Genomic DNA, 55,938 nt, shown 5'->3' with positions numbered 1-55,938 from the left:
GACGGCCTCAACTTGAGCCGCGCCTGGTGCTGGCGAAGCCTGGCGCCCCGCCTGCCGCCCGACTCGTCCGAGCTCGCGCGCCAAGCCGCCGACGAGCACCTCGATTCGGCGCTGCCGCATGTCGCCGGGGACTATATGGGCGAGCACTGGCTGGCGAGCTTCGCGCTGCTCGCACTGCTCGCCGAGTGATGTTCAGGCGCCGAGTTCATCCGGCCGGGCGGTGCGCGCCGGTGCTTGCGGAGCGTCGTCCTGCATGGTTTCGGCCAATGCCGCCAGGGTTCGGGCCGCCCGTCCGAGACTGAACAGCTGGCTGCCGTGCTTTAGGAGGACTGCCGGATCGTGGGCCAGCATCTGCCCAACGGTCCCAAGCGAGCGCGAGATGCGCGCGAGCTCGTCGGCGACGCTGCCGCTCCCCGCTTCGGGATGAACGGGCGTCGCAAGCTCGCCGTCGACCGCTGCCCGTGACCTTCCACGCTTCCCTTGCAGGAGCACCGGATTGGTCATCCAGGCCGGGATCGACACCGGCGAGGTGAAGCTCAGCCCGCAGAAACGCTCGGCCTGCCAAGTGATCCGGGCGTCGACGCTGAGCCCCCCGCGGACCAGGGTCACGGAGTCGCCGGCTTGGGTCATGAGGGAGGTCTCGATCCGCGCGCCGGTCGCCGACAGGTCCCGGATGATCACCGGGTGAGCGACGTCGGCCGAGTGCAGGGTCGCGGCCAGGAACAGGTTGGTCCGGGCGGCCGACCGTGCTTCGACTCCGCCATGTGATGTGTTTTGCTGCATTCCGCTCGCCGTTACCTGGTTCGCAAGATGCGTCGGGCGGGCTTAACCGGTTGCTGCCAATACGCCCATTTCGGATGCAATCTTCGCGGGCGGAGCACACATGAAAAAATGCGCCGGAGCCTCGTGGGCCCCGGCGCATCCTGTCACCCGGAACGGGCGATCGCTTTAGTAGCGCCGACCGTAGGCGTAGGTGTTGCGGTCGAGATCGATGTCGGTGATGTAACCGCGAGAATCGACGTTGCACTTGAAGCTCAGCTCGGCCGTCGGCTGCGGGGCATAGCCGCCGTAACCGCCCTGGTAACCACCCTGGTAGCCGCCCTGGTAGCCGCCATAGCCGCCGTAGCCGCCCTGGCCGTAACCGCCGTACTGGCCGTAGCCGCTCATTTGAGCGTTGGCGGTGGCGACTCCGCGCACGCGCAGGCCGTTGCTGGAACGGCGCTCGACGCTGGTCACTCCAAGCACTCGCGCACCACCCTGAGCGTAGGCATTTTGGCCGCCGTAGCCGCCATAGCCGCCGTAGCCGCCCTGGCCGTAACCGCCGTACGGAGTGTAGGCTGGCCGGTAGCGCTGGTTGATGCGCTGCTCGACCGCGGCCGCGCAACGCTGCACCGCCGCTTGAGGATGGATCCCGTAGCTCCGGCCACCGCCAAGCACCTGGTTCAGCACTTGGCCGAGGATGTTGGGCTGACCGTAACCGGGATAATATTGAGCGGCCGCGGGGGCCGCACTGGCGAGCGCGGCAAGTCCGATGCCGCCTGCCAGAATTTTCGAAACAGCCTTCATGGCCACTCTCCTTGATTCAAAAAGCATCCAAAAACGACTCACCGGCTAAACGCACGGCGACCCAGTCGGGGTTCATGGACGAGGAGCATTGCACCACGGCTGAATGCGCCGTTTGCTGCCGTTCAGCTATTGCCGCCGACGAGCGAGGATCGCGGACGAATAGCCGAGTGGGACCCTCAGCGCTGGCCGACGCGCAGTCCGGTGAAATGCGCGAGGAAAGCGTAGACGTCGGCGGCTTCCTCGATGATCTTGGTGGTCGGCTTGCCCGAGCCATGGCCGGCGCGGGTTTCGATCCGGATCAAATGCGGCGCTCCGTTGGGATCGGCGGCTTGCAGCGCGGCGATATATTTGAAGCTGTGGCCGGGAACGACGCGGTCGTCCGTGTCGGCGGTGGTCGCAAGCACCGGCGGGTACGACACCCCGCGCCGCAGGTTGTGATAGGGCGAGTAGGCGAGCAGCGTCCGGAAGTCGGGTTCCTTGTCGGGATAGCCGTAATCGTCGACCCAGTAGCGCCCGGCCGTGAAGCGGTCGAAGCGAAGCATGTCCATCACCCCGACGGCCGGGCGCGCGGCGTCGAACAGGTCCGGGCGCTGGTTGATCACCGCCCCGACGAGAAGCCCGCCGTTCGAGCCGCCGTCGATCGCCAGGCCCTTGGGCGAAGCGATGCCCTGCGCTTTCAGATATTCGCCCGCGGCGATGAAATCGTCGAACACATTCTGCTTGTTGGCGAGCCGTCCGGCGTCGTGCCATGCCTTGCCATATTCGCTGCCGCCGCGGATGTTGGCCGACGCGTAAACCCCGCCGGCCTCGAGCCAGGCGAGGCGAGTCGACGAGAAGCCCGGAGTGACCGCCGAATAGAAGCCGCCGTAGCCGTAGAGCACGGTCGGCGACCCGCCGGTGCGGTCGAGCCCCTTCTTCATCACCACGAACATCGGCACGCGGGTGCCGTCTTTGGACGTGTAGAAGCGCTGCTCGACCGAATAATCGTCGGCGTTGAACTGGACCTTGGGCGCCGCCCAGGCGCTCGCCGCTCCGCTCGCCACGTCATAGCGGTAGATGGTCGTCGGGCGATTGAAGCTGGTGAAGGCGAAGAAGGTTTCCGGGTCGTCATAGTCGCCGGAAAAACCGCCGGCCGTGCCGATGCCCGGCAGGTCGATGACGCGCCTCAACGTCCCGTTCGGCCCATGCACCCGGACATCCGATTTCGCGTCCTTCATATAAGCGGCAACCAGCGCCCCGCCGACCAGCGAGCCGCCGGTCAGGGTTGCTTCGTCTTCCGCCACCACCGTCGTCGGCTTGGCTCCCGCGCGGGCGATGTCGAGGCTGACGATCTTCTGCCGCGGGGCGCCTTCGTTGGTGACGAAATAGAAGGTCGGGCCGCGGTTGCCGATGAACGTGTAATTGTGCTCGAAGCCGGGGATCAGCACCCGCGGCCTGGCCGCCGGCCGGCGCAGGTTGACGAGCGTCACCTCGTAGCGCTCGTCCGTGCCGGTCGACGAGGTCACCACCAGCCATCGGCCGTCGTCGCTGACCTCGGCGTAATGGCCGATGTCGGGCTTGGCTGGAGTCGCGAACATCCGCCGGTCGGCCGACTGCGGCGTTCCCAGCTTGTGGAAGTAGACTTCCTGGTTCTTGTTGAGCGACTGGAAGGCGGCGCCGGCAGCCGGCTCGGGGAAACGCGAATAAAAGAATCCCGAGCCGTCCTTGGCCCATTCGAGGCCGGAGAATTTCACCCATTTCACCTCGTCGGCGAGCGGCTTGGCGGTGGCGACGTCCAGCACCCGCACGGTGCGCCAATCGCTGCCGCCTTCCTGGATCGAATAGAGCAGCTTCGTGCCGTCCTCGCTCGGCACCCAGTCGGCCAATGCGGTCGCGCCGTCGGCCGACCATATATTGGGGTCGATCAGCAACCGCCCCTCCCCGTCGAGGCGGTCGCGGACATAGAGCACGGCCTGGTTCTGCAAGCCGCTGTTGCGGGTGTAGAAGTAGCGCCCACCCTTTTTCTCGGGAATCCCGAACCGCTCGTAATCGTAAAGCTCGGTCATCCGCGCCTTGAACGGCGCGCGCCCCGGCAGGGTGGCGAGGAATGCGTTGGTGACCGCGTTCTGCGCCTCGACCCAGGCGCGCACTTCCGGATCGGTGCGGACGTCGTTCTCGAGCCAGCGATAGGGGTCCGGAACCGCCGTTCCGAACTGCGTCTCGACCAGATCCATGCGCCGTGTCTCCGGGTAAGCGATGCGAGGTGCCTGCGGGGCCGGCTCGGGCGCCGCTTGGACGACTTGTGGGGGCGGCGGCAGCTGGTCCGGCGGCGGGGTGCAGGCGGCGAGAACCAGGCTCGCGGCGCAAAAACTCGAACGCATGATTGTCTCGCTTCGATGGAGGTGCTTCGGCCTAGCAGGCGCGCCTTTCGTTTGAAAAGAGGGCCTACGCCTTCTGCGCGAAGCTCCATGCCGCCTTTGCCAGGGTCGGCACTTTCGCCGCGATGTCGGCGGCATTCGAGTGGCTCGCGGTGCCGTCGATCAGCCGTTTCTTGATGCCTTGGACGATCCCCGCGAGGCGGAACAGATTGTAGGCGAAGTACCAGTTGAGGTTGGCTCCGATCGTCACTCCCGACTGCTCGGAATATCGCTCCACGATTTCGTGGAGCGACGGGATTCCGAGCGCCGCGAGGTCGAGCCCGCCCAACGCCGCCCCGCCGTCCGCCGGCATCACCCATTGCATCGCCAGATAGGAGAAGTCCGCGACCGGATCGCCTAACGTGGCCAGCTCCCAGTCGAGCACCGCCGTCAGTGTCCCGTCGCCGTCGAACATGACATTGTCGATCCGATAGTCACCGTGGACGATCGAGGTTCGCGACTGCTCGGGCAAGGTCTGCGGCAGGAACGAGATCAGGCGCTCCATCTCGGGCAGATAATCGGTCTCGGAGTCCCGGTACTGACGCGTCCAGCGCGCCACCTGGCGCTCGAAGTAATTGCCTTGTCTGCCGAAATCGCCGAGCTCGGCGGCGTTCGGGTCGATGACGTGCAGGTCGGCGAGCGTGTCGATCAGCTGGTCGTACATCGCCCGCCGAGTCGCCGGATCGAACTCGGGGAGCGCGCCGTTCGCATAGGGGCGGCCCCTGGCCAGCTCCATCACGTAGAAGATCGCGCCGATCACGTCCGCTTCGCTGCACAGCGCCAGTGGCCGCGGCACCGGGAAGCCGAGCGGATGGAGCGCCGACAGCAGGCGATATTCGCGGTCGACCGCGTGCGCCGAGGCAAGCAACTTTCCGAACGGCTTGCGGCGAAGCACATAATCGCCCGACGCGGCGGTGATCCGGTAGGTCGGGTTGGACTGGCCGGACGGAAATTTGGTCAGCTCGAACGGCGGCAGGAAACCCGCGACGTTCGCCTCGAGCCACCCGCCGAGCGCCTGCTGATCGAGCGGCTCTGCGCTCATCGATGCTTGTTGAACTCCAGCCGAGCGATCGCCCGGCGGTGGACCTCGTCGGGCCCGTCGGCGAGGCGCAGCGTGCGCACCGACGCCCAGGCGCTCGCCAGCGGGAAGTCCGACGACACTCCGGCGCCGCCGTGCGCCTGGATCGCGTCGTCGAGCACCTTGAGAGCGGTTCGCGGAGCGGCGACCTTGATCATCGCGATCTCGCCCTGCGCCGCCTTGTTGCCGACCCGGTCCATCATGTCGGCCGCCTTCAGGCACAGCAGCCGGGTCATCTCGATGTCGATCCGGGCGTCGGCGATCCGCTCCTCCCACACCGATTGCTCGGCGAGCGTCTTGCCGAACGCGGTTCGCGACAGCAGCCGCCTGGCCGTCGCCTCCAGGGCTTCCTCGGCGACCCCGATCATCCGCATGCAATGGTGGATCCGCCCCGGCCCCAACCGCCCCTGCGCGATCTCGAACCCGCGCCCCTCGCCGAGCAGGATGTTCGACGCCGGAACGCGCACCTCGTCGAGCTCGACTTCCATGTGGCCGTGCGGAGCGTCGTCGTAGCCGAACACCGGCAGGTGCCGGACGACCTTCACTCCGTCGGCGTCCATCGGCACGAGGATCATCGACTGCTGCTGGTGGGTGGCGGCTTGCTCGTCGCTCTTGCCCATCACGATCGCCAGCTTGCAGCGTGGATCGCCGGCCCCGCTCGACCACCATTTGCGGCCGCTGACCACATAGCCTGCCCCGGACCCCGATCCGGGGTTGCCGCGCATCTCGATCCGGCAGCGGATGTTGGTGGCGTCGGAGGACGCGACGTCGGGCTCGGTCATCAGGAACGCCGAGCGGATCTCGCCGCCCATCAGCGGCTTTAGCCATTCCTCCTTCTGCTCGCGGGTCCCGTAGCGGTGCAGCACCTCCATGTTGCCGGTGTCGGGCGCCGAACAGTTGAACGCCTCGCTCGCCCACAGAATTCGCCCCATCTCCTCGGCGCACAGCGCATATTGCAGGTTGCTCAGGCCCGGTCCGTCGAACTCGAAGCTGTCGTCGACCTGGGGCGCGCCGTGGGTCGGCGGCATGAACAGGTTCCACAGCCCCGCCGAGCGCGCCTTGCCCTTGAGCTCCTCGACCACCGGCAGCACCTTCCAGCGCTCGCCCTGCTCCTGCTGACGGTCATACTCGTTGCGCCGCGGCCGAACTTCCAAATCCATGAAGGCCTTGACCCGGTCGCGCCACTCGACGTCGGCTGGTGACAGGTTGAAATCCATGGTGCGGCTCCGGATAGCGGGGTCGCTATAACAGCGGTGGTTCGGATAGGGGAATGAGCATGGGCAAAGGGCGCCTCGGCGGCAAGGTCGCGATCGTCACCGGCGCCGCGTCGGGGATCGGCAAGGCGGCGGCCGAGCTGTTCCGCCGCGAAGGAGCCACGGTCGTCGGCTCGGATCTCGCCGCCGCCGACGGCATCGTCGCGGCCGACGCCGGCAACGAGGATGACGTCAGGCGCCTGATCGCGGACTCGGTCGCGGCGCACGGCGGTCTCGACATCGTCTTCGCCAACGCCGGCGTCTCGGGCGGCCTCGCGTCGATCTTCGACCAGACCGCCGAGGACTGGGCGGAGATCCTGCGCGTCGACCTGATTGGCCCGTTCCTCGCCATCAAGCATTCCGCGCCGCATCTCAAAGCGCGCGGCGGCGGCTCGATCATCTGCACCGCCAGCGTCGCGGGGCTTCGCTCGGGCGCCGGTGGAGCGGCCTATTCGGCGGCCAAGGCGGGCGTCGTCAGCCTCGTCCAGACCGCCGCCAACCAGCTTGCCGGAACCAACATCCGGGTCAACGCGATCTGCCCCGGCCTCATCGAAACCGGGATGACCGAGCTCATCTACAAGGCGGCGCGAGACAACGGGGTTGCCCACCGAATCGGCGAGCTCAACCCGCTCCAGCGCGGCGGCGAGCCCGATGAGATCGCCAACGCCGCCCTGTTCCTCGCATCCGACGAGTCAAGCTACGTCAACGGCCAGGCGCTGGTCGTCGACGGCGGCCTCACCAGCAGCATGCCCACCGCCCGCCGCTTCGACATCCGCGCAGAGTGAGGGCGCCGTTTCGCCGAAAATCAGGGCGCCGCGATCCGTCCCAGGAACAGCACTGCGCCGGTCTGCTTGTCGCGGACCAGCACCAGGAACGGGTGGTCGACAAGCCGCGAGGCCCGCCCGCGTTCCGTTCTAGCGCCGCCGCTTCCTCTTCGGCCGCGGCGGCGGCGGCGGCGGCGGGCGCACCGCCGGGTTGCGGATGCAATTGTCGAAGCCGATCCAGTCCTTGCGGGTTCCGTTGCGCGACGAGTTGCGGTTGCAAACCTGCACCTTCCACGCGGGCGGCCGGTATTTCTTCACATAGCCGAGCGCCTGCTTCATCGACCGCTGCTGCTGCTTGATGCAGCGGGCCTGCCAGTGACAGACGAAGCCGATGTTGAGCAGCGCCGGGTTGCGCAGCGGCGGCTTGGAGCGGGCGTCCGCAGCATCCGGCAGGCCAACCGCCGCCGACAAGGCCACGGCCGCGAGCGCGAACTTCATTTTCATGACGTCATCCTGCCCCACGCGCGCTTCCCTAGCAGCGGCAGGGTTAAAAAGCCCCCTTGACGTCAATGTTCCGTCCGCCCGGCCTGGGTTGCGGCGGTCGCGGTCGAGCCGCGCTCGGTCATTGGCGCGTCCCTGCAGGCCGTTGGTCGAAATCGGCATGGCCGGATTCGTCCGCCGCTGCTCAACACCGCCGCGGACCTGGAACGAGGAGTGCCCGATGAACAAGTGCTTGGCCATGCTGGCGTTGAGCAGCATGATCGCCGCCTGCGCGACCCAGCCCGCCGTCCCGGTCGAGGCCGCCAAGCCGGCGGCCAGGCCGCAGGCGGAGACTCGCGTGTGCGAGGAGTTCGAAGAGGAATCGACGGGCACCCGGCTGGGCACGCAAAGGGTGTGCAAGACCGTCCCGGCCAAGCCAGGAACCCCGCAAAACTCCTGAGCAGGCTGGCTTCCCGGCGCTCGCCGAAAGCGTGTTTGGATTCTTCGCTGCGCCTTTGCTAGGCTCGGCGCCTTGCGGGCGCGGGGGAGGCAGGCAGTTGATCAGGAGGATCTGGCGGCTCGCTGTTGCGTTTGCGATCGCCGCGTCGATGATGACCGAGCCCACGATCGCCGCCCCACCGCAGCGGATCGTCGCCGTCGGCGACCTCCACGGCGATTTTGAAGCGTGGCGCGAGATCGCCTTGCGGGCGCGGCTGATCGACGGCCGCAACCGCTGGAGGGGCGGCTCGACGGTCCTCGTCCAGTTGGGCGATATTACCGACCGCGGCCCCGATTCGCTCAAGATCATCCGTCACCTGATGCGGCTGCAGGGCCAGGCACGGCGGTCGGGCGGCCGGGTCGTGGTCGTCGTCGGCAATCACGAAGCGATGAACATGACCGACGACCTGCGCTACGTTCACCCGGGCGAGTTCGCGGCTTTCGCCAACGCCGGTTCCGACCGCCTGCGCCGCCGAGTCTATGAAGCCAACCAGGCGGCGATCGTCGCCGCCCACCGAGCCGTCGCGCCGGCGATGAGCGATGCCGCGATCCGTTCCGCCTGGCTGGCCGCCAACCCGCCCGGCAAGCTCGAGCACCGGGCCGCGTGGAGCCCGAGCGGCGCGCTCGGGCGGTGGACGATCGCCAACCCCGCGGTCGCCCGCATCGGCGACAATTTGTTCGTCCACGGCGGCGTCAGCGTCCGCTACGCCGGAGTCCGGGTCGACGAGATCAACCGGCTGACCGCGGCCGCGCTCGCCAGCCGGACCGAGGCTCCGACCGCCATCATCCACGACCCGTTCGGGCCGCTCTGGTATCGCGGCTATGCGACCCGAGCGAGCGACAGCGAGGCTCGCGCCGCCGCTCCCGGGCAGGCGCACCCGGCGACCGCCTATCCGCCGCCCGAGGCGGAGCTGGCGACCGTGCTTCGCTCGACCGGCGCCAAGCGGATGGTGATCGCCCACACGCCCAACCGCGCCGGGATCGCGATTAGCCACGGCGGCCGGCTGGCGCTGATCGATACCGGCATTTCGCGCTATTACGGCGGCAAGCTCAGCTACCTCGAGATCGTCGGCGACCGGCTGGTGCCCCACAGCTGGGACCGCGGCTCGGTCGGGGGCCGCCGGCCATGACGCTCCGCCGCCTCGGCCTGATCGCCGCCGTCCTCGGGCTGGCAACCGCGGCCTTGGCGCAAGCGCCGCCCAAGCCCCTGTTCGCCAGCGACCATCCGATCCGCTTCACGATCACCGGACCGATCACCAGGATCGCGCAGACCGCCCAGCATTCGCGCGACTCCCGAGCCGGGGTGCTGGCGGTGCCCGGAACGCCGGCCGAGACGCACGCGATCCTGCTGTCGCCGCGCGGGATCACCCGATTGAAGCGCGAAACCTGCCAGTTCCCGCCGCTCCGGGTCCGCTTCCAGGCCCAGCCCGCGCCGCCGTCCCTGTTCGCCGGCCAGCGCCAGCTCAAGCTGGTCACCCACTGCCGCGCCGCCGCTTCGTTCCAGCAGCATCTGCTGCTCGAATACGCCGCCTACCGCCTCTACAATCTGCTGACCCCGGCGAGCTTCCGGGCACGGCTGGCGACGGTCGACTATGTCAATGACGACAATCGTCCGGTGACCAGCCGGGTCGGCTTTTTCATCGAGCAGATCGAGGACGTCGCGGCGCGCAACGGGATGCGCCGGGCGGCGGCCGGCGACCGAGTCGCGACCGGCCGGCTGAGCCCTACCGACTCCGCCCGGGTCGCCTTGTTCGAATATATGATCGGCAACCGCGACTGGTCGATCCGCGCCGGCCCGCCGGGCGAAGGCTGCTGCCACAACAGCCGCCTGATCGAGCCCGGCCCCGGCGGAAGCCTGGTGCCGGTGCCGTACGACTTCGATTTCTCGGGCCTGGTCGACGCGCCCTACGCGGTCACCCCCGACGGCATCGGCCAGGTCCGCGAGCGCCGCTACGCGGGCTTCTGCGCGCACAACTCGCACGCGCTGGCCATCGCCGCCGAGTTTCGAGCTCGCCGCGGCCCGCTTCTGGCGGTGCTCGGCCAGGTCCCGCTCGACGAGCCGGCGCGGCGGCGCGCGACCGCCTATCTCGACAGCTTTTTCGCCGACATCGCCGACGACCGCAGGATGGCCGCCAAGCTGTTCCGCACCTGCCTCAATTAAGGCCTATTCGGCCGGCGTCCCGGCTGGAGGGGCAGCCGCCGGACGAACGGCCGTCGGCGGAGCGGCCGCTTGATCGATCTCGAAGTCGCTCATGTAGCGCTTCATCCCCTCGCGCTCGCCATATTCGGTGAACCACAAGGCGAGGAAGCCGTAGTTGAAGGCGACAGACATCACCACCGCGAGCTCGACCGCGCCGATCCCCGCCGACAGGCCGATGCCGACCGACAGCAGGATGAACAACGCATCGCCCGAGCTCTTGAGCGAGTTCTTGAAGCGCACCGCGCCGGCGATCCCGGCGAGCGAGAACGCCAGCGCCAGCGAGTTCTGGACGATGACGACGATTCCGGTGACGACCAGCGGCAGGATGATGATCGTGCTGATCAGCGACTGGTCGTATTCGTCGCCGTGGCGGATCGCCATGTAGGTCCAGCTGACCGGCAGCGCGGTCAGCAGCGCGCCGACGATCGCGGTCGACAGCCAGAACAGGCTCTCGCCGAGATTGGCGACGTTTTCGGTCTGCTGGACCTGGACTCCGGTGAGCCCGTTCGCTCCCGCCTGCTGCGGCTGGTTGATCAGCTCCTCGACTCCGCCGACCGGGAGGTAGTCGCGGACCCAGGGGAACAGCATCAAGGCGGCGTAAACCAGCACCGCGATGACCAGATAGTAAGCGCTCAACTGAGCGAACAACCGCCACGCCTTCATCGCTCTCCCTCCCGAACCAGAGCCCCCTGCCGAGCAAGCGTCATGCCGCTCAAGCTACGCTTTTCGCAGCGCTCCGCAATCGCCGCGTTCAGGCCCGCTATCAGGCCCGGTAATTGGGGATCGGCTGGAGCACTCCGAACCGCTCCTTGCCGGCGGGACCGGGCAGCGGCGGCCAGTCGATCTCGTTCAATGGCAGCTCGGTATCCGGGATCCGGTCGAGCAGGTCGCGGAGCAGGGTCAGCCGGCCCAGCGCCTGGTCGTTGAAGTCGACCAGGGTCCAGGGCGCGAATTCGGTGTGGGTCGCGGCGAGCATCGTCTCGCGCGCTTGCGTGTAGGCGTCGTATTGGCTGCGCGCGGCGACATCGATCGGCGACAGCTTCCAGCGTTTCAGCGGGTTGCGGCGGCGGTTTTCGAACCTTTGCTCCTGCTTGTCCTGGTCGCAGCACAGCCAATATTTGTAGAGCAGGATGCCGTCCTCGACGAGGTGCCGCTCGAACTCGGGCACCGCGCGCAGGAACGCGCCAGTGTCGGCGTCCGAACAATAGCCCATCACCGGCTCGACCCCGGCGCGGTTGTACCAGCTGCGATCGAACAGCGCGATTTCGCCCCTCGGCGGCAAATGCGCGGCGTAGCGCTGGAAATACCATTGCGCGCGCTCGCGCTCGTTGGGGGAGGACAAGGCGACGACGTGGCACTGCCGCGGGTTGAGCACTCGGGCGATCATGTCGATCGAGCCGCCCTTGCCGGCGGTGTCGCGGCCTTCGAACAGGACGACGACCCGCTGCCCGGTCTCGGCGACCCAGCGCGCCATCGCGCTCAGCTCCTTGGTGAGCGGCTTGAGATGCCTTTCGTAATCCTCGGCGCTGATCTCGGCCATTCCCGACCCCCTCGCCCGCCTTAGTGGCAAGGAGGCGACGGCTCGGCAAGGGGCAGCGGGGCGCCTTTTCGGAACTTCGGGGATGCGGTGGCATTTGGATTCCAGCACAGCGGAGAATTGAATGACCGAAATCGCGGTCATCACCGGCGCGTCCGCCGGGATCGGCCGGGCCGCCGCGCGCGAGTTTGCGCGCCGCGGTTGCTCGGTGGCCTTGATCGCGCGCGGCCGCGACGGCCTCGACGCAGCCGCCAGGGAAGTCGAGCAGCTCGGCGGCCAGGCGCTGGCCATCCCGGCCGACGTCGCCGACCCCGATCAGGTCGACCGCGCCGCCGACCGCGTTATCGACGAGTTCGGCCGCATCGACATCTGGGTCAACAACGCCTTCGCCGGCATTTTCTCGCGCTTCATGGACATGAGCCTCGAGGAGTTCCGCCGGGTCGTCGACGTCACCTTCTACGGGCAGATCCACGGGACTCGGGCGGCGCTCCGGCACATGATTGCGCGCGACTGCGGCTCGATCGTCCTGATCGGATCGGCGCTCGCCTACCGCGGCATTCCGCTGCAGTCGGCCTATTGCGCGGCCAAGCACGCGCTCCAGGGCTTCCAGGATTCGCTGCGCGCCGAGCTGCTCGCGATGGACAGCAAGGTGCGCCTCGCGATGGTCCAGCTGCCGGGCGTGAACACGCCGCAATTCGACTGGGTCCGGGCCCATCTCAGGGGCCGCCCGCAGCCGGTCGGAGCGGTCTACCAGCCCGAAGTCGCCGCCCGGGCGATCTGGAAAGCCGCCCATTCCAGCCGCAAGCAATGGATCGTCGGCGCGCCCGCCTACCAGGCGATTTTCGCCGACAAGCTGATTTCACCGCTGCTCGACCGCTATCTCGCCATGACCGGCATCGAAGGCCAGCAGGATGAGCAGCCGCTCGAGCCGGGCCGGAAGGACAATCTGTTCGAGCCGGTGGCGGGCGATCACGGCGCCCACGGCCGTTTCGGCGAGGGCGCGAAGACCCGCTCGCCGCTGTTGTGGGCCAGCGAGCACCGCGGCTGGCTGGCGGCGGGCGCGGCGATGGCCGTCGGCGCCGGGCTGCTGGGCGCAAAGTACAAAGGAGACGGCAAATGAACGATATCGACGACAACCGTGGGGTTCACGATCACCCGCGGAGCACGGCCCGCATCGGGACCCACCCGATCCATCCGATGCTGATCCCGTTTCCGATTACCTGCCTGGTCGGCGCGTTCGTCACCGACCTGTTGTTCCTCGCTTACGGGGACACGGGGTTCGCGACCGCATCGCGGTGGCTGATCGGCTTTGGCATCGGCACGGCGTTGGTTGCCGCGGCCTTCGGACTGATCGACTTCATGGGCGACGACCGGATCCGGCGGCTCAACCATGCGCTCCAGCACATGATCGCGAACGTCGCGGCGGTCGTCCTGTCGATCGTCAATCTGGCGATCCGGCTCGATGGCGACGACAATGTCCTGTCGCTCGGACTCTATCTGTCCGGCGCGGTCGTTCTGATCCTGATCTTCAGCGGCTGGAGGGGCGGCGACCTCGTCTACCGCCACGGCGTCGGCGTGATCGACCGCGACCGCGCCCATTAAGGGGCCGGGCGCTTGATCCGGGTCGTCGCGCTGCGCAAGGCGGCGCTCGCCGGCGCGGCGGGCGCGCTCGCCTGGGAAGCCGTGGTCCGCGGCCTGATCCTCGCCGGAATCCCGCTGTTCGACATCGTCCGCGGCCTCGGAACCCTGGTGTCCCCGGACGGACCGGCGCTCGTCTGGTGGCCGGTCGGAATGGCCGCGCACATGGCGGTCGGGGTCGCCTGGGCGCTATTCTACGCCTATTTCTTCTGGGCGAGGTTCGACTGGCCGCCGCCGCTTCAAGGGCTCGCCGTCAGCCTGCTCCCGGCCACGCTGGCGCTGCTGATCGTCGGCCCGCAACTCGAGCTGATGCATTCCCAAGCGGCGATCGTCACACTGACGCCCTCGCTGCTGCTGCCCGACCTGAGCGCCGGCCATCTTGGCGGGTTGCTGCTCGGCCACGCGATCTTCGGCCTCACCATCGGCGCCCTCTACACTCGCCCGGTCGGCTATCCCGCCGATCGGCCGCCGCCGGTCCGGATGCATCCGCCGCGCCGGTCCAGCCCGCCTCGCAGCGCCCGCCGAGGCGACAGCCGAAGCTTTATTTTCGCGACCGGGATCGAGTGTAGTTATCCGACCATCGAGGGGGGCCGCTGGCGGCGCGACCAGATGCGCGGCACCGGCCATTACGAGCGCTGGAGCCAGGATTTCGAGCTCGCCCGCGAGATCGGGGTCACTCATTTGCGCTACGGTCCGCCGCTGCACCTGATGTTCACCGCGCCCGGCCAGTACAACTGGGATCTCGCCGACGAGCCGATGGCCGATCTTCGCGACCATGGCCCGGAGCCGATCGTCGATTTGTGCCATTTCGGAGTGCCGGGCTGGCTCGGCAACTTCCAGAACGCCGACTTGCCCCAGGCGCTGGGCGAATATGCGGCGGCCTTCGCGCAGCGCTACCCGTGGGTGCGCTTCTACACGCCGGTCAACGAGATGTACGTCTGCGCCCGGATGAGCGCGCTCGACGGGGTCTGGAACGAGCAGCTCAAGGACGACAAGGCGTTCCTCACCGCCGCCTTCAACCTCGCCGGATCGAGCGCCCGGATGACCGAGGCGATCCTTCGCCACCGGCCCGACGCCATTTTCGTCAACAGCGAGAGCAGCGAGTTCTGCCAGCCGTGCTGCCCCGACGAGCGGATCGAGGCGATTGCCGCTTTCGAGAACGAGCGGCGCTTCCTGCCGCTCGACCTGATTTTCGCGCACCCCGTTTGCGACCCGATGCTGGCCAAGCTGCGCGAGCACGGGATGGAGGACGATTATCGCCGCTTCCTCGCCCGCGAGGTGCCGCGGCGAACGATCCTCGGACTCGATTATTACGAATGGAACGAGCGGCTGGTCGACAATGACGGCCGGGGCCGCGCGCTCGGCGAGCTGTTCGGCTGGTACGTGATCGCCAACCAGTACCACGAGCGCTACCGGCGGACGATGATGCACACCGAGACCAACCGGCTCGACGCATCCGATGGACCGCGCTGGCTGTGGCGGCAGTGGCACAATGTCCAGCTGCTGCGCGGCGCCGGCGCGCCGCTCGTCGGGTTCACCTGGTACAGCCTCACCGACCAGATCGACTGGGCGATCGGGCTGGGCAAGCCGCTCGGCGGAGTCGATCCGGTCGGGCTGTTCGACCTCAACCGCGACCCGCGCGCGGTGGGTCTCTCGTACAAGCATTTGATCGACATGCACCGCGACCAGCCGGGCTTTGGCGAGTGCCCGGCGCTTGCCGAGCTGGTCGACTGATGGCCGGCTTCCTTGGCGCCCACGGCTACGATCCCGGCCCGACTCAGCGGCCGCTGCTCGCCGGAGCACTGAGCGGCCTGCTGGCGACCGCTCCGGCGATCGCCCTGCTGCACGCGTTCGGCTCGCTCGAGGTCGAGGCGCGGATCCTCGGCATTGGCATCCTCGCCACGCTTCTCGCCGGCTGGCCGCTGATGGCGCTCGCCGGCGCCGTTTACGCGCGTCTGTTCGGGCGCGCCGCGAACCATCCTCGCGGCGGCTGGCTGTTCGGGATGGCGTTCGGCTTCGTCGTCTGGGCGGCCGGAGCGGTGATGGTCCTGCCGATCGTCAGCGGCGGGGAGGCGCCGGCCGGCACTGCCGCCCTCGGAGTGTTCCTGTCGCTGGTCGTGTGGGGCGCCGCGCTCGGGGCGATCGTGCCGTTCGTCCACCGGCCGCTCCACCGCAACCTCGAAGATGCCGCCCACCGGTCCGAAGCCGGCCCGACCGTCGCGGCCGTCAGTCAGCGCAACCGGGCGCCTCGGCAAACCGGCAACCGTTCAAGTTAGGGGCGCCGAAGGCCGCGACTCGCCGCGTTGCCGCTTGTTCCAGGCCAGCTCGCCCTGATTGTGCGCTGGACCGAGCAACGGAGGGCGCAAATCCGACTCGCAAAGCTCGAGTCGGCGCCGAGTCGCGAGTCCTGATTCGTAACATGTCAAGAATTTTTGCAACCCGCCGCGCGGCACGCGCGTTGGAACGTCAAAAGGCTTTAAAGAAAAGAGAATTACCGTGTTTCTGCGGACCCTGTCCCGCGGCGCTGTTGCTGCGCTGCTGTTTTCTGCCGTGCCCGCGATCGGAGTGACGCCTGCGTCAGCGGCGACTCCGGCCGCCGCCATGGCTGTGCCCGCCGACTTCGGCTCACCGGTCTATCCCAAGCGCGGCCGCTATTTGCTGGTCGACGCCGCCTCGGCGCGATTGTTCATGGTCGAGGACGGCCAGGTGGTCGACACGATGCGGGTGATCGTCGGCAAGGCCGACGCGCAGACCCCGACCATCGCCAGCAAGATCTATTACGCGACCCTCAATCCCTACTGGAACGTGCCGGCCGACCTGGCTCGCAAGATCATCGCCCCGCGCGTCCTCAAGGACGGCGTCGATTATCTTCGCAAGCACAATTACCAGGTGCTCGCGAGCTTCGACGAAAACGCTCCCGAAATCTCGCCCGAGAGCGTCGACTGGAAGGCGGTCGCCGCCGGCCGCACGACGGTCAAGGTCCGCCAGCTGCCGGGCCCCGGCAACTCGATGGGCCAGGTCAAGTTCGGCTTCCCCAACGGCCACGGGATTTTCTTGCACGACACTCCAAAGAAGGACCTGTTCGCGAGCGACGAGCGCGCGGTCAGCAACGGCTGCGTGCGGCTCGAGGATGCGCCGAAACTCGCCCGCTGGCTGCTTGGCCGCGATCCCGTCGTCGCGTCGCCCGAGCCCGAGCAGCACGTCGCCTTGCCGCGCGCGGTGCCGATCTACATCACCTATCTGAACCAGCCGGCCGAGCTTGCTCTCGCCGGCGGCGGCACCTCGGTCGCCCGCTAGGCCTCAGGCGGCGAGCTCGTCCTCGTCGGTCATCACCGGTCCCGAATCCTGGCCCTTGGCGTCGGGATCGCGGTCGACGAACTCGATGATCGCGATCGGCGCGGCGTCGCTCATCCGGATGCCCGCCTTGATGATCCGGGTATAGCCGCCGGAGCGCCCGTCGTAGCGCGGCCCGATGACGTCGAACAATTTGGCCAGCTGCGCCTCGTCCATCAGCCGCCCCTGCGCGAGCCGCCGGTTCGACAGCCCGCCCTTCTTGGCCAGGGTCACCAGCTTCTCGACATAGGGCCGCAGCTCCTTGGCCTTGGCGGTGGTGGTGGTGATCTGCTCGTGCTTGATCAGCGCCGCCGCCATGTTGCGGAACAGGGCCGCCCGGTGGCTCGAGGTGCGCTGAAGCTTACGATGGCCGACGCGATGCCGCATGGCTTGTTCTCCGTTCGTCGGGGGACCGTGTCAGGTATCCCCAGCCAGGCGGCGCTCGGGGTGGCCACCACAAACCCATGAATTCCTCCCCGCGGAGCTTTGCTTCGGGGGGAGGGGGACCATCCGCAGGATGGTGGAGGGGTCCTTGCTCAAAGTACTGCTTCGAGCGAAGCGGGTCTCAAGCCGACGGCGGCCGATAAGTCAAGCCGATCCGGTCCGCCTCGCACAGGTTGGGCGGCTCTTCGGGCGGCGCGGCATAGTCGGCGCCGGGCACCCAGCCGGGCGGCACCAGCGTCTCGCCGTGCCGGGTCCAGCCCTTGGCGATCTTGCGCTCCTCGTCCTGGGCGACCAGCCGGTCGAGCTTGGCCATGAAGCGCGCGCGCAGCTCGTCCTCGTCTTCCTGGCTCATCTCCGCGGCCTGGTCCCCCCACCCGCGGCCGCCAGACGCACCCGCGCCCAGCTCCTTCTCCTTGCCTTCGCGCGCTTTCAGGATGTTGAGCGCCTCGCCGACGCTGACCTTGGGCGCCTCCTCGGACACGTCGAGCAGCTCGGGGTCGAACGCCTTCTCCGCCGCGTCCATCAGCAGCATCTGCAGCCGCGCCTTGCCGGTCTCGACCGCCGCTTCCCACGCGCGCCGGAACGCGGGCCGCCGCAATCGCCGGGCGTAGATGGCGTTGGTCGAAAACCCCGCCGCCGCGGCCGCGTCGCGAACGTTCGCCCGGTCGGCCAGAGCGGCGAAGAACCGCTTCTCCGCCGCCGCGTTCCATCGCCCCGCCCCAGCGCGAGCCACCCGCACCGACTCCGCGCCCGGCTGCAGCGCAAGTTCCGCCCCCGCATCAAAACTCCCTCTCCCGCCCGCGGGGCGAGGCGCGCAGGATGTCCGGGGGACATCCGAGCACCGCAGGGCGGAGCTTGAGGGTTGGGGTGAGGGCATGTCCCTACCCACGTTCGTCCCGAGCTTGTCGAGGGACCGCCCTTCCTCCCCATTTGCCCCGAACGCCGCCAGCGCCTCCGCCCAGCCATCGGCAAAGTCCGAATGACTCCGACGCCGGCTGTACGCGGTAGTATGATCCACCCCCGCCAGGTCCGCCGCCCGCCGCACCTCCCCGCACTGCTCCAGCGCGCGCAAAAACACCGCGGCCCAGCGCGGCGTTTTTCGTATCTTGGTCATGTGTCGTTGTTCCTCTTTGCTCCGCCCCTCCATTCGAGGGGAGGGGGACCATTCGCCAAAGAGCGAATGGTGGAGGGGCCGGCGCCGCCACGAACCGCCAACAGTTTCGAATCGCGCCGGTGTTTAACCTATCTGGAACACTGTAGGAAAGCGGTTTCTTTCGCTTCAGATCAAACTTGCTCGGTAATTCACCGGGTTCAGGGCAAGCCGTTCGCTCAGCGGTGGCCGCATCTCAAACGCACTCGGCTTCTCGATAAAGGAGTAGAGACGCAGCAACTTGAAGGCGTCTGGTTGCTCGTCACTGAATGCCCTCTCATTCTCTGAAAGGAAGAACGGTGTTTTGGCGGGGCCATTGGTTGTCTTCACCTCGATCAGCCGCTCGCCGCCACCTAAATCGAACGAACGGATGTCGTAACCGGCGCCGTCTCCCCGCACTTCAGACGTCCACTCGACTTTGCGCGCCAGATCATCCCGGCCTGCTGCCCGAAGCTCGTGTTGTTCGCGCAGATAAACCAACTCCTCGCCTCGTCTACCGAGCTTGCGATTGCGCGCGTCTCGCTCAGCCGGATCGAATTTCCGGACGAGCTGGCGAAGGCGATTGGGCTCACTTTGCTCCTTCGCAGTGACTTCTGGAGGGGGACCAATCCAAAGCGTCGGCGTGTCGGCAACTAGCCCCGGGACCGCCTCTGTGAATTGGAATATCGGCTGCCCCTTGGCCGTGAGATAGCGCTCGACGCTGTCAATGAGCGCGTTTTGAAAATGCGCGAGCGGTCTGTAGCCGCCAACGTAGGGAATTCCGAGCCGCTCTAGCACAGCGCTGATATTGCAATGCTTGAACTCGATAGACTTGCGGGTACGCGGAATCAGCTGCTGCAGCGCCTCATTGTGCTGAGCCTTGCTATACGGTCGACCACCAAGGTCGTCGCCGAGCATGCTGAAGTAATCCGCGACAATCGCATCGACTTCCCAGTCGGACCAGACGGTGCCGCGGACGTCGCTCATCGTCCTAGCATATCATCTCGCGCTTGCTGCGATAGCACGCTTGTCTAGAGTCAACGAAGCCGGATCACTTTTGAGGGAGCGAGGGCATGCCTTACCGAGAGGTGCCCATCAGCCAATTGCGCGTGAACCGGGCCAATGATCGCCATGGTGAACTAATCGACGAAACGGCAGCCGTGGCGGAGCTCTTTCGCTTGTATGATCAACGGATGAGAAACTTGGCTATCGATATAACAGAGCAGCGGGCGATCTACGATCCTCCGCTGGTTCGCTCTGTAAATCGGGAATTCGTCGTATTTGACGGCAACCGGCGCGTCACTTGTTTGAAACTCGTACTCGAACCGCAGCGAGCCCCCAACCAAGAATTGCAGGCTTTTTTCAGAGGACTGCACGGTATGTGGGAAGGCAACTTCCCGCGCTCCCTAATGTGTCAGGTAGAGAACGACCCGGACGTGGTCGACGCGATTCTTCACCGGCGCCACACTGGGTCGCAACAGGGCATCGGACAGATAGACTGGAACGATCGAGCCAAGCTTAATTTCGCCGAACGCACAGGCACTGGAGGCGGCGTGAACGTTGCCGCCGAAGTAGAACGATTCTTGCAGTCGGAAGATCGGCTTCCGGAACAGGCCATTCCCTGGTCGACACTCACTCGACTGCTTTCCTCAGAGGAGTTCCGAAATCGAGTGGGCGTCAGCACCGCTGGAGGGACTTTGAGGCTTACTCACGACCGCCAAGCCGTCACAGACGCGCTTAGTAGAATAACAACCGATCTAGCACGCCGAAATGTAACCCTTGGTGATCTTTGGGATAACGCTGGCAAGCGCGTTTATTTGAACGAACTTGAACAGCAAGGCGCTCTTCCGGGGGAAGAAGAGCGATTACCGCAGCCCGAGGCGCCAGAGGGAGTCCCACGTGCACCACGCAGACGGCGGCCGCGCCCTGCACCGGTGCAAACCACGTTCATTCCACGTGACGCACCGCACATCCCTTGGATTGGTGCACAGCAGCGCGCGCGCGCGATCTGGGAGGAATTGCAAACACTACAATTACACACTCATCCGAACGCAATTGCAGCGCTGGTGAGAATGCTCGTCGAAATGGCCGTCGAAGGTTACGTCGCAGAACACAACCTTGAGGTTGCCGAAGGGCTTTCACGAAGGGTGGGCGCAGTCGCAACGAATCTTCGCGACCGAGATATCATTGACGATGCTTATCTAGACGAAATCAACCGGATTAGGCGCGATGATGCTCTCATCTCTATACCCAGCATGCAACGCTACATACACTCACCGGACTTCGCGCCGCTAGAAAACGAGCTACGAACTTCCTGGACTCGGTTAGAGCGATTTCTCGTAGCGACCCTTAGTCGATGACGATTATGCCGAGAGAAACCTTCTCGGACGCCAATCATCAAAGCTGACCCTCGCATCGGACATTGTAACAGCCGCAAAAAGAGAAAGGGCCGCCCCTTCGGGCGGCCCTCCTTCCTGCTTAACCCAGGCGAAAGTACCACTTTCGCCTGCTCTAGCCCAGCATTTCCTGCTCGAGCTTCTTCGCCATCTCTTCAATATTTTCCGGCGGCCAGCCGGGGATGTCCATGCCCAGCCGAAGCCCCATGCTCGCCAGCACTTCCTTGATCTCGTTCAGGGACTTGCGGCCGAAGTTTGGGGTTCGGAGCATCTCCGCCTCGGTTTTCTGCACGAGGTCGCCGATGTAGATGATGTTGTCGTTCTTCAGGCAATTGGCGCTGCGCACGCTGAGTTCGAGCTCGTCGACCTTCTTGAGCAGGTAGCGGTTGAGCTGGTTGGTGTCGGCCGCGATCTGCTCGGCCGCCATCGGCGCGCCGCCCATCATCGCCGGCTGCGGGGCGCGGACCGCGCCCTCCTCGAAGTGGACGAACAATTGCAGCTGGTCCTGGAGGATCCGCGCCGCATAGCCGAGCGCGTCCTCGGGACTGATCGTGCCGTCGGTCTCGATGGTGAGCGTCAGCTTGTCGTAATCGAGCTCCTGGCCGACCCGGGTGTTCTCGACCTTGTAGGCGACCTGGCGCACCGGGCTGTACAGAGCGTCGACCGGGATCAGGCCGATCGGAGCGTCGGCCGGGCGGTTGGCCTGGCTCGGCACATAGCCTTTGCCGACGTCGGCGGTCAGCTCCATGTTGAGGGTCGCGCCCTCGTCGAGGTGGCAGATCAGCTGGTCGGGGTTGGTGACCTCGATGTCGCCGGTGGTGGCGATCATCCCGGCGGTCACGTCCGTGGGCCCGGTCGCCGACAAGTGCAGGCGCTTGGGCCCCTCGCCTTCCATCTTGAGGGCGATCTGCTTGACGTTCAAAACGATGTCGGTGACGTCCTCGCGCACTCCCGTCAGCGAAGAGAATTCGTGCAGCGCTCCGTCGATCGTGATCGCGGTGACGGCGGCGCCCTGGAGCGACGACAGCAGCACCCGGCGAAGCGAGTTGCCGAGAGTCATGCCGAAGCCGCGCTCCAGCGGCTCGGCGACGAACGAGGCGCGCCGGCGGGCATCGCCGCCGATCCTGCGCTCGAGGCTGTTGGGCTTCTTGAGTTCCTGCCAGTTCTTTGCGTTGACGGCCATGTTGTTCCCTTGGCAGTTGGGGGCGTTCAAGCCCCTGATTTCAATTCAATCTCGTCGTTCCCGCGAAGGCGGGAACCCAGCCGGCGCTAGACTCTCCGCCGCTTGGACGGCCGGACCCCGTTGTGCGGGATCGGGGTGACGTCGCGGATCGAGGTGATCTGGAACCCGACCGCCTGCAGCGCCCGAAGCGCGCTTTCGCGGCCCGATCCCGGCCCCTTGACCTCGACCTCGAGCGTCCGGACGCCATGGTCGGCGGCCTTCTTGCCGGCATCCTCGGCGGCGACCTGGGCGGCGTAGGGAGTCGATTTGCGCGAGCCCTTGAAGCCCATCATCCCGGCGCTCGACCAGGCGATCGCATTGCCCTGCGCGTCGGTGATGGTGATCATCGTGTTGTTGAAGCTGGCGTTGACGTGCGCGACTCCGGCGGTGATGTTCTTGCGCTCCCGCCGACGGATGCGCTGGGGTGCTTGAGCCATGGGTTCCTAAATCCTGTTGCGTTGGTAGGAGAAGTGTCTCGCGTCCATCCCCCGGATGGCCGCTCGCTTACTTCTTCTTGCCGGCGATCGGCTTGGCCTTGCCCTTGCGGGTGCGCGCGTTGATGTGGGTGCGCTGGCCGCGGACCGGCAGCCCCTTGCGGTGGCGAAGGCCGCGGTAGCAGGCCAGATCCATCAGCCGCTTGATGTTCATCGCCGTCTCGCGCCGAAGGTCGCCCTCGACATTGTGGTCGGCGTCGATCGACTCGCGGATGTGGAGCACTTCCTGGTCGGTCAGGTCCTGGACCCGCTTTTCCGGCCCGATCCCGAGCTTCTCGGTGATCTTCCTGGCCTTGCTCCGGCCGATTCCGTGGATGTAGGTGAGCGCGATCTCGACGCGCTTGTTGGTGGGTATGTTCACGCCGGCGATACGGGCCATTCCAAATCCTCTTTTAGCTCCACGGGCGGGGGAATTCCGACGCCCATCTCCTCGCTAGTCACCCGCAATCGGGAGCCCATCAAAGCCGAACTTTGACGAGAACCCTCAAACGAAAACCCGACGGGCGCACGAATGCGCCGCCGGGAACCGGTTGATCGGGATGAGTTGCAAATAGGAATTCACCAACACCAAGTCAAGCGCGGCGGGAGCGGCAATTGCGGCGGCCGGACCAGCCGGATAGAGCCGCCGCACGATGGAGCGGCTGACCCTCGATGAACCCCTGCCCGAGCGGCTTCGCGCCGGGGTCGTTGCGCTCGGCAATTTCGACGGCTTCCACCTCGGCCACCAGGCGGTCGTCAACCGGGCCGTCGCCCGCGGCCACCACGAGCGCCGGCCGGTCATCGTCGCCACCTTCGACCCGCATCCGGTGCGCCTGTTCAAGCCCGACGTGCCGCCGTTCAAGCTCACCAGCCTCGACCAGCGTCAGCGGCTGTTCGCCCACGCCGGCGCCGACGCCATGCTGGTGTTCCGCTTCGACAAGGAGCTCGCGTCGACCACCGCCGAGGAGTTCGTCGCCGGCCTGCTCGGCGATCGCATCGGCGCCGCCGCCGTCGTCACCGGCGACGATTTCACCTTCGGCAAAGGCCGCGGCGGCAACGTCGAAACTCTCAAGTCGCTCGGATTGCGATCCGGAATCGCCGCCGAGGCGATCGCGCCCGTGCTGCTCGACGGGCAGCGCATTTCCTCCGGCCGGGTCCGCGAGGCGCTGGAGGCCGGCGATCCCGGATGCGCAACGCGGCTGCTGAGCCGTCCCTTTGCAGTCGAAGCGACGGTCGAGCGGGGCGACGGCCGCGGCCACGAACTCGGCTGCCCGACCGCCAACGTCCGGCTCGGCGAATACCAGCGGCCCGCCTACGGCATCTACGCGGTGCACGTGCGGCTCGACGACGATCGCGAATATCCCGGCGTCGCGAGCCTGGGAGTGCGCCCGACCTTCGAACCTCCCGAAGAATTGCTCGAAGCCAATCTGTTCGGCTTCGACGGCGACCTTTACGGCCGGACGATCGAGATCGCATTGCACGCCTACATCCGGCCGGAACGCAAGTTCGACGACCTGCCCGCTCTCGCTGCCCAGATGCAGGAGGATGCGGCGGAGGCGCGCAAGCTGCTGGCGCTTCCGCAATGAAATATTGGCTGGGCTGGACCGCCTTCGGGCTCGCGGTCCTGCTGCTGCTGCTGACCGTGATCAACGCGAGCTGGCTGGCCGATGCGCCGCGCGGAGCGATCAAGCTCATCGCCCATCGCGGGGTCTCGCAGCTCTACGACCACGAAGGGATCGGCCGCGACACCTGCACCGCCGACCGGATCGAGCCTCCGGTCCACGATTATCTCGAGAACAGCATTCGCTCGATGAAGGCCGCTGCGCGGCTCGGCGCCGACATGGTCGAAATCGACATCGCTCCGACGGCAGACGGCAAGATCGCCGTCTTTCACGACTGGACGGTCGACTGCCGCACCGACGGCACGGGCGAGACCCGCGATCGGACGCTCGCCCAGCTCAAGGCGCTGGACATCGGCCACGGCTATACGGCGGACCACGGGAGAAGCTTTCCCTTCCGGGGCACGCGCAAGGACAGGCTGCCGAGCCTTGATGAGGCGCTGGCGGCGCTGCCCAACACGTCGATCCTGTTCAACTTCAAGAGCCGCAACCCGGGGGAGGCCGACCGGCTGGCGGCGGCGCTGAAGGCCGCTCGGCGCGATATCGAGGAGCGGAACGACGCCTTTTACGGCGCCAAGGGGCCGGTCGAGCGGATCAAGCGGCATTTTCCGGACGCCTGGGCGTGGAGCATGGAGGACGCGAAGGCCTGCACCAAGGACTACATCCTGACCGGCTGGACGACGATGGTTCCGCAAAGCTGCCGAGACGGCACCCTGATGGTCCCGGTCAACCTGCAGTGGCTGATGTGGGGCTGGCCCAACCGCCTGCTGCAGCGGATGGACAAGGTCGGCGCCCGGGTGATCGTCATCGGCTCTTACGGCAGCGACACCGGAGCCGGGCTGACCCTGCCCGAGCAGCTCGGCCGCATTCCGTCGAGCTTCACCGGCTATATCTGGGCCGAGGACATCTGGACCATCGGCCCGGCCTTGCGCCCCGGCCGCGACTTCCGGACCAAGGCGCAAGAGGAGGCGGCCAAAGCGGGGCTCGAACGGCGGCGGGCGCGGATGGAATAGCTCCTCCCCGGGACGGGGAGGTGGTAGCGCGCAGCGCTGACGGAGGGGGCCTTCAGCCTGGCACGCCGCCCCCTCCACCATTCAGTCTTCGCTGAATGGTCCCCCTCCCCGTTCCGGGGGAGGATCGCATCATTTGCATTCACCGGCCCGCCCGCTAGAGCGCCGCATCCATGTCCGACGCTCCTGAAAACCTCGGCGCCAAGCCCGGCGCTTCCGTTCAGGATTGGCGCTCGACCGTCTTCCTGCCGAAAACCGACTTTCCGATGAAGGCGGGCCTGCCGCAGAAGGAGCCGGCGATCCTCGCCCGCTGGCAGGAGCAGGACCTGTACGGCCAGGTCCGCAAGGCCCGTTCGGGCCGCGAAAAGTTCATCCTCCACGACGGCCCGCCCTACGCCAACGGCGACATCCATATCGGCCACGCGCTCAACCATACGCTCAAGGACATGGTGGTGCGCACCCAGACCCTGCTCGGCAAGGACGCGCCCTACGTGCCCGGCTGGGACTGCCACGGGCTGCCGATCGAGTGGAAGATCGAGGAGCAGTACCGCAAGAAGAAGCTCGACAAGCCTGTCCCGAGCGGAGCCGAGGGAGACGAGACCGCATTACGCGAATTCCGCGCCGAGTGCCGCGCCTATGCGCAGCACTGGGTCGAGACCCAGCGCGAGCAGTTGAAGCGGCTCGGCATCGGCGGCGACTGGGACAATCCCTATCTGACGATGGACTACGACGCCGAAGCGACCATCGTCGCCGAGCTGATGAAGTTCGCGGAGAGCGGTCAGCTCTACCGCGGCGCCAAGCCGGTGATGTGGTCGCCGGTCGAGAAGACCGCGCTCGCCGAGGCCGAGATCGAATATGAGGACATCGTCTCGACCCAGATCGACGTCGCCTTCGAGATCGTCGAGAGCCCCATTGCCGAGCTGGTCGGCGCCTACGCGGTGGTGTGGACGACGACGCCGTGGACGATCCCCGCCAATCAGGCGATCGGGTACAATCCGGAGGTTGATTACTATCTGTTCCATGTCCCTGATGGGCGGAAACTTCTGATTGCCGAAGATCTTCGAGACGCGCTGCAGTCTCGATCCGGATTGCAGAATGTCTTACCTGATGGCTTGTCCGACGAGATCGAGACAATCGTCGATGAGATCGCAAAGCGGAAAATCAAAGGGTTTCGGCTCGCCGGCACCATCGCCCGCCACCCGATGCACAAGCTCGGCGGGTTCTTCGCCGAGCCGCGGCCTTTCCTCGCCGCCGACTTCGTCACCACCGACCAAGGCACCGGCCTCGTCCACGAAGCGCCCGACCATGGCGAGGAGGATTTCTATCTGTGCCAGCAGCACGGCATCGACCCCGTTTTCGCGGTCACCGACGACGGGCGCTATCGCGAGGACTGGTTATGGCTCGGCGGCCAGGGCTCAGTCATCAACAACAAGTTCAACGCCCCCGACGGGCCGATCTGCTCGGACCTGCGCGACGCCGGGGCGCTGCTCGCCGCATCCGCGGACTTCCAGCACAGCTACCCGCATTCGTGGCGGTCCAAAGCCAAGGTCATCTACCGCTGCACCCCGCAATGGTTCATCGCCATGGATCGGGCGATGGAAGGACGCACCGCGACTTCGCTCGGCACGAACGGGGGGACAACACAAAACACAGCGTTCGTCCCGAGCGAAGTCGAGGGACGCACTTTACGCTCCACCGCGCTCCAGGCGATCGCCGACACCCGCTTCGTCCCCGAGAAAGGCCGCAACCGGCTGCACTCGATGGTCGCCGAGCGGCCCGACTGGGTGATCAGCCGCCAGCGCGCGTGGGGCGTACCGATTGCGCTGTTCGTCGAGCGCAAGACCGGCGAGCTGCTGGTCGACCCGGAGGTCAACCGGCGCATCGTCGAGGCGGTGCGCGCGGGGGGAGTCGATGCGTGGAACGACGACAATGCCGCTGCCATCCTCGGACCGGATCGCGACCCGGCCGACTATGAGCGAGTCACCGACATTCTCGACGTGTGGTTCGACAGCGGCTGCACGCATGTGTTCACGCTCGACAGCGGCCGCTGGCCCGAGCAGAGCTGGCCCGCCGACCTTTACCTTGAAGGCTCCGACCAGCACCGCGGCTGGTTCCAGTCGTCGCTGCTCGAAAGCTGCGGAACCCGCGGCCGGGCGCCGTACGACGCGGTGCTGACCCACGGCTTCACGATGGACTCCAAGGGCATGAAAATGTCCAAGAGCCTCGGCAATACGGTCAATCCGCTCGACCTGATGAAGGAGCATGGCGCCGACATCCTGCGGCTGTGGGCGCTGTCGGTCGACTTCACCGAGGACCACCGGATCGGGAAAGAGATCCTGGGCGGAGTCGCCGACCAGTACCGCAAGCTGAGGAACACGTTCCGTTACCTGCTGGGAGCGCTCGACGGCTTCAGCGACGACGAGCGGGTCAGCGACCCTTCGGCGATGCCCGAGCTCGAGCGCTACATGCTGCACCTGCTGGCCGAGCTCGACGGCAAGCTGCGCCGGGCGGTCGATGATTTCGACTACAACGCCTACACCCGGCTGATCGCCGACTTCGCCAACAACGATCTGTCGGCCTTCTATTTCGATATCCGCAAGGACTGCCTCTACTGCGAGGTCAATCCCGCGACGGGCAGGCAGACCGACAAGCGCCGCGCCTACCGCACGGTGCTCGACACGCTGTTCCACGCGCTCGTTCGGTGGATGGCGCCGGTGCTGGTGTTCACGAGCGAGGAGGTGTGGGGAACGCGCTTTCCCGACGCGGGGTCGGTGCATCTGCTCGAGTGGCCGGAGCTGCCCCTGTTCCCCGGCGAAGGCCGGGGCCCAGGCCTGGATCCCGGCCTTCGCCGGGAAACGGATTGGGACAAGCTGCGGGCGTTGCGGACCGCGGTCACCGAGGCGATCGAACCGCTGCGGCGCGACAAAATGCTGGGCTCCAGCCTCGAGGCCGAAGTGACTTTGCCCGATGCCGACGCTTCGCTCGATCTCGCCGAGCTGTTCATCGTCTCGGCGGTGCACGCCGGGGACGCGCTGGCAGTCGCCAAGACTTCGAACCGCAAATGCGGGCGCTGCTGGCGACACTTGCCGGAGGTGACCGAAGACGGCGCTCTCTGCGCGCGCTGCGAACAGGTGCTCCATGGCTAGTCTCCTCCCCGGGACGGGGAGGTGGCAGCCGCAGGCTGACGGAGGGGGTTCTGCGCGCCCCACACCGCCCCCTCCACCAGCTTCGCTGGTCCCCCTCCCCGTTCCGGGGAGGATTTAGTGCGCGCCCGCTCCTTCGGCTTCGCCATTGCGCTGGTCGTATTCGCGCTCGACCAGCTGACGAAGTGGTTCGTTGCCGGGCCGCTGGAGCTGGAAAGCGTCGGGCAGATCGTGCTTCTGCCGATCTTCAACCTGAGCTGGACCGAGAATTACGGGATCTCGCTCGGGCTGTTCAACGCCAAGACCGAGGTCGGCCGCTGGATGCTGGTCGCGGTCACCGGAGCGATCGCCATTGGCGTCGCCATCTGGCTCGGCCGCGAGAAGCAGCGCGGCGACCAGCTGGCATTGGGAATGGTGCTCGGCGGAGCGCTCGGCAACATCCTCGACCGGGTCCGCTTCGGCTATGTGGTCGACTTCGCCGACCTGCACTTCCGCACTTGGCCGGAGCAGCTCTGCTGGAGCTATGCTAATGATGCTTGCCGCCCGTTTTTGGTCTTCAATGTCGCCGACGCAGCGATTAGCATTGGAGTCGTCATCCTGTTACTGCGCGCGTTCCTCATCCGGGATGGGCGGCCAAAGGAGAATATCGAACATGCGTAAATGGAACTCCGCGCTTGTGCTGGTGCCGGCGCTCGCCCTTGGCGGCTGCGCGATTCTCGGCGGCGGCAACCGTGCGCCGGACGAGTTCGCGGTGGTGCGCAACGCGCCGCTGATCATCCCGCCCGATTATTCGCTGACTCCGCCGGTCGCCGGAACCGCCGCGGTCAGCCCGGCGGAAGCGCAGGCGCAGGCGATCGAGGCGCTGTTCGGCGGCCCCGCCCCGCGCAGCAACGCGGAAACCAGCCTGCTCGAGCGCGCCGGCCGCGACCGCGCGGCGATCGGCGCTCGCTCCACTGCCGGCGATCCCAACACGCGGGTGGTCGACAAGGGAACGGTGACGGCGCAAATCCTCGCGGCTCCGCAAGCCGACAGCCGCGACGCGTCGGTCCAGGTTCCAAGATAGCGGGCAAGCCGGGGGAGGGTGGCGGACATCATGGCTGAAGAATCGCTTTCCGCGCGCCTGGCCGAGGTCGAATCGATGATCGACCGCTCACGCCGCCGCTTCGACGAAGGATCGCGGCTGGTCGAGGAAGCGCACAAGGCGCTCGCCGACCTCCAGCAGGAGCTGATCGGCTCGCCAGTCAGCCTGTCTGCCGAAGACAGCGAGGAAGCGGCGTCCCGGCTGCTGACGTCGCTGAAGGCAGCCGGCGGCGAGATGCCCGAGACCCTGTGCGGCGGCCGGCTGTCGGTCGACCAGGTGCAGCGGCTGATCCGCATCGACGGCCATCCGATCGGCATCACCGAGATGGAGTATCGGGTGCTCGAGCTGCTGGCTTTCGCTCGCAACAACGTCGTCACCCGGGCGATGCTGTTGAAGCACCTCTACCGCCGCGCCGACGACCAGCCGCAGCCCAAGATCATCGACGTGTTCATCTCCAAGCTGCGCAAGAAGCTGCGGATGGCGTCGAGCGGCCACGAGTTCATCGAGACCATCCCGCAGCGCGGCTGGATCCTGCGCGACATCGACGACAAGTCCGGCGCCTAGCCCACGGGAAGCGATTCATGGTTTGTTAGCCTTACGGGAATAGCCCGGAGGAATGCTGCATTTTGTTCCCGTCCCGCAGGTCGATGAGTCTCCCGAACCCTATGCCGACGCGCTGGCCCGGCTGGCGAGTATCCGCCATGCGTTGCGGCTGGTCGATCCGTTCGGCGGCGGCCCGGCCTCGGACCCGTCGGACGATGACCGGATCGCGGCTCGCTGGAGCGAGGCCAGCACGGCCGAGTCCCGTTGTTTCGATAGCCGCACGGAGCGCACTGCGGGCGCCGCGGCGGCTGGGCTCGACGCCTTGCTCGGCGAGCGGGCAGCCGGTCGCCAACCCAATGAGGCGGCCAGCCGCCAGCTTGCAGAGGAAATCCGCCGCGGGCTCGAGGATGTCTCGCGGCTGATGCTCCGCGGCGCTTAGCCGCTACCCAGGGGCGGGCCCCATTTCCTTCGGAGTCGCCGGATCGGCTCCCCATTCGCTCCAGCTGCCGTCGTATAGCCGCGAGCCGCGATTGCCGAGCAGGTGCGCGGCGAAGATCAGGGAATTGGCCGTGACCCCGGAACCGCAGGTGGCGACGAACGGCGCCTGCGGATCGACCCCGGCCTGCGCGAAAGCGCGGGCGATCTCGTCGCGGCCGAGGAAGGTGCCGTCGTCGTTGTAGAGCCTGGGGAACGGCAGGTTGCGCGACCCCGGGATGTGGCCGGCGGCGACTCCAGGGCGCGGGTCCGGCTCGCCGCCCTCGAACCGGGCGCTGCTGCGCGCGTCGAGCACGTCGGCGCCGAGGTCCGAGCGGACTTCGTCGATGCCGACGACGTCCCCGGGTCGCTCAGCGGCCTCGAAGCGGGCGGATCGAGGTGCCGGCTCGCCGCTTTCGACCGGCCGTCCCTCGGCGAGCCATTTCCCGAAGCCGCCGTCGAGGATCGCGACCTTGTCCGCTCCGAAATGGCGCAGCATGAACCAGCCCCGCGCCGAACTGCGCAACGGCGAATTGTCGTAGACGACAATGCGGTCACCGCGGCCGATTCCGAGCGCCTCCATCGCGCGGCCGAACTCGTCCGCCGGAGGCAGCATGTGCGGGGCCGGATGCGACTTGTCCGACAGCTCCTCAATATCGAGGAAGCGCGCGCCCCGGATGTGCGCCAAGAGATATTCGGCGCGGGCATCGCGGCCGCTCGCGGGCATGAACAGGCTTGCATCGAGCACGACGAGATCGGGCTGGCCGAGATGGCCGGCAAGCCATTGGGTGGAAACCAGAGCGTCCATGCGGTCAGGATAGGCGTGAGCGCTTGTCGCTGCTAGGTGGCGCGCGATGGAAACGCGTCATCTCGGCAAGAGCAGCGCACTGCCCGCCTCGCCGGAGGAGGCGGAGCTCGACTTCGTGCCCAACACGCGGCGGGGCGCGCTCTATCTGGTGCGGTTCGCGGCGCCCGAGTTCACGACGCTGTGCCCGGTCACCGGACAGCCCGATTTCGCGCATCTGGTGATCGACTATGCGCCGGCCGAGACGATCGTTGAATCGAAGAGCCTGAAACTGTTTCTCGGTTCTTACCGCAATCACCAGGGCTTCCACGAGGAAGTGACGGTCGGCATCGGCCAGCGGCTGGTCGCCGAGATGAAGCCGCAATGGCTGCGCATCGGCGGCTATTGGTACCCGCGCGGCGGCATTCCGATCGACGTCTTTTGGCAAAGCGGCCCGCCGCCCGAAGGCTTGTGGCTGCCCGATCAAGGCGTCGCCGCCTACCGCGGCCGGGGTTAGTCCTCAGCGGACGGCGGCGGGCGGCGGCTCATCCAGGACCGGCTCGTGTGCGAGTTTGTCGCCCGCTTCGGCGCGCGTCTTCATGTAAAGCCAGGCGATCGACCCGGCGAACACGACCAGTCCCAGCGGCACCGCCCAGGCGAACTCCTCGACCAAAGCCAGCGGAGCGTCATTGTCCGTTGCTCCGACCATCGCCGCGAAGGCGACCCCGAACAGGCTCTCGCCGACGATCAGGCCGGTCGCCATCAGCACTCCGAGCCGCTCGGCGAACTGGGGTTCCGGCGCTCGCGACGCCCACTTGTTGTAGAGGTAGCCGATGGTCGCACCGACCGGGATCAGAAGGGTCAGCGACATCGGCAGATAGATCCCCATTCCAACCGCGAGCGGCGGCAGCGAGCCGCGCTTCGAGCGCCGAAGGATCTCGTCCAGGATGATCACTGCGACGCCGATGAGGGCGCCAACGCCGATCAGGTTCCAGTCCAGGTTGCCGCCGAGCACGCCCTGGGCGATCGCCGAAATCAGCGCCGCCTGGGGCGCGGCGAGCGCGTTGGGGCCTGCGCCGGGCGCGCCGACGAACCCGAACGCGTCGTTGAGGACCGTCAGGATCGGCGGGATGACCACCGATCCGAAGATCACGCCGATGATCAGCGCGACCTGCTGCCGCCATGGCGTCGCGCCGACCAGCTGGCCTGTCTTCAAATCCTGAAGGTTGTCGTTCGCGATGGTCGCGATGCCGAAGATGACGGCGGTCACGAACAGGGCATAGGCGACGAGGCTTTGCGACGCGTCGATGCCAAGACCGCGCCCGAAAATGGCGACGAGGACCAGCGAAATGCCGAGCACCGTCAGGATTCCGACGCCGGAAACCGGGCTGTTCGAGGCGCCGATCAGGCCGGCCATGTAGCCGGTGATCGCGGCGATGATGGCGCCAGCGATGAAGATGTAGAGGAGGCTCAAACCGATCGTCAGCGCCGGCGCGGCCGCGATCGGCCCACTTTGCGCAAAAGCCGACAGCAGCAATCCGATCGGGATCAGGGAGCCGACAATCGACACTGCGATGATGCCGATCGGGATGTCGCGGTCGGTGATTGCGAGGCCGGCCTGCCCGCCGGCCTTGCGGGCTCGGCTCGCGGTGAGCGCGGAGCTGACGCCCTTGACGATCGGGCCGATGATCCGGAGCAAGGTCCAGATCGCCGCGACGCCGATCGTGCCCGCGCCGATGAAGCGCACCTTTTCACGGAACGTCGTCCCGACCAGAGTCTCGAGGTCGGGCGCTGCGCCCAGGCCGGCCAGCCCGGTCTGCCACGGCACCAGCACGAACCAGCTGATGATCAGCCCAACCAGCATGGCGATTCCGACCGCCATCCCGACCAGGTGACCGACGCCGATCAGCGCCATCGACAGACTGGTCGTCACGGTCGTCGCACCAGTGCTGAAGCCGAAGCTGCGCGAGGCTTCGGTGACGGCGACCCTGGTCTGGGCGAGGATCGCGTAGGCGGCCGAGACGAGCGAGCTCAGCACGATCATCTTCAGGCCGCGGCGGTTTTCCTCGGCGCCGCCGACGCCCGCGCCGACCTTGAGCACTTCGGCCGCCGCGACCCCCTCGGGATAGGGAAGGTCCGAGCCGGTAACCAGCGCCCGGCGCAGCGGCACCGAGTACATCACGCCCAATATGCCCCCCAAGGCGATCACCGCGACCGACAGCCAGAACGGAAAGCCCGTCCACCAGCCGACCATGATCAGCCCGGGCAGGACGAAAATGATTGCCGACAGCGTTCCCGCCGCCGAGGCGATCGTCTGGACGATGTTGTTTTCCTGGATGGTGGAGTCGCGCACGAACTTGAGCACGGCCATCGAGATCACCGCGGCCGGGATCGACGTCGCAAAGGTTATTCCAAGCTTGAGGCCAAGATAGACGTTCGCGGCAGTGAACAGGACCGTGATCAGCCCGCCGAGGACGATTCCTCGAAGCGTCAGCTCCCTGAACGAGCCGCTCGCCGTGGTCGTGTCGCTGTTCCTCGGCATTCCCCCTCCCCTGAATCTATCCCTTGATCTTGTGCGATCGCGGATCCGGGCTCGAATGGCGGCGCACGGCCCGCCAACGGCCCTCGTCGAACACCCAGACGTCGGTCAGCAGCACATGGTCCTCGACCTCGCGGCCGAGGTAACGGACGCACCATTTGGCATGGACGGTGCCGACCATGAGCCGGTCGAGGACCAACGCATCCCGGATCTCCATCTCGATGCTGATGACCTCGCGCCGCTGGATCGCTTCGAGCCATTCGTCGCGGTTCATGGTGAACGGTCCGCTCGAGCGGGTGCCGATCAGGACGAAGGACGGATGGATCAGCGAACGCAGCAGGTCCATGTCCTTCGCGCACAGAGCGTCGCGCCACTGGCGTTCGACCGACTCGACCAGTTCGCAGGTCTTGCTGGCGACACTATCGGTCACGAGTCAGCCCCCCGAGGATTCCGCGCAGCAAGCGGTTGCCGATTTGACGCCCGACCGAGCTTGCGACCGCGCGCCCGGCCGACTGCATCATCTTGTCGGTCATGGTCGGCTTGGCCGCCTCGCGCGCGGCCCGGTCGGCTGCCCGCTGCTCCTCGCGGCGGCGCTGGGCCTCGAGCCTCTCCTGCTCGCGCTGCAGCTTCAGCGCTTCCCTGGCGGCGACTGCGTCCGCCTTGGCTTTCTCTGCCGCCGCGCGCTCGGCGTCGGTCTGCGCTTTGGCGGCGGCCGCGGCGGCGGCCGCTTCCGCCGCCTTGACCGCCAGCATCTCCTGGGCGGACTCGCGGTCAAGCGGGACATCGTAGCGCGCCCCGATCTCGTCCGTGGACACCAGCACCCGGCGCTCCTCGGCGGTCAGCGGCCCGACTCGCGACGACGGCGGCTTGATCAGGGTCCGCTCGACCGGCGACGGGGCGCCATCGGCCTGCAGCATCGACACCAGCGCCTCACCGACCCGCAATTCGGTGATCGCGGTGGCAACGTCGACCCCCGGATTCTGCCGGAAGGTTTCGGCGGCCGATTTGACCGCCGCCTGGTCGCGCGGGGTGAAGGCGCGCAGCGCATGCTGGACCCGGTTGCCGAGCTGGCCGGCGACCTGGTCGGGGATGTCGATCGGGTTTTGGGTGATGAAATAGACGCCGACGCCTTTCGAGCGGATCAGCCGGACGACATGCTCGACCTTCTCGAGCAGCGCCGGCGGGGCGTCGTCGAACAGCAAGTGCGCCTCGTCGAAGAAGAAGCAAAGCTTCGGCTTCGGCTGGTCGCCGACTTCGGGGAGCTGCTCGAACAGCTCCGACAACAGCCACAGGAGGAACGTCGAATAGAGCCGGGGGCTGGCCATCAGCCGGTCGGCGGCGAGGATGTTGACCACCCCGCGTCCGTTCTCGTCGAGCTTGAGGAAATCTTCCAGGTCGACCGCCGGCTCGCCGAAGAAATGTTCGCCGCCCTGGCTGCGAAGCTGCAGCAACGAACGCTGGATCGCCCCGACCGACGGCTTCGAGACATTGCCGTAGGTGAGCGTCAACTCCTCGGCTCGCTCGCCGATGTCGACCAGCATGGACTGCAAATCGTCGAGGTCGAGCAGCAGCAGTCCGTCCCTGTCGGCAACGTGGAAGGCGATGTTGAGCACCCCCTCCTGGACCTCATTCAGGTTCAACAGGCGGCCGAGCAGCAGCGGACCCATTTCGCTGACGGTGGTGCGGATCGGGTGGCCCTGCTCGCCGAACAGGTCCCACAGCTGCACTGGACAGGCGTCGTAATTCCAGTCGGCAAAACCGATTTCGGCGGCGCGGGCGCTGAACAGCGCATGATTCTTCGAGGTTGCGGAGCTTGGCATGCCCAACCCGGCGAGATCGCCTTTGACGTCGGCGACGAAGGTGGGGATTCCAGCCGCGCAAAAGCCCTCGATCAATCCCTGGAGAGTCACGGTCTTGCCGGTCCCGGTGGCGCCGGCGATCAGGCCGTGGCGATTGGCGCGGGACAGTTCGAGCTGCTGCGGGTTCGCGCCGCCGGCACCGCTGCCAATGAAGATCGCGGATTCGCTCACGCCAGGCTCTCCCTCCGGGCGTCCTTTGCCGACCCGGAGAGCAAGCGCAAGTGGGCCGCTGAGCGGCTATCTAGCCGGAGGCGAACCTAGCGGGCGGCGATATCGACGGCGACGAACGCTTCCGGGCCCGGACCGCGCTTGACGAGCAGGAGCACGCTGGTCCGGCCGGCTCGGCGGGCCGCCTCGACCGCGGCCGTGACTTGCGCCGGGCTCGTCACCGGCTGGCGGTTGACGGACATGACGAGGTCGCCGCGCTGGAGCCCTTCTTCGGCGGCATCGCTCGACGGGTCGACGGCAACGACGATCACGCCGCGCGCGCTCGCCGGCAGGCGGGCGCCCCGAGCAAGCTCGGGAGTCAGCGGCTGCAGAGATAGCCCGAGCACCTGGCTCGGAGCGACGACCGACCCGCCGCCGACCACAGTCCCTTCGCCTTCGCCACCGCCGGTGAGGGCCGCCAACTGCTCCTCGGTCGGCCGCTGGCCGACCGTCGCGGTGATCCGCGTCTGGCGGCCGTCGCGAATGATGTCGATCGGGATTCGCGCCCCGACCTGGGTGTTGGCGATCAGATAGGAAGCGGTCTGATCGGGAGTCACCGGCTGGCCATTGACCCGGACGACGACGTCGCCGGGCTGAATGCCGGCCCGCGCGGCCGCCGCGCCGGGCTGGACCCAGCGGACGATCTCGCCGCTGTCCTTGGGCAGGCCGAGCGTCGGCGCGATATTCTCGTCGAGCGGCTGCAGGCTGATGCCGAGATAGCCGCGTTGGGGCCGCTGACCGCGGCGCAGCGAATCGATCACCGGCTTGGCGAGCTCGGCGGGAATCGCGAGGCCGATCCCGACCGATGCGCCGGTCGGCGAGATGAGCGCCGAATTGATGCCGATGACGTTGCCGTTCAGATCGAACATCGGGCCGCCCGAATTGCCCATGTTGATGGACGCATCGGTCTGGATGTAGCGGTCATAGGCGCCAACGCCGGTGATTCCGCGGTGAAGCGCCGAGATGATGCCGGCGGTGACGGTCCCGCCGAGCCCGTAGGGATTGCCAATCGCGATCACCCAGTCGCCGACCCTCGAGCGGGTGCTGTCGCCGAAGGTCACGTACGGAAAATTGTTGCCGTCGATCTTCAGCAAGGCGAGGTCCGAAGTCGCATCGCGACCAACGATCCGAGCGGTATATTCCTTGCGGTTGGTCAGGGTGACGGTGACGGTGTCGACCGTGCCGGTGCCGGTGGCGCCGGTGATCAGATGGTTGTTGGTGACCACGTAGCCGTCGGGGGAGATGATGAAGCCCGAGCCCAGCGAGCCGGTCTCGCGGGTTCGCGGAGTGATGCCCCCCTGCGGCCCCTGCGGGCCCTGCGGCCCGGGCTGCACATTGGGTCCTCCGAACCGTCGGAAGAACTCTTCGAACGGGTCGGTCTGGGTGCGAACCGGCACCCGCTGCTTGGTCGAGATGTTGACCACCGCGGGCTGCAGCCGGGCGGAAAGCTCGGCGAACGACATCGGCGCACCGGGCCGCGGCGCCATGGCGGACGGCGAATTCTGTGCCACCTGGGCACCGACCGGGCCGGTGGCGATCGAGAAGGCGGTTCCACCCAGAAGCAGGGCCATCGCGACCCCATAGGCATAGCGCACTTTTCCGGACTCCTTCGAACTCATCGATACTCCATGACTTGGCTTACGGAAGCAATTTATGTGGGGCCGTGCGGCTTAATCCCAAAGGGCCTTAATCCGCATTGAACGAACGACTTCAGCGCGCGCGTCCAGTGAATTCCTTCAAATAGTCATTCTGCGGCGACAAAATGACGGTTGTGGGCTTGGGCGTTTCGCCGCCGTCGCCGATGAAGGTCGTCTGATAGGACTGCATCGCGCGATAGAAATCGTAGAAATCCGCGTCCTTGCCGAAGCTCGCCGCATAGGTGCTCGACGCCTCGGCGTCCGCTTCGGCGCGGATGATCTGCGCCTGCTTGGCGCCCTGGGCGCGGATCGAGCGGGCTTCCTGCAGGCGCGCGGTCCGCATTCGGTCGTAGGCCGACTGGAGCGGAGTTCCGCTGGGCAGGTCGGCCTTCTTGATCCGGACATCGATGATCTGGGCGCCATATTGGCGGGCGACCTGGTCGAGGTTGCGGCGGACATTTTCCATCACGCCCTGCCGCTCGGGCGACAGCAACGCCGCGAACGGGCGTTTGCCAAGCTCATTCCTGAGCGAAGAGCCGAGGATCGGGCGAAGCGCCTCGCTGACCCGCTCGGTAGTGCGCGCCCGAATATACATCGTCAGAGGATCGACGACCCGGTAGCGGGCGAACGCGTCCACCTCGAGCCGGAGCTGGTCAGTCGACAGCACCTGCTGGCGGTCCATGTCGACGTCGAGCACGCGCTTGTCGATCCGCTCGACGCTTTCGGCGAACGGAATGCGCCAGGAGATGCCGGCGCCTTGGGCACCGATCGGCTTGTTGGGCTCGAACCGATTGAGGATCCGCACCGGCTCGCCCAAGCGGACGACCACCGCCTGCTGGGTCTCCGGAATGATCGGGAAGCTGCCGAGCACGGTGACCAGCAGGAACAGGGCCAGAAGGCCGGTCAGCAGCGGCCGGCGGCGAACCAGGGCCATCATGGCGTCGGCTCCGCCCGCGGAGCGGATCTCTGGACTTGGTTCAGCGGCAGATAGGGCGTGATTCCCGGAGCTTCGACGATCGTCTTGTCGACGTTGGCCAACACCCTTTCCATCGTCTCGTAATACATGCGGCGGCGAGTGACCTCCGGGGCCAGCCGGTATTGCTCGTAAATGCGATCGAACGCCTGCGCCTCGCCCTGCGCCTTGGCCGTCAGCTGCAGCGCATAGGCGCGCGCCTGGTTGATGTAGGATTGCGCCTCCTGCTGCGCGGCGGAGACTTCCTTGAAGGCGTCGTTGACCGTTTGCGGAGGGTCGGCCTGCTTGATCGCTACGCCCTGGATCCGCACGCCTGCCCGATAGGCGTTGAGGATCTGCTGCATCCGCTCCGTGACCTGGGATTCGATGTCGCCGCGGCCCTCGCCGATCGCATCATTGAGGCTGACTCCGCTGACCACCGCACGCATCGCGCTTTCGCCCACCTGGCGGATAGCTTCCTCCGGGTTGGCGAGCTGGAACAGATAAAGCTCGGGACTGTGGATGTTCCAACGCACCGAATAAGCGATGTCGATGATGTTCTGATCGCCGGTCAGCATCAGCGTCTCGGTGTTCGTCGAGCCGAGGTCGATGTTGCGAATGTTCTCGATATCAACTTTTTGCACCCGCTCGATGGGGGACGGCAGGGTCAGGCTGATGCCCGGCCCGAGGGTTCGGTTGTAGCGGCCGAACTGGGTGACGACGCCGCGCTCTTCGGGTGCGATCCGGTGCATGCTGGTGAACAGCAGCCACAACAGGACGAAGGCGAGCAGCCCCCACATGATCATGGAGCGGTCGGGCCGGCCCGGGAAACCGCCGCCGCCATCGCCGAACCGCGCGCGGCTGCGCCTGAGGAAATCCTCGAGGGAAGCGACATTGCCGCCGGGCGGTGGAATGGCCGAGCGTCGGCCGCGCTTGGGCGGCTCGCCCCACGGCCCTCCGCGGCCACCCTCCGAGGACGGCGGCTCGTCGCCGCCATTCCCACCGGCTGGGCCCCAAGGTCCCTTATTGTCAGCGAACAGGCCGCGAGCGCGTGCGCCCAGCCCTGAAAAGATGCTCATGGCCCCAGTATAGGTAGCCTCCGCCCTGAAAAACAGTGGCAAGCGTCGAGGGAGTTCCTATGTCGCCGCGATGGCCGAGCCCGACGATCCGCTAAGCAGCCTCGATGCGCTGCCCGACGCCCAAAGGATCCGGTCGCGCAAGCTGGTCGGCGACATCGCGTCGCTGGTCGTCGACGCGACCGGCCTCGACGAGCAGGCCCGCAATGCACTCGAGCGCGATCTCCGCTCGGCGGCGCTCGAACTCCCCGGAGTGGCCCAGGCGCGCATCGCGCTGACCGCGAGCCAGCCGGGCCGCAAGCTGATCGCGATCGGCAGCGGCAAGGGTGGCGTCGGCAAGTCGACCCTGGCGGCCAACCTCGCCATCGCACTCGCCCGCTCCGGCAAGAAGGTCGGGCTGATCGACGCCGACATCTACGGGCCCTCGCAGCCCAAATTGCTCGGCAGCGACGACAAGCCGACGGCCGAGGGCGATCGGCTGATCCCGGTTGCCGCCCATGGGCTGCATTTCCTGTCGCTCGGGCAATTGGTTTCGGCCGGCCATGCGCTCGCGTGGCGGGGGCCAATGGCGACCGGCGCGCTCGCTCGACTGGTCGAGGCCGACTGGGGCGACGCCGAATACCTGCTGGTCGACCTGCCGCCCGGCACCGGCGACGTCCAGTTGTCGTTGATCCAGAGGTCGCGGCCCGACGGGGCGGTGATCGTCTCCACCCCGCAGGACCTGTCGCTGATCGACGCGACGCGGGCGATCGACCTATTCCGCAAGACCAAGGTGCCGGTGCTCGGGATCATCGAGAACATGGCCGGCTACGTCTGCCCCCATTGCGGCGAGACCTCCGACCCGTTCGGAAGCGGCGGCGCCGAATCCGCGGCAAGGGAGCTGGGCGTTGCGTTCCTCGGGCGGCTGCCGCTGTCCGCCGGGCTCCGCTCGGCATCGGACGCCGGCACTCCACCCGCCGCCGGCGACGGCCCCGAAGCACAGGCGTTCGCGCGGCTCGCCGTCAAATTGCTCGAGGCGCTGGATACCGCCGCCGACTGACGCATTGATGGCGCAAGGAGAGCCCCGATGCCGTTGACCCGTGCCGAGGATATCGCCGAGCTTCTGACCAACGCCCGGACCATCGCCTTGGTCGGCGCGTCCGACCGGCCCGACCGCCCGTCCTACGGAGTGATGAAGTTCCTCCAGTCGCACGGCTACCGGGTGTTCCCGGTCAACCCGCAGATCAGCGGGCAGCATGTTCATGGCGAGTTCGTGTGGCGCGAGCTCGCCCAGATCGGCGAGCCGATCGACATCGTCGACATCTTCCGCCGCCCGGAAGCGGCCGGCGAAGCCGTCGACCAGGCGATCTTCGCGGGGGCCAAGGCGGTTTGGCTGCAGCTCGGGATCGTCAACGAGGAAGCGGCGCAGCGGGCCGAGCAGGCGGGGGTCAAGGCGGTGATGGACCGCTGCATCAAGATCGAGATCATGCGGCTGCGGATCCCGAAGATCGAACCGGCGACCGCCTAGGCCGCTCCGACCGTCATTTCGGGTACCAGCACCGTGGGGGCGTCGATCCCGCGGCGAAACTCGAGATCCGACGCCGGCTCGAGGGTCGCGAACATGTCGAGAAGGTTCGACGCGACGGTGATCTCGGCGACCGGCTCGGCGATGACCCCGTTGCGGACCATGAAGCCGGCGGCGCCGCGGCTATAGTCGCCGGTCACTCCATTGACGCCCTGTCCGATCAGCTCGGTGACGAGCAGCGCCCGCGGGAACTCGGCGAGCAGTTGTTCGCGCGAACGACTCCCGGCGGCCATGTAGAGATTGCTCGGCGAGGCGCCGGGTGCACCGCCGGCGCCGCGCGCCGCATGGCCGGTTGGCTCGATCCCGAGCTGGCGCGCCGACGCGCTGTCGGCGATCCAGCTGGCGAGGACCCCGTCGGCCACCAGCTCCAGCCGCCCGACCCGGACCCCCTCGCCGTCGAACGGGCGCGAGCGCAGGCCTCGCAGGCGCAAGGGGTCGTCGATGATCGCCACGCCCGGGGCGAACACCCGGCTGCCGAGCTTGTCCTGGAGGAAGCTCGCCTTGCGCGCGACCGACGAGCCGCTGATCGCGGCGGCGAGATGGCCGAGCAGAGTCGAGGCGACGCGCGGGTCGAACAGCACCGCCATCCGGCCCGGCCTGGGCCGAGCCGAATTCAGCCGGGCAACGGCGCGGGTCCCGGCCAGGCGGCCGATGTCTTGGGCGGAATCGAGATCCTCGAGGTGCCGAGCGCTATGCCAGGCATGATCGCGCTGCATGCCCGAGCCTTCGCCGGCAATCACCGCGGCCGAGCAGCTGTAGCCGGTCGCTCGATACGCGCCGGAAAAGCCCGCCGAAGTCGCCAGTGCGACGCTGGACTCCGACGCGCTCGCCGAGCCGCCGTTCGAATTGGTCACTCCGGGAATCGCCAGCGCCGCCTGCTCGGCCGCGAGCGCCCGGGCGCGGAGCGCGGCGGGCTCGGGCTCCTGTTCGTCGTCGGCATCGAGCGGTGGCAATTCGCCGCGGTGGAGAAGCTCTTCGGGGGCGAGGCCCGCATATTTGTCCTCGGGGGCTTCGGCGGCCATGGCGAGGGCCCGATCGACCAGGGCCGCGAGCGCTTCCCCGGCCAGATCGGACGACGCCACCGTCGCCGAGCGTCGGCCGAGGAACAGCCGTAGGCCGATCTCCTCGCCTTCGGACCGGTCGACCTGCTCGAGCTCGCGAAGGCGCACCTGGACGCTGCTCGACCGGTTGCCGACATAGATGGCGTCGGCGGCATCGGCGCCGGCGGCGGCCGCGCGTTCGACCAGCGCCTGAGCCGCGCGGCGGGCTTGATCGACACTGAGCATGCGCGAGCGCCTAGCGGCTGGACAGGCCGACCGCCAGCAGGCCCAGAAACATGAGCAGCCCGCAGGTGCGGTTCGAGCGGAACAGTTGGAGCGCTCCCTCGCCGTCCTTCGGGTCGGCCCGCAAAGCCTGGTTGGCGAGATGCAGCGCGGCCGGCAGGAGTGCGAGCAAGGCCAGCCAGTCGGGCCGTACCGACCAGATGGCGGCCCCCCACAGGATCACGGCGAGCGCGTAGAAGATGGCGATTCCAAGCGGCGCGCTCTCGCCGAGCCGCCGGGCGCTCGATTTCACTCCGACCAGCGCGTCATCTTCCACGTCCTGGATGGCGTAAAGCGTGTCGTAGCCGATCACCCAGGCAACGGTCCCCGCGTAAAGCCACAGCGCGGCTTCATCGAGCTCCCCGGTCACCGCCGGCCAGCCGACCAGCGCCCCCCATGAGAACACCAGCCCGAGCCATGCCTGCGGCCACCAGGTCAGGCGCTTCATGAACGGGTAAGCGGCGACCAGCGCGATGCTGCCGAGCGCGACCAGCTGCGCGGTTCGCTGAAGCTGGAGCAGGACGAGGAGTCCGAGCAGGCACAAAAGGACAACGAGCAGCCAGGCGGCGTTGACCGAGACCCGGCGGCTGGCGAGCGGCCGAAGCCGGGTGCGCTCGACTCGCCGGTCGAGCTCGCGATCAACGATGTCGTTGTAGACGCATCCCGCGCTGCGCATCGCAAAGGCACCGAGCGCCAGCCACGCGAACAGGTCCCAGCGTCCCCAGACTCCGGCGAGGGCGACGCTCCACGCGCACGGCCAGAACAATAGCCAGGTCCCGATCGGCCGATCGAGCCGCATCAGCGACGCGAACGGCCGAAGCCGCGGCGGCAGCGCGCCGATGAAGCCGCGCCGCTCGCTGTCGGGGACGATGTCGGTGTCCACTGAGCCTCTCACCTCGTTCGTCCCGAGCCTGTCGAGGGACCGTCCTTCATATCTCGCAAGCACAGAAGCAAGACTGCCGTTCGACAAGCACATGGCGAAGGGGTGTTGTTAGCGACAATGTTGTGGAGCTAAGCTTGGCCCATGTGGCTTCTCGACAAAATGCTTCGGCGGCTCATCCGCAAGGGTGAACTGACCATCATCGACCATCGCGGCAAGGCGTATCGCTACGGGGCGCCGGACCCGGCGGTCCGCTCCGTCGCCGCTCGGCTCATGGACAGCAAGGCGGCCTTCAAGATCGCGTCCGATCCCCGGGTCGGGGCCGGCGAGGCCTATATGGATGGCCGCTTCGTGGTCGAGGACGGCGACATCCGCGATCTGGTCCTGCTGATCCGCTACAATGCGCCGTTCGAGCGGTCGGGCGCGCTCAAGCCCAAGGGGCCGGTTCGAAGAACCGCCGCGGCAGTCGCCGGACGCCTCGACCAGATCAACTGGAAGACCCGGTCGCGCCGCAACGCGGAGCACACCTACAATCTGACGAGGCGGCTCTACGAGCTGTTCCTCGACGAGGACCGGCAATACACCTGCGCCTACTACCGCGACCCCGCCAACAGCCTCGAGCAAGCCCAGCTCGACAAGAAAGCCCACATCGCCGCCAAGCTGAACCTGCAACCCGGAATGCGCGTGCTCGACATCGGCTGCGGCTGGGGCGGCCTCGCCCTCTATCTGCACCGCCACTACGACGTCGACGTGCTCGGCATCGCCCTGGCGCCCGACCAGATCGAATTCTCCCGAGAACGGGCGGCCGAGGCCGGCGTCAGCGACCGGGTCAAGTTCGAGGTGATGGACTACCGCGACGTCCCCGGCACCTTCGACCGGATCGCCAACGTCGGGTTGATCGAACATCTGGGGACTCCGCACTATCCCGGCTTTTTCGCCAAGTGCCGCGAACTGCTCGCGCCCGACGGGCTGATGCTGTCGCATTGCTGCGGGCGGATGGGCCGGCCCGGCCTGACCGACAAATGGACCCGCAAGTACATCTTCCCCGGCGGCTACATCCCGGCGCTGTCGGAGATCGTCAGCGAGGCCGAGCGTCACCGGCTGATCGTGTCGGACGTCGAGACCCTTCGCCTCCACTACGCCTACACGCTCGAGGAATGGTACCGGCGCACGGTCGCCGCCCGCGACGAGATCGTCGAGCTCTACGACGAGCGCTTCTACCGCATGTGGCAATTCTATCTGGCCGGCGCCGAGGCCGCGTTCCGCTATGGCGGGATGTCCAATTTCCAGATCCAGTATCTGAAGAGCCGGCAATCGGCGCCGATCACGCGTGATTACATGTTCGAGGAGGAAGCGCGGCTGCGGGGGCTCGAACAGCCGCCCAAGTGGCACCTCGACGTGGCCGCCGAATAGCCATTCCCGCGACCCCCGCCTGGCCGCCCAAGTCGCTTCCACGCCTTTATGTGCGCCAGCCGCTCGGGCAAGGCGCCCGGGTCGAGCTCGACGGGGGCCAGGCCAATTATCTCGGCAATGTGCTGCGGATGAAGGAAGGCGCCGAGCTGCTGCTGTTCGACGGCCGTTCGGGCGAATGGCTGGCCCGGATCGCCGAGGCGGGGAAAAAGCGCATGGCGCTCGTCGTCGAGCGGCGGACGCGCGAGCCCGAGACGATCCCCGATGTCTGGCTGGCGTTCGCTCCGGTCAAGCGGAGCCAGACCGACTGGCTGATTGAAAAAGCGACCGAGCTCGGCGCTGCTCGGCTGATCCCGGTGACGACGCGGCGCACCGTCATCGAGCGCGTGAAGCTCGAGCGGCTGCAGGCGATCGCGATCGAAGCCGCCGAGCAATGCGGCCGAACGCGCCTGCCCGAGATCGACGAGCCGGTGCCGCTTGCTCGCCTGCTCGAAAAGCGCGATCCGGCGAGGGCGCTGTACTTCGCCGACGAAGCGGGGGGCGAGCCTGCAGCGGATGCCTTCAAGCCAGGCCCGGCGCTGATCCTGACGGGGCCGGAGGGGGGCTTCACCGACGAGGAGCGGGCGGCGGTCCGGGGGGTGTCCAACGCGGTGCCGGTTTCGCTCGGCCCGCGCATCCTGCGAGCGGAAACGGCAGCGCTCGCCGCGCTCGCGGCCTACATGGCGGTCGCCGGGGACTGGCGCGGTTAGCGCCGCGCCGCTAGCGCCGCCGCACATGACCACCCGAACCGACACCAGCGCCAGCCCGATCATCGAGAGCCGCGACGACCTGCTGTCGGTGTTCTCGGGCGGCGAGAAGGAGCCCGGCGACTGGCGCATCGGCACCGAGCATGAAAAGTTCGTCTACCGGTGCGAGGATCATCGCGCTCCGTCGTGGGAGGAGCCGGGCGGAATCCGCGACCTTCTGGCCGGCCTGACCGAGTTCGGCTGGCGGCCGGTCGAGGAGGAAGGGAAGGTCATCGCTCTGACCGGGCCCGACGGCACCATCAGCCTCGAGCCGGCCGGCCAGTTCGAGCTCTCGGGCGCCGCGCTCACGGACCTCCACATGACCTGCGCCGAAGCGGCCCGGCACCTGCAGCAGTGCAAGGCCGTCGGCGAGCGCCTGGGTGTCGGCTTTCTTGGTCTCGGAATGTGGCCCGACAAGCGCCGCGACGAGCTGCCGATGATGCCCAAGGGCCGCTATGCGATCATGGCCCGCCACATGCCGCGCGTCGGCGATCTCGGCCTCGACATGATGCTTCGAACCTGCACCATCCAGGTCAACCTCGACTATTCGTCCGAAGCCGACATGGTGAAGAAATTCCGGGTCGGCCTCGCGCTGCAGCCGGTGGCGACGGCCCTGTTCGCCAATTCGCCGCTGACGGAAGGGCGGCCCAACGGCTACAAGAGCTTCCGAAGCCACATCTGGGAGGACACCGACCCGCATCGCACCGGCATGCTGCCGTTCGTGTTCGACGAGGGCTTCGGCTACGAGCGCTACTGCGACTACGCGCTCGACGTGCCGATGTATTTCGTGTTTCGCGACGGGCATTATATCGACGCCGCGGGAGAGAGCTTCCGCGATTTCCTCGATGGAAAGCTGCCGCAGCTGCCGGGCGAAAAGCCGCTGCTGAGCGATTTCACCGACCATTTGTCGACCGCCTTTCCCGAGGTGCGATTGAAAAGCTTCCTCGAGATGCGCGGCGCCGACGGCGGACCGTGGAACCGGATCTGCGCGCTGCCGGCGCTGTGGGTCGGGCTGCTCTATTCCAACGAGGCGCTCGACGCGGCCTGGGACCGGGTCAAGCATTGGTCGATCGAGGAGCGCGAGAAGCTGCGCCACGACGTTCCGAAGCTGGCGCTCGACGCACCGGTGCCGGGCGGCAGCACCGTCCACGACCTGGCGCGCGAAGTCATCGGCCTTGCGGCGATCGGCCTCAACCGGCGCGCGGTGCTCAATGCAGCCGGCGACAACGAAGGCGGCTTCCTCGACCCGTTGCGCGAGGTCGTCGCAAGCGGCAAGACGCCGGCCGACCGTCTGCTCGACAAACATCATGGCGAATGGGGCGGCGACGTCGGCCGCATCTACGAGGAAATGAGCTTTTAAATGGACATGCAAACGCAGCAGCGCCGTACGCTCTATGCCGAGATCGAGCCGTACAAATCGGGTCATCTCGACGTCGGCGACGGGCACAGCCTGTACTGGGAGCTGTGCGGCAACCCCGACGGCAAACCGGCGGTCTTCCTCCACGGCGGGCCCGGCGGCGGATCGAGCCCCGACCACCGCCGCCAGTTCGACCCCGAGCGTTACAACGTCCTGGTGTTCGACCAGCGCGGCTGCGGCAAGTCGACGCCCTATGCGAGCCTGGAGGCGAACACGACGGCGCATCTGGTGGCCGACATCGAGCGGCTGCGCGAAATGGCCGGCTTCGAAAAATGGCTGGTGTTCGGCGGAAGCTGGGGTTCCACTCTCTCGCTTGCCTACGCCCAGGCACATCCGGACCGGGTCACCGAGCTGGTGCTGCGCGGCATCTTCCTGTTCGACCAGTACGAAGTGGACTGGCTGTACAAGGACGGCGGCGCATCGGCGGTCTACCCGGACAAATGGGACGACTTCATCTCGCTCATTCCCGAGGACGAGCAGGGTGACCTGGTCGAAGCCTATCGCAAGCGGCTGACCAGCGAGGATGCCGACGAGCGGCTGCGCGCCGCCAAGGCGTGGAGCGCGTGGGAGGCGTCCACCGTCACCCTTCTGCCGAGCGAGGCGACGATGGAGCATTTCACCAGCCCCGAAGTCGCTGTCGCGATTGCACGAATAGAAAACCATTACATGGCGAGCGGCGGCTGGCTCGAGGAAGGGGAGCTGCTGCGCGGAGCCGGAAAGCTGCGCGGCATCCCGGGAGTCATCGTCCAGGGGCGCCATGACACTTGCACGCCGCCCAAGGCCGCCTGGGCGCTGAAGAAGGCGTGGCCCGAGGTCGAGCTCCAAATCGTGCCCGACGGTGGCCATCTGTACAACGAGCCCGGCATTCTCGACGGCCTGATCCGCGCAACGGACAAGTTCGCGCGTTAGACCGTCATTGCGAGCGACGCGAAGCAATCCAGCAACAAACTGGATTGTTTCGTCGCTCCGCTCCTCGCAATGACGAGCCGGGAGAACGAACGAATGGCTGAAACCCCAGAGCGCACACCGCTTCGCCGGGTGGTGATGGCGAGCCTCATCGGCACGACCATCGAGTGGTACGACTTCTTCCTCTACGGCTCGGCTGCCGCGCTGGTGTTCAACCGGCTGTTCTTCCCCGACTACGACCCGCTCGTCGGCACCATGCTGGCGTTCGCAACCTATGCGGTCGGCTTCGTCGCGCGGCCGCTCGGCGGGATCGTCTTCGGCCATTTCGGCGACCGCATCGGGCGCAAGAAGCTGCTGATGTGGAGCCTCGTCCTGATGGGCGTCGCCACCGTCCTGATCGGGCTGCTTCCGACCTATGCGCAGATCGGCGTCTGGGCGCCGATCGCGCTGGTCGTGCTGCGCCTGGTGCAGGGCTTCGCGGTCGGCGGCGAATGGGGCGGCGCGGTGCTGATGGCGGCCGAGCACGGCGATGCGCAGCGCCGCGGCTTCTGGGCGAGCTGGCCGCAGGCCGGAGTCGCGGCGGGAAGCCTGCTCTCGGCCGGCGTGCTGGCGCTGATGGCCGGCATCCAGAGCGAAGCCGACTTCCTCGCCTGGGGCTGGCGAGTGCCTTTCGTCCTGTCGGTCGTTCTCGTCGTCGTCGGCTGGTACATCCGCAACCGGGTGTCGGAGAGCCCGATGTTCGAGGCGGCGCTCGACGAAGCCGAGATCCCGCCCAAGCTGCCGGCGCTCGAAGTGATCCGCGAGCGGCCGCTGGCGATCCTGCTCGGCTCGGGCCTGAGAGTCGGAGAGAACATCTCCTATTACATCCTGACCGTCTTCTCGCTCACCTATCTGGTCGACGTCGCCGCCGAGACTCGAAGCACGGCGTTGAACGCACTGCTGATCGCCGCGGCGGTGCAGTTCTTCGCGATTCCCCTGCTGGCGCGCCTATCGGACCGGATCGGCCGCCGCCCGGTGTACGCGGCCGGCGGGCTCGGCCTCGCCGCCTTCATCTTCGCCTTCTTCCCGATGCTGGCGAGCGGCGAGCCGGTGACCATCGTCGCCGCGATCGTCATCGGCCTCGTCCTGCACAGCGCGATGTACGGCCCGCAGGCGGCGTTCATCACCGAGCTGTTCCCGACCCGGATCCGCTATTCGGGCGTGTCGATCGCCTACCAGCTGACCTCGATCGTCGCCGGCTCCCTGGCGCCGATCATCGCGCTGTGGCTGTACAGCGAGTATGACAGCGCGGTTCCGGTCGCGATCTACGTCGGCGTCGCCTGCGTGATCAGCGGCGTCAGCGCGCTGCTCGCGCGCGAAACGAAGGGCGTTGAGCTGGCGGCGATCCGTTAGGCCGCCAGTGTCCGCTTTGGGTGGAAAGCGGACTTAGCAAAGTTCGAGCGGCCACGCCCCTGGCGTTGAGCTTTTCGGGTTATTTACTTTCCCTTAAATTTAACGGAGACCCTGTCCTGTCGCGTTCCGACTCGTAAGTACAAGTTCATCTCTTGGGGGGTCGCCATGGGGGTACACCGTCTCTGCGCTTTGTTTGGCTTGCTCGCTCTTGCGTCTCCGCTGCAAGCGGGAAAACCCGGCACCAGTCAGCCGCAGGAAATCTTCTTCCGGGCGCCGAACGGCAAAGGAACCCAGCTTGTTGCCGCGGCAAGGGACGGGAGCAATGTGTCCACCCTGTTCACCGATTCCGGCACCCTGTACTTCGGCTTCGATGTCGGTTCCGCCGACAGCGGGGTCATCATCCTGGGGACGCGTGCGGGTGAGCTGAAGCACCTGACCTACGCCAAGAACAGCGCCGGTGTCTTCGCGCAACTCGATGTCAGAACACTCCGGACCGGAATCGCGTCGAGCTCGGCGGTCGATCTCTCGCCGGACGGCACGCGTATCGCCTATCGAGACGCTACCGACGGCGCCTTGATGGTTTACAACATCGCTGATGGTACCACGACTGAATGGTCGCGCGGTCCTTGGGCCTGGGATTTCGTATGGGCCCGAGGAGGGGCGAGCCTCGTGCTGCTCGAGCAGAGCAGCCCCGTCGACCAGCGCAGCCACCTGTACGAGATTGTCACCCCGGGAGAGCGCGTCGAAATCTTGAACCGGCGCTACATGGATGCCGTCGAAGTATCTCGGACAGACGCGAATGTTCTTCTGCTGAGTTATAATAGCGAAGACGGTCAGCAAACATTCGTCGGCACTTGGCGCATGCCGATGTCGAACGCAGATGGCACTTCCACGCCTGGCGAATGGGTCAATCCAAGTCTCGCCGGGAGGAGTTTCTCGTCTCGTGGCGTGTTGTCGTGCGATGACAGCTACCTGCTTTACGGAGGATCGGGCCCCGCAGGCCAGCAGATGTGGTTTACGAAGACGCTGCCTTCTGGCGCCGACACCGTGATCAGCAAGGCCGGGGCTAATGCGATTCCCCAGAGTTGGTCACGTTGCGCGACACCGCCGACGACTGCTGGCGATCCGCTAATATTCCGTGAGGTGCCCTAGCGGCCTGCTCCCGCCGACCAAGCCGGGCGCTCAGGACCGTGCACGGCCGGTACCACGGCAAGCGCTCAGTGGGGCTTGACTGCTCAGGGTCACACTCGAGTGTCCGCGTTGGTTGGAAAAGCGGACATTAGCCTGACGACCTAAAGCTCCGGCAGCGCCTGCTTGGACTGGCCCCAGCCGGCGAGCAGTTTCGACGAGGCTCGGTCGATCAATTCATCAGCGTCGCGGATGGTGAAGTGGTTGCCGCCCTTATAGTCGTCGAGCTCCTCCCAGGCGATCGGGGCGGCGACCGGGGCGCCTTCGCGGGCTCGCGCGGAGTAAGGCAGCACCGCGGTCGCGCCGCGCTGGTTGCGCAGCCAGTCGAGGAAGATTCGGCCCTTGCGCTGAGCCTTGCGGATGTTGGCGGTGAAGCGCTCGGGCTCGGCCTCCGACACCGCGCGCGAGAACCGCTCGGCGAAGGACTTGACCGCATTCCAGTCCGCCGTGCGATCAAGCGGCACGACGACGTGGATGCCCTTGCCGCCGGTCAGCAGCGGGAAGCTGGTGAGGCCGAGATCGGCGACCAGCTCGCGGATTCGCCGGGCCGCGTCGCGGACATCGGCGAAGTCGAGCCCGACATCGGGGTCCAAATCGAACACCAGCCGGTCGGGATGCTCGACCTTGTCGATGCGGCTGCCCCAGCCGTGGAACTCGATGGTTCCCATCTGAACGCAGGCGAGCAGCCCGCGGACATCGTCGAAATAGAGATAGTCCTGGACCTCGCCCTTCTTCTCCTGGATCGGCACCTGCTTGACGTGCTCGCCCATCGAGCCGGTGTCGTGCTTCTGGAAGAAGCACTTCTTCGAGCGCCCCTGCGGGCAACGGATCAGGGTCATCGGCCGGCGCGCGGCGTCGATCATCGCCAGCGCCTCGACCTCAGCGTAGTAATCGGCGAGCTCTTTCTTGGTCAGCTTGGCCTCGGGGTAGATCACCCGCTCGGGGTTGCTGATCTTGATTCCGAAATCCTCGACCGACGCCCGCTTGCCCTTCTTCTTTTCCGACGTCTTCAGCTTCTCCGGAGTTTCACGAACCACTTCCGCGGCGGGCTTGTCCTCGCGCAGCGCGATGAAGCTCGGATGGCGCAGGATTCCATCGGTGGTGAATTCGGCAAATGCGATCTCCGCGACCAGCTCCGGCTTCAGCCAGTGCGCGGCCTTGCGGTCGGCGCGCGGGACTTCGAGCGACGCCTTTTCGATTTCCAGCGGCTTCATCGTCTCCATCAGGTCGTCGATCATTTTCGTGTTGAAGCCGGTGCCGACCTTGCCGGCATAGGTCAGCTTGCCGCCGTCGCGAACACCGAGCAGCAACGAGCGAAAGCCGCGGCGCTTGTCGCTTTCCGACCAGCCGACGACCACGAACTCCTGCCGCTGGATGCACTTGACCTTGAGCCAGCAGCGGGTGCGCGCGCCGCGATAGGGGGCGCTGGCTTTCTTCGAGATGATGCCCTCGCCCTTTTCAGCGCAGATGGCGTCGAACAGGGCCTCGCCCTTGGCGACCACATGGTCGCCGTAGATGATCGGCGGGGCGACACCCTTGAGCAGCGCCGCGAGCCGCTCCTTGCGCTCGAGATTGGGCAGCTTGGTGATGTTCTCGCCGCGGTCGACCAGCAGGTCGAAGCCGTAGAAGGCGAGGTTGGCCCCCTTCTGCTCCTTGAGGGTCGACTGGAGCAGCTGGAAGTCGGGCTTGCCGTTGTCTCCCAGCGCCACCGCCTCGCCATCGATCAGGCAACCGGGGGGAAGCTTGGCGGCGGCGCGGACCAGCGCCCGGAACTTGTCGCTCCAGTCCTTGCCCTTGCGGGTCCATGCGGTCGCGGCGCCGTCGCCGGTCGCGATCAGCAGCCGGTAGCCGTCATATTTATACTCGTGGATCCAGTCGGCCCCGGTCGGCACCGAATCGACCAGGGTCGCGAGCTGCGGCTCCTGGAAGGGCGGCGGCGCCTTGCCCGATTTCTTCCTGGCGCGGCCGCCTTTCTGCCCGCCGCGGTTGGAGCGCCAGACGTCGGATCCCGACGCGATCTCGGCCATCGTCCGGCCGGTGGTGACGCTGGTCACGCATTCGTCGACCAGCGCGTCGCCGGCTTGCTCGTCGGCGAACTCGTCGGTGACTTTCTTGAGCATCCACGGTTCGGCCTTTTCGCCCGGTCGCGGCCTCAGGCGGAACATCACCCATTCGCCCTTCATGCGCTCGCCTTCGAGCGTGAAATGCAGGTGACCGTCCTCGATCGTCTTGCGCGGGTCCTTGCCGGGCTCCGGGATCCAGCGGCCATGGTCCCACAGCATGACCGTGCCGCCGCCATATTCGCCGGCCGGGATAGTGCCTTCGAAATCGCCATAGTCGAGCGGGTGGTCCTCGGTTCGCATTGCCAGCCGCTTGTCACCGGGATCGAGGCTGGGGCCCTTGGGCACCGCCCAGCTCTTCAGAACGCCATCGAGCTCGAGGCGGAAATCCCAGTGCAGCCGCGAGGCATCATGTTTCTGGACGACGAAGCTGTCGCCCTTGCCCTTGAGCTTCCTGCCCTTCGGCTCGCCGGTCTTCGAGAAATCGCGCTTTTTGTTGTAGGTCTCGATGTCGAGGGCCGCGCGTTTCGCCATCGCTTACGCCCGCTTGCGCTGGGCGGCCTTTTTCGCCGGTGCAGCGGCCTTTTTCGCCGACGCTTTCTTGCCCGCCGGCTTCTTGGCGCCCTTGTTGTCGTTGGCGCCGCCGCTCTCGCCGAGGCTTTTCTTGAGCGCCGCCATCAGATCGATGACGTTGGACCCACGCGACGGCGGGGCGTCGGCGTCCGGGTCCTGGATGACCTTCTCGCCCTTCTTGCGCTGCTTCTCCTTGATCAGGCCCTTGAGCGCATCGACGTAGCGGTTGTGGAATTCCTTGGGGTCGAATTCGCCGCTCTTCTTCTCGATCAGAGTCGAGGCAAGGTCGAGCAGGTCCTGGTCCGGCTTGTGATCGCCGATCTCCCGGAAGAACGAAGACGCCTTGTTGACCTCTTCGGCGTAGCGCAGGGTTTCGAGCAGCATTCCGCGGCCGCACGGCTTGAGCGCAACGACATATTCCTGGCCGCGCATGGCCAGCTGGCCGATGCCGACCTTGCGGGCTTCGCGCAGCGCGTCGCGCAGCACCACGAACGCCTCCTCGGCAAGGTCGTCCGCCGGCACGACATAATAGGGCTTCTCGTAATACATCGCGTCGATCTCGCCGATGTCGACGAACTGGACGAGGTCGACGGTCTTGCGACTCTCGAGCTTGACGCTTTCGATCTCTTCCGGGTCGAGCAGGACATAGTGACCCTTGGAGACCTCGTAGCCTTTCATGATCTCGTCGCGGTCGACCGGCCCGATTCCGGGCACGACCTTTTCGTACTTGATCCGCTTGCCGGACGGTTCGTGGACCTGGTGGAACTGGATCGAGGCACCGCTTCGGGTCGCTGGATAGATCTCGACCGGGATGGACACCAGCGCCAGCCGGATCTGCCCTCGCCATATCGGTCTCGCGGCCATTTCGCTTGCCTCCGTCCTGCAGACGCCCACTCAATCGCTATCGACGGGGACTCGTTCCGTGCGGGAGGAGCGCGGGTGGATTCAGACGGCGTTGGCGCGCCTCGGAGGACCGCTGTGGCGAGCCCCCGACAACCGGTAACGCAAGCCCTCGGGTGTGTAGGCCACCTCGGCCCGGCCGCCACTCTCGAGCTCCATCCCGCGGCGCAGGATGCGCATCCCGAAGCCCTGGCGGTCGGGTTCGCTGGCCGGCGGCCCGCCGCTCTCCGACCACTCGAAGTCGAACCGCGACTCGTCGGCCGGATGCTTCTGCCAGCGGATTTCGACACGCCCGTCGCCACTTGAAAGCGCGCCATATTTGAAGGCGTTGGTGCACAGTTCGTGCACGGCCAGCGAAATCATGATCGTGGTCGAGGAATCGATGCACAGCTCCGGACCGCCCCGCGACGCTCGGTCGCCGCCCACCCCGCAGCCCGACAGCGCCTCGTCGATGATATCGCCGAGCAGCGCCGAATTGCCGCTCTGGGCGTGGAGGATGTCGTTCGCCTTGGCGATCGAATCGATCCGCCGGTCGAACGCAGCTTGGGCTTCGGCGAGATCGGTGGCGCTGCCGAAACTGAGATGCGCCATCCCCCGCACTACGGCGAGGATGTTCTTGGCGCGATGATTGAGCTCGGCGAGCAGCAGCGACCGAACCTCTTCGCTGTGCCTGCGCTCATGCACTCGGCCGATCTGCGCACCGATCGCCCGAGCCGAAAGCAGCAGATGTTCTTGCGGCTTGCGCGCACTGATCGAGAAGAACTCGAGCACCGCGATGCAGCGGCCGCCGCTGAATACCGGAAACGCGAAGGCGGACTTGAACCCAAGCCCCTGGCGCAGGAAATTGCCGTCCGCGCCGACCTCCGAGATCCACACCGGCTGGCCGGTCTCGAGCACTCGCCCCGGCAACCCCACTCCGGGCCCGAATTCCATCGCCGCGGTTGCTTCGACCAGGTCGGGAGCCTTCGAGCGGGCGCCGGTGCTCCACAGCTCCGACTTGAGGGACGCCTGGTCGTCGCAGACCAGCAGCGCGTGGCCCACCGGCCAGTCGGCGAGCTCGCAGATCGCATCGAGCGTGGCGAGGAGTGCCTCGTCGAAGCTCTTGTCGCTCGCCGCCAGATCGCTGAGGCCGAGCATCAGGCGGCTCTCGCGAAGTTGATATTCGAGCTGCGCCTCGGCGCGTTTGCGCTCCGATATGTCGCGGAGGAAACCGATGAAAACATCGCTGCCCGCGCGGCTTACCAAAGTGATCGACAGCTCGACCGGAATCTCGCTGCCGTCCTTGCGCAGACCGTCGAGCTCGAGTCGACTATCGAGCACTCGCGCGACGCCCTCTTCATTGTAACGGCGCAACCCGCGATGGTGCGCGGGGCGCAACGCCGGAGGGACGATCAGCTCACCGAGATTCTGGCCAATTGCTTCCGTCGCGGACCACCCGAAGATCGTCTCGGCGTGCTGATTCCAGGCGCGGACGACGCCGTCGCGATCCATCACCACGACCGCGTCGAGCGCCGTCTCCAAAATCGGGGAAATGACCGAGTCGATCGGCATATGTCTTTGAAGAGCCTCCTGTTTGCCCCGACGCCCGCGGACATTAGGCCCGTAACGATGGCCCCTGCGGTGGACAAGCTTTCGATGCGCTGAACGGGATTTGGCACCGCGGTTGACGCGGCCAAGCCGGCAATGGCATTGGGCGCGTCCGCCTGGGCGAGCGGGTGTAGCTCAATGGTAGAGCAGAAGCCTTCCAAGCTTACGACGAGGGTTCGATTCCCTTCACCCGCTCCAAAATCACCATGCCGGGGCATGGCTGATCTTTGGGCGCACGAGCGTCAGCGAGGTGCGACAAAATCACCATTCCGGGGCATGGCTGATCTTTGGAGCGCACGAGCCTCAGCGAGGGGCGTCACGCGCAGGCTGTCCGGGGGAGCGTCGAGTACGCCATGCCGCGGGCATGGCGGCGCAGGCGGCGTGCATGGAGCGCCATATCGCCATGCCCGGGGTATGGCTGATCTTTGGAGCGCAATGCCTCCCGCTGGCTGGAGCAATTGACAGCGCACAGCCTCATGGCCATGTGCCCCGCCTGCCCCGCCTGGAGAGGTGGCCGAGTGGTTAAAGGCAGCAGACTGTAAATCTGCCCGCGCAAGCGTACGCTGGTTCGAATCCAGCCCTCTCCACCACGACACTAAGCTGCTGTTCGAGCGGCAAAATGT

The 55,938-nt window shown here is 66.8% G+C and carries 53 protein-coding genes and 2 tRNA genes (1 of these 55 only partly in view); 29 read left to right on the top strand and 26 right to left on the bottom strand.

The annotated features are described in order from the left end of the window. A protein-coding gene (locus tag H0T81_RS02460) for a DUF2891 domain-containing protein (RefSeq protein WP_294009402.1) crosses the window boundary here: on the top strand, positions 1-189 show its 3' portion. The gene continues 783 nt to the left of window position 1, outside the view; the window shows 189 of its 972 coding nt (coding positions 784-972); the start codon falls outside the window, past its left edge; the stop codon is at positions 187-189. A gap of 3 nt (positions 190-192) precedes the next feature. On the opposite strand, the gene H0T81_RS02455 is transcribed toward H0T81_RS02460, so the two are convergent. The 5 genes from H0T81_RS02455 to H0T81_RS02435 form a co-directional block, all read right to left on the bottom strand. Beyond that, positions 193-783 carry a PilZ domain-containing protein gene (locus H0T81_RS02455; protein WP_294009400.1) on the bottom strand — a complete coding sequence of 197 codons (591 nt, stop codon included), beginning with the start codon at positions 781-783 and terminating at the stop codon, positions 193-195. Positions 784-948: 165 nt separating this feature from the next. Next, positions 949-1,566, bottom strand: a complete 618-nt coding sequence (locus H0T81_RS02450) for a hypothetical protein (protein WP_294009398.1) — start codon at positions 1,564-1,566, stop codon at positions 949-951. A 176-nt stretch (positions 1,567-1,742) separates the two neighbouring features. Continuing rightward, a complete protein-coding gene (locus H0T81_RS02445; RefSeq protein ID WP_294009396.1) occupies positions 1,743-3,926 on the bottom strand; it encodes a prolyl oligopeptidase family serine peptidase in 2,184 nt (727 codons plus the stop codon). Positions 3,927-3,990: 64 nt separating this feature from the next. Next, on the bottom strand, positions 3,991-5,004 hold the full coding sequence (locus H0T81_RS02440) for a phosphotransferase family protein (RefSeq protein ID WP_294009394.1): 1,014 nt from the start codon (positions 5,002-5,004) through the stop codon (positions 3,991-3,993). Then, positions 5,001-6,257: an acyl-CoA dehydrogenase family protein gene (locus H0T81_RS02435; RefSeq protein ID WP_294009392.1), complete on the bottom strand. Its 1,257-nt coding sequence runs from the start codon at positions 6,255-6,257 to the stop codon at positions 5,001-5,003. Before H0T81_RS02435 ends, H0T81_RS02440 begins: the two co-directional genes overlap by 4 nt. A gap of 59 nt (positions 6,258-6,316) precedes the next feature. Here H0T81_RS02435 and H0T81_RS02430 point away from each other — a divergent pair, with 59 nt between their 5' ends. Next, entirely contained in the window at positions 6,317-7,078 is a 762-nt protein-coding gene (locus H0T81_RS02430; RefSeq protein ID WP_294009390.1) for an SDR family oxidoreductase, read from the top strand. A 129-nt stretch (positions 7,079-7,207) separates the two neighbouring features. Here H0T81_RS02430 and H0T81_RS02425 read toward each other — a convergent pair whose 3' ends face one another. Further along, positions 7,208-7,561, bottom strand: coding sequence for a hypothetical protein (locus tag H0T81_RS02425; protein ID WP_294009388.1), 354 nt, complete (start codon positions 7,559-7,561; stop codon positions 7,208-7,210). Positions 7,562-7,778: 217 nt separating this feature from the next. On the opposite strand from H0T81_RS02425, the gene H0T81_RS02420 reads away from it, so the two are divergent. The 3 genes from H0T81_RS02420 to H0T81_RS02410 all read left to right on the top strand — a co-directional run bounded on the left by H0T81_RS02420 (position 7,779) and on the right by H0T81_RS02410 (position 10,196). Next, on the top strand, positions 7,779-7,997 hold the full coding sequence (locus H0T81_RS02420) for a hypothetical protein (protein ID WP_294009386.1): 219 nt from the start codon (positions 7,779-7,781) through the stop codon (positions 7,995-7,997). Positions 7,998-8,145: 148 nt separating this feature from the next. Further along, on the top strand, positions 8,146-9,165 hold the full coding sequence (locus H0T81_RS02415) for a metallophosphoesterase (RefSeq protein ID WP_294009385.1): 1,020 nt from the start codon (positions 8,146-8,148) through the stop codon (positions 9,163-9,165). Next, positions 9,162-10,196, top strand: coding sequence for a hypothetical protein (locus H0T81_RS02410; RefSeq protein ID WP_294009383.1), 1,035 nt, complete (start codon positions 9,162-9,164; stop codon positions 10,194-10,196). The genes H0T81_RS02415 and H0T81_RS02410 overlap by 4 nt, the downstream gene beginning before the upstream one ends. A 3-nt stretch (positions 10,197-10,199) precedes the next feature. Here the strand turns inward: H0T81_RS02410 and H0T81_RS02405 are convergent, their stop codons facing one another. Continuing rightward, complete coding sequence (locus H0T81_RS02405) at positions 10,200-10,898, bottom strand: hypothetical protein (RefSeq protein ID WP_294009381.1); 699 nt, start codon at positions 10,896-10,898, stop codon at positions 10,200-10,202. A 100-nt stretch (positions 10,899-10,998) separates the two neighbouring features. Continuing rightward, positions 10,999-11,775 carry a polyphosphate kinase 2 gene (gene ppk2, locus H0T81_RS02400; protein WP_294009379.1) on the bottom strand — a complete coding sequence of 259 codons (777 nt, stop codon included), beginning with the start codon at positions 11,773-11,775 and terminating at the stop codon, positions 10,999-11,001. A 121-nt stretch (positions 11,776-11,896) separates the two neighbouring features. On the opposite strand from ppk2, the gene H0T81_RS02395 reads away from it, so the two are divergent. The 5 genes from H0T81_RS02395 to H0T81_RS02375 all read left to right on the top strand — a co-directional run bounded on the left by H0T81_RS02395 (position 11,897) and on the right by H0T81_RS02375 (position 16,707). Then, a complete protein-coding gene (locus H0T81_RS02395) occupies positions 11,897-12,892 on the top strand; it encodes an SDR family oxidoreductase (RefSeq protein ID WP_294009377.1) in 996 nt (331 codons plus the stop codon). Continuing rightward, the gene (locus tag H0T81_RS02390; RefSeq protein ID WP_294009375.1) at positions 12,889-13,374 is read left to right on the top strand and encodes a DUF2231 domain-containing protein; all 486 of its coding nucleotides are present in this window, start codon (positions 12,889-12,891) and stop codon (positions 13,372-13,374) included. Before H0T81_RS02395 ends, H0T81_RS02390 begins: the two co-directional genes overlap by 4 nt. A gap of 12 nt (positions 13,375-13,386) precedes the next feature. Continuing rightward, positions 13,387-15,144: a family 1 glycosylhydrolase gene (locus H0T81_RS02385; RefSeq protein WP_294009373.1), complete on the top strand. Its 1,758-nt coding sequence runs from the start codon at positions 13,387-13,389 to the stop codon at positions 15,142-15,144. Continuing rightward, the gene (locus tag H0T81_RS02380; protein WP_294009371.1) at positions 15,144-15,686 is read left to right on the top strand and encodes a hypothetical protein; all 543 of its coding nucleotides are present in this window, start codon (positions 15,144-15,146) and stop codon (positions 15,684-15,686) included. Before H0T81_RS02385 ends, H0T81_RS02380 begins: the two co-directional genes overlap by 1 nt. Before the next feature lie 220 nt (positions 15,687-15,906). Further along, positions 15,907-16,707 carry a L,D-transpeptidase family protein gene (locus H0T81_RS02375; protein ID WP_294009369.1) on the top strand — a complete coding sequence of 267 codons (801 nt, stop codon included), beginning with the start codon at positions 15,907-15,909 and terminating at the stop codon, positions 16,705-16,707. Between the two features lie 3 nt (positions 16,708-16,710). On the opposite strand, the gene rplQ is transcribed toward H0T81_RS02375, so the two are convergent. From rplQ to H0T81_RS02360, 3 genes are all read right to left on the bottom strand, one after another. Then, positions 16,711-17,130 (bottom strand): 50S ribosomal protein L17, encoded by a 420-nt coding sequence (rplQ, locus tag H0T81_RS02370; protein ID WP_294009366.1) that lies wholly within the window; start codon positions 17,128-17,130, stop codon positions 16,711-16,713. A gap of 178 nt (positions 17,131-17,308) precedes the next feature. After that, the gene (locus H0T81_RS02365) at positions 17,309-17,920 is read right to left on the bottom strand and encodes a hypothetical protein (RefSeq protein ID WP_294009364.1); all 612 of its coding nucleotides are present in this window, start codon (positions 17,918-17,920) and stop codon (positions 17,309-17,311) included. Positions 17,921-18,466: 546 nt separating this feature from the next. After that, entirely contained in the window at positions 18,467-19,303 is an 837-nt protein-coding gene (locus H0T81_RS02360; protein WP_294009362.1) for a DUF3883 domain-containing protein, read from the bottom strand. An 86-nt stretch (positions 19,304-19,389) separates the two neighbouring features. Here H0T81_RS02360 and H0T81_RS02355 point away from each other — a divergent pair, with 86 nt between their 5' ends. Continuing rightward, positions 19,390-20,676, top strand: a complete 1,287-nt coding sequence (locus H0T81_RS02355; RefSeq protein ID WP_294009360.1) for a hypothetical protein — start codon at positions 19,390-19,392, stop codon at positions 20,674-20,676. A 151-nt stretch (positions 20,677-20,827) separates the two neighbouring features. Here H0T81_RS02355 and H0T81_RS02350 read toward each other — a convergent pair whose 3' ends face one another. From H0T81_RS02350 to rpsM, 3 genes are all read right to left on the bottom strand, one after another. Continuing rightward, positions 20,828-21,895 carry a DNA-directed RNA polymerase subunit alpha gene (locus tag H0T81_RS02350; RefSeq protein ID WP_294009359.1) on the bottom strand — a complete coding sequence of 356 codons (1,068 nt, stop codon included), beginning with the start codon at positions 21,893-21,895 and terminating at the stop codon, positions 20,828-20,830. Positions 21,896-21,981: 86 nt separating this feature from the next. After that, positions 21,982-22,371, bottom strand: coding sequence for a 30S ribosomal protein S11 (gene rpsK, locus H0T81_RS02345; protein ID WP_294009358.1), 390 nt, complete (start codon positions 22,369-22,371; stop codon positions 21,982-21,984). 67 nt (positions 22,372-22,438) lie between these two features. Further along, positions 22,439-22,807, bottom strand: a complete 369-nt coding sequence (gene rpsM / locus H0T81_RS02340) for a 30S ribosomal protein S13 (RefSeq protein WP_294009357.1) — start codon at positions 22,805-22,807, stop codon at positions 22,439-22,441. Between the two features lie 253 nt (positions 22,808-23,060). Between rpsM and H0T81_RS02335 the strand changes: the two genes are divergently transcribed. The 7 genes from H0T81_RS02335 (at position 23,061) to H0T81_RS02305 (ending at position 30,242) form a co-directional block, all read left to right on the top strand. Then, positions 23,061-23,993: a bifunctional riboflavin kinase/FAD synthetase gene (locus H0T81_RS02335; RefSeq protein WP_294009355.1), complete on the top strand. Its 933-nt coding sequence runs from the start codon at positions 23,061-23,063 to the stop codon at positions 23,991-23,993. Next, positions 23,990-25,039 carry a glycerophosphodiester phosphodiesterase family protein gene (locus H0T81_RS02330; RefSeq protein ID WP_294009353.1) on the top strand — a complete coding sequence of 350 codons (1,050 nt, stop codon included), beginning with the start codon at positions 23,990-23,992 and terminating at the stop codon, positions 25,037-25,039. Before H0T81_RS02335 ends, H0T81_RS02330 begins: the two co-directional genes overlap by 4 nt. A 170-nt stretch (positions 25,040-25,209) precedes the next feature. Continuing rightward, positions 25,210-28,182 carry an isoleucine--tRNA ligase gene (gene ileS / locus H0T81_RS02325; protein ID WP_294009351.1) on the top strand — a complete coding sequence of 991 codons (2,973 nt, stop codon included), beginning with the start codon at positions 25,210-25,212 and terminating at the stop codon, positions 28,180-28,182. Positions 28,183-28,299: 117 nt separating this feature from the next. Further along, a complete protein-coding gene (gene lspA / locus H0T81_RS02320; RefSeq protein ID WP_294009349.1) occupies positions 28,300-28,839 on the top strand; it encodes a signal peptidase II in 540 nt (179 codons plus the stop codon). After that, entirely contained in the window at positions 28,832-29,242 is a 411-nt protein-coding gene (locus tag H0T81_RS02315) for a DUF3035 domain-containing protein (protein WP_294009348.1), read from the top strand. The genes lspA and H0T81_RS02315 overlap by 8 nt, the downstream gene beginning before the upstream one ends. Positions 29,243-29,272: 30 nt before the next feature. Next, positions 29,273-29,824 carry a winged helix-turn-helix domain-containing protein gene (locus tag H0T81_RS02310; protein WP_294009346.1) on the top strand — a complete coding sequence of 184 codons (552 nt, stop codon included), beginning with the start codon at positions 29,273-29,275 and terminating at the stop codon, positions 29,822-29,824. A 52-nt stretch (positions 29,825-29,876) separates the two neighbouring features. Next, entirely contained in the window at positions 29,877-30,242 is a 366-nt protein-coding gene (locus H0T81_RS02305) for a hypothetical protein (protein WP_294009344.1), read from the top strand. Between the two features lie 3 nt (positions 30,243-30,245). On the opposite strand, the gene H0T81_RS02300 is transcribed toward H0T81_RS02305, so the two are convergent. Continuing rightward, the gene (locus tag H0T81_RS02300) at positions 30,246-31,085 is read right to left on the bottom strand and encodes a sulfurtransferase (RefSeq protein WP_294009342.1); all 840 of its coding nucleotides are present in this window, start codon (positions 31,083-31,085) and stop codon (positions 30,246-30,248) included. Between the two features lie 46 nt (positions 31,086-31,131). Here H0T81_RS02300 and queF point away from each other — a divergent pair, with 46 nt between their 5' ends. Beyond that, positions 31,132-31,578, top strand: a complete 447-nt coding sequence (gene queF, locus H0T81_RS02295; RefSeq protein ID WP_294009340.1) for a preQ(1) synthase — start codon at positions 31,132-31,134, stop codon at positions 31,576-31,578. A gap of 3 nt (positions 31,579-31,581) precedes the next feature. On the opposite strand, the gene H0T81_RS02290 is transcribed toward queF, so the two are convergent. From H0T81_RS02290 to hflK, 6 genes are all read right to left on the bottom strand, one after another. Beyond that, on the bottom strand, positions 31,582-33,603 hold the full coding sequence (locus tag H0T81_RS02290; protein WP_294009338.1) for an oligopeptide transporter, OPT family: 2,022 nt from the start codon (positions 33,601-33,603) through the stop codon (positions 31,582-31,584). A 16-nt stretch (positions 33,604-33,619) separates the two neighbouring features. Beyond that, positions 33,620-34,030, bottom strand: a complete 411-nt coding sequence (locus tag H0T81_RS02285) for a nuclear transport factor 2 family protein (RefSeq protein ID WP_294009336.1) — start codon at positions 34,028-34,030, stop codon at positions 33,620-33,622. Continuing rightward, complete coding sequence (locus tag H0T81_RS02280; protein ID WP_294009334.1) at positions 34,020-35,630, bottom strand: helicase HerA-like domain-containing protein; 1,611 nt, start codon at positions 35,628-35,630, stop codon at positions 34,020-34,022. Before H0T81_RS02280 ends, H0T81_RS02285 begins: the two co-directional genes overlap by 11 nt. Before the next feature lie 86 nt (positions 35,631-35,716). Further along, on the bottom strand, positions 35,717-37,285 hold the full coding sequence (locus H0T81_RS02275; protein ID WP_294009332.1) for a Do family serine endopeptidase: 1,569 nt from the start codon (positions 37,283-37,285) through the stop codon (positions 35,717-35,719). A gap of 91 nt (positions 37,286-37,376) precedes the next feature. Then, positions 37,377-38,240 carry a protease modulator HflC gene (locus tag H0T81_RS02270; RefSeq protein ID WP_294009330.1) on the bottom strand — a complete coding sequence of 288 codons (864 nt, stop codon included), beginning with the start codon at positions 38,238-38,240 and terminating at the stop codon, positions 37,377-37,379. Then, positions 38,237-39,334 (bottom strand): FtsH protease activity modulator HflK, encoded by a 1,098-nt coding sequence (gene hflK / locus H0T81_RS02265; protein ID WP_294009328.1) that lies wholly within the window; start codon positions 39,332-39,334, stop codon positions 38,237-38,239. Before hflK ends, H0T81_RS02270 begins: the two co-directional genes overlap by 4 nt. A gap of 70 nt (positions 39,335-39,404) precedes the next feature. Between hflK and H0T81_RS02260 the strand changes: the two genes are divergently transcribed. Further along, on the top strand, positions 39,405-40,370 hold the full coding sequence (locus H0T81_RS02260; RefSeq protein ID WP_294009326.1) for an Mrp/NBP35 family ATP-binding protein: 966 nt from the start codon (positions 39,405-39,407) through the stop codon (positions 40,368-40,370). A gap of 27 nt (positions 40,371-40,397) precedes the next feature. Further along, positions 40,398-40,838 carry a CoA-binding protein gene (locus tag H0T81_RS02255; protein WP_294009324.1) on the top strand — a complete coding sequence of 147 codons (441 nt, stop codon included), beginning with the start codon at positions 40,398-40,400 and terminating at the stop codon, positions 40,836-40,838. Here H0T81_RS02255 and H0T81_RS02250 read toward each other — a convergent pair. Both H0T81_RS02250 and ubiA read right to left on the bottom strand, forming a co-directional pair. Further along, complete coding sequence (locus H0T81_RS02250; RefSeq protein ID WP_294009322.1) at positions 40,835-42,181, bottom strand: metallopeptidase TldD-related protein; 1,347 nt, start codon at positions 42,179-42,181, stop codon at positions 40,835-40,837. The genes H0T81_RS02255 and H0T81_RS02250 overlap by 4 nt on opposite strands. Positions 42,182-42,191: 10 nt before the next feature. Continuing rightward, entirely contained in the window at positions 42,192-43,100 is a 909-nt protein-coding gene (gene ubiA / locus H0T81_RS02245) for a 4-hydroxybenzoate octaprenyltransferase (RefSeq protein ID WP_294009320.1), read from the bottom strand. 141 nt (positions 43,101-43,241) lie between these two features. Here ubiA and H0T81_RS02240 point away from each other — a divergent pair, with 141 nt between their 5' ends. From H0T81_RS02240 to H0T81_RS02215, 6 genes are all read left to right on the top strand, one after another. Further along, positions 43,242-44,510: a cyclopropane-fatty-acyl-phospholipid synthase family protein gene (locus tag H0T81_RS02240; RefSeq protein WP_294009318.1), complete on the top strand. Its 1,269-nt coding sequence runs from the start codon at positions 43,242-43,244 to the stop codon at positions 44,508-44,510. 2 nt (positions 44,511-44,512) lie between these two features. Further along, entirely contained in the window at positions 44,513-45,256 is a 744-nt protein-coding gene (locus H0T81_RS02235; protein ID WP_294009471.1) for a 16S rRNA (uracil(1498)-N(3))-methyltransferase, read from the top strand. Between the two features lie 25 nt (positions 45,257-45,281). Then, positions 45,282-46,652, top strand: coding sequence for a glutamate--cysteine ligase (locus H0T81_RS02230; RefSeq protein WP_294009317.1), 1,371 nt, complete (start codon positions 45,282-45,284; stop codon positions 46,650-46,652). Next, entirely contained in the window at positions 46,653-47,618 is a 966-nt protein-coding gene (pip, locus tag H0T81_RS02225; protein ID WP_294009316.1) for a prolyl aminopeptidase, read from the top strand. A 93-nt stretch (positions 47,619-47,711) separates the two neighbouring features. Further along, positions 47,712-49,007 (top strand): MFS transporter, encoded by a 1,296-nt coding sequence (locus H0T81_RS02220; RefSeq protein ID WP_294009315.1) that lies wholly within the window; start codon positions 47,712-47,714, stop codon positions 49,005-49,007. A gap of 198 nt (positions 49,008-49,205) precedes the next feature. Continuing rightward, positions 49,206-50,159: a hypothetical protein gene (locus H0T81_RS02215; RefSeq protein ID WP_294009314.1), complete on the top strand. Its 954-nt coding sequence runs from the start codon at positions 49,206-49,208 to the stop codon at positions 50,157-50,159. 140 nt (positions 50,160-50,299) lie between these two features. Here the strand turns inward: H0T81_RS02215 and ligD are convergent, their stop codons facing one another. From ligD to H0T81_RS02200, 3 genes are all read right to left on the bottom strand, one after another. Next, positions 50,300-52,789 carry a DNA ligase D gene (gene ligD / locus H0T81_RS02210; RefSeq protein WP_294009313.1) on the bottom strand — a complete coding sequence of 830 codons (2,490 nt, stop codon included), beginning with the start codon at positions 52,787-52,789 and terminating at the stop codon, positions 50,300-50,302. 3 nt (positions 52,790-52,792) lie between these two features. Further along, a complete protein-coding gene (locus H0T81_RS02205; protein ID WP_294009312.1) occupies positions 52,793-53,692 on the bottom strand; it encodes a Ku protein in 900 nt (299 codons plus the stop codon). An 81-nt stretch (positions 53,693-53,773) separates the two neighbouring features. After that, complete coding sequence (locus tag H0T81_RS02200) at positions 53,774-55,279, bottom strand: PAS domain S-box protein (protein WP_294009311.1); 1,506 nt, start codon at positions 55,277-55,279, stop codon at positions 53,774-53,776. Between the two features lie 160 nt (positions 55,280-55,439). On the opposite strand from H0T81_RS02200, the gene H0T81_RS02195 reads away from it, so the two are divergent. Together H0T81_RS02195 and H0T81_RS02190 are read left to right on the top strand one after the other, a co-directional pair. Beyond that, positions 55,440-55,513 (top strand) — tRNA-Gly (locus tag H0T81_RS02195). A 306-nt stretch (positions 55,514-55,819) separates the two neighbouring features. Beyond that, positions 55,820-55,905: transfer RNA gene (locus H0T81_RS02190), tRNA-Tyr, on the top strand. The last annotated feature ends 33 nt before the right edge of the window (positions 55,906-55,938 follow it).

The organism is Sphingomonas sp. (assembly GCF_013812825.1).
GTDB lineage: Bacteria > Pseudomonadota > Alphaproteobacteria > Sphingomonadales > Sphingomonadaceae > Sphingomicrobium.
The sequence above is the reverse complement of the archived record's forward strand: the minus strand, read 5'-3'. Positions and strand labels throughout refer to the sequence as shown.

What these genes read in the sequence shown, in the direction of transcription:
- H0T81_RS02455 (WP_294009400.1), bottom strand. Translation starts at nt 783, where the DNA reads ATGCAGCAAAACACATCACATGGCGGAGTCGAAGCACGGTCGGCCGCC.
- H0T81_RS02450 (WP_294009398.1), bottom strand. Translation starts at nt 1,566, where the DNA reads ATGAAGGCTGTTTCGAAAATTCTGGCAGGCGGCATCGGACTTGCCGCG.
- H0T81_RS02445 (WP_294009396.1), bottom strand. Translation starts at nt 3,926, where the DNA reads ATGCGTTCGAGTTTTTGCGCCGCGAGCCTGGTTCTCGCCGCCTGCACC.
- H0T81_RS02440 (WP_294009394.1), bottom strand. Translation starts at nt 5,004, where the DNA reads ATGAGCGCAGAGCCGCTCGATCAGCAGGCGCTCGGCGGGTGGCTCGAG.
- H0T81_RS02435 (WP_294009392.1), bottom strand. Translation starts at nt 6,257, where the DNA reads ATGGATTTCAACCTGTCACCAGCCGACGTCGAGTGGCGCGACCGGGTC.
- H0T81_RS02430 (WP_294009390.1), top strand. Translation starts at nt 6,317, where the DNA reads ATGGGCAAAGGGCGCCTCGGCGGCAAGGTCGCGATCGTCACCGGCGCC.
- H0T81_RS02425 (WP_294009388.1), bottom strand. Translation starts at nt 7,561, where the DNA reads ATGAAAATGAAGTTCGCGCTCGCGGCCGTGGCCTTGTCGGCGGCGGTT.
- H0T81_RS02420 (WP_294009386.1), top strand. Translation starts at nt 7,779, where the DNA reads ATGAACAAGTGCTTGGCCATGCTGGCGTTGAGCAGCATGATCGCCGCC.
- H0T81_RS02415 (WP_294009385.1), top strand. Translation starts at nt 8,146, where the DNA reads ATGATGACCGAGCCCACGATCGCCGCCCCACCGCAGCGGATCGTCGCC.
- H0T81_RS02410 (WP_294009383.1), top strand. Translation starts at nt 9,162, where the DNA reads ATGACGCTCCGCCGCCTCGGCCTGATCGCCGCCGTCCTCGGGCTGGCA.
- H0T81_RS02405 (WP_294009381.1), bottom strand. Translation starts at nt 10,898, where the DNA reads ATGAAGGCGTGGCGGTTGTTCGCTCAGTTGAGCGCTTACTATCTGGTC.
- ppk2 (WP_294009379.1), bottom strand. Translation starts at nt 11,775, where the DNA reads ATGGCCGAGATCAGCGCCGAGGATTACGAAAGGCATCTCAAGCCGCTC.
- H0T81_RS02395 (WP_294009377.1), top strand. Translation starts at nt 11,897, where the DNA reads ATGACCGAAATCGCGGTCATCACCGGCGCGTCCGCCGGGATCGGCCGG.
- H0T81_RS02390 (WP_294009375.1), top strand. Translation starts at nt 12,889, where the DNA reads ATGAACGATATCGACGACAACCGTGGGGTTCACGATCACCCGCGGAGC.
- H0T81_RS02380 (WP_294009371.1), top strand. Translation starts at nt 15,144, where the DNA reads ATGGCCGGCTTCCTTGGCGCCCACGGCTACGATCCCGGCCCGACTCAG.
- rplQ (WP_294009366.1), bottom strand. Translation starts at nt 17,130, where the DNA reads ATGCGGCATCGCGTCGGCCATCGTAAGCTTCAGCGCACCTCGAGCCAC.
- H0T81_RS02360 (WP_294009362.1), bottom strand. Translation starts at nt 19,303, where the DNA reads ATGAGCGACGTCCGCGGCACCGTCTGGTCCGACTGGGAAGTCGATGCG.
- H0T81_RS02355 (WP_294009360.1), top strand. Translation starts at nt 19,390, where the DNA reads ATGCCTTACCGAGAGGTGCCCATCAGCCAATTGCGCGTGAACCGGGCC.
- H0T81_RS02350 (WP_294009359.1), bottom strand. Translation starts at nt 21,895, where the DNA reads ATGGCCGTCAACGCAAAGAACTGGCAGGAACTCAAGAAGCCCAACAGC.
- rpsK (WP_294009358.1), bottom strand. Translation starts at nt 22,371, where the DNA reads ATGGCTCAAGCACCCCAGCGCATCCGTCGGCGGGAGCGCAAGAACATC.
- rpsM (WP_294009357.1), bottom strand. Translation starts at nt 22,807, where the DNA reads ATGGCCCGTATCGCCGGCGTGAACATACCCACCAACAAGCGCGTCGAG.
- H0T81_RS02335 (WP_294009355.1), top strand. Translation starts at nt 23,061, where the DNA reads ATGGAGCGGCTGACCCTCGATGAACCCCTGCCCGAGCGGCTTCGCGCC.
- H0T81_RS02330 (WP_294009353.1), top strand. Translation starts at nt 23,990, where the DNA reads ATGAAATATTGGCTGGGCTGGACCGCCTTCGGGCTCGCGGTCCTGCTG.
- ileS (WP_294009351.1), top strand. Translation starts at nt 25,210, where the DNA reads ATGTCCGACGCTCCTGAAAACCTCGGCGCCAAGCCCGGCGCTTCCGTT.
- H0T81_RS02315 (WP_294009348.1), top strand. Translation starts at nt 28,832, where the DNA reads ATGCGTAAATGGAACTCCGCGCTTGTGCTGGTGCCGGCGCTCGCCCTT.
- H0T81_RS02310 (WP_294009346.1), top strand. Translation starts at nt 29,273, where the DNA reads ATGGCTGAAGAATCGCTTTCCGCGCGCCTGGCCGAGGTCGAATCGATG.
- H0T81_RS02305 (WP_294009344.1), top strand. Translation starts at nt 29,877, where the DNA reads ATGCTGCATTTTGTTCCCGTCCCGCAGGTCGATGAGTCTCCCGAACCC.
- H0T81_RS02300 (WP_294009342.1), bottom strand. Translation starts at nt 31,085, where the DNA reads ATGGACGCTCTGGTTTCCACCCAATGGCTTGCCGGCCATCTCGGCCAG.
- queF (WP_294009340.1), top strand. Translation starts at nt 31,132, where the DNA reads ATGGAAACGCGTCATCTCGGCAAGAGCAGCGCACTGCCCGCCTCGCCG.
- H0T81_RS02290 (WP_294009338.1), bottom strand. Translation starts at nt 33,603, where the DNA reads ATGCCGAGGAACAGCGACACGACCACGGCGAGCGGCTCGTTCAGGGAG.
- H0T81_RS02275 (WP_294009332.1), bottom strand. Translation starts at nt 37,285, where the DNA reads ATGAGTTCGAAGGAGTCCGGAAAAGTGCGCTATGCCTATGGGGTCGCG.
- H0T81_RS02270 (WP_294009330.1), bottom strand. Translation starts at nt 38,240, where the DNA reads ATGATGGCCCTGGTTCGCCGCCGGCCGCTGCTGACCGGCCTTCTGGCC.
- hflK (WP_294009328.1), bottom strand. Translation starts at nt 39,334, where the DNA reads ATGAGCATCTTTTCAGGGCTGGGCGCACGCGCTCGCGGCCTGTTCGCT.
- H0T81_RS02260 (WP_294009326.1), top strand. Translation starts at nt 39,405, where the DNA reads ATGGCCGAGCCCGACGATCCGCTAAGCAGCCTCGATGCGCTGCCCGAC.
- H0T81_RS02255 (WP_294009324.1), top strand. Translation starts at nt 40,398, where the DNA reads ATGCCGTTGACCCGTGCCGAGGATATCGCCGAGCTTCTGACCAACGCC.
- H0T81_RS02250 (WP_294009322.1), bottom strand. Translation starts at nt 42,181, where the DNA reads ATGCTCAGTGTCGATCAAGCCCGCCGCGCGGCTCAGGCGCTGGTCGAA.
- H0T81_RS02240 (WP_294009318.1), top strand. Translation starts at nt 43,242, where the DNA reads ATGTGGCTTCTCGACAAAATGCTTCGGCGGCTCATCCGCAAGGGTGAA.
- H0T81_RS02230 (WP_294009317.1), top strand. Translation starts at nt 45,282, where the DNA reads ATGACCACCCGAACCGACACCAGCGCCAGCCCGATCATCGAGAGCCGC.
- pip (WP_294009316.1), top strand. Translation starts at nt 46,653, where the DNA reads ATGGACATGCAAACGCAGCAGCGCCGTACGCTCTATGCCGAGATCGAG.
- H0T81_RS02220 (WP_294009315.1), top strand. Translation starts at nt 47,712, where the DNA reads ATGGCTGAAACCCCAGAGCGCACACCGCTTCGCCGGGTGGTGATGGCG.
- ligD (WP_294009313.1), bottom strand. Translation starts at nt 52,789, where the DNA reads ATGGCGAAACGCGCGGCCCTCGACATCGAGACCTACAACAAAAAGCGC.
- H0T81_RS02205 (WP_294009312.1), bottom strand. Translation starts at nt 53,692, where the DNA reads ATGGCCGCGAGACCGATATGGCGAGGGCAGATCCGGCTGGCGCTGGTG.
- H0T81_RS02200 (WP_294009311.1), bottom strand. Translation starts at nt 55,279, where the DNA reads ATGCCGATCGACTCGGTCATTTCCCCGATTTTGGAGACGGCGCTCGAC.